53 protein-coding genes, 1 tRNA gene and 1 pseudogene (1 of these 55 running past the window's edge) are annotated in these 57,671 nt (G+C 55.2%); 23 read left to right on the top strand and 32 right to left on the bottom strand.

Going from position 1 to position 57,671, the window contains the following annotated elements:
* The 4 genes from WCG50_RS02695 to WCG50_RS02680 all read left to right on the top strand — a co-directional run.
* On the top strand, positions 1 to 1,580 hold the 3' portion of the coding sequence (locus WCG50_RS02695) for an ABC transporter transmembrane domain-containing protein (RefSeq protein WP_336898020.1). 202 nt of this gene lie to the left of the window's left edge; only the last 1,580 of its 1,782 coding nucleotides appear in the window; the start codon falls outside the window, past its left edge; the stop codon is at positions 1,578 to 1,580.
* Between the two features lie 56 nt (positions 1,581 to 1,636).
* Positions 1,637 to 1,834, top strand: a complete 198-nt coding sequence (locus WCG50_RS02690) for a hypothetical protein (protein WP_336898019.1) — start codon at positions 1,637 to 1,639, stop codon at positions 1,832 to 1,834.
* 27 nt (positions 1,835 to 1,861) lie between these two features.
* On the top strand, positions 1,862 to 2,266 hold the full coding sequence (locus WCG50_RS02685; protein ID WP_336898018.1) for a hypothetical protein: 405 nt from the start codon (positions 1,862 to 1,864) through the stop codon (positions 2,264 to 2,266).
* 125 nt (positions 2,267 to 2,391) lie between these two features.
* On the top strand, positions 2,392 to 3,726 hold the full coding sequence (locus tag WCG50_RS02680; protein WP_336898017.1) for a Glu/Leu/Phe/Val dehydrogenase: 1,335 nt from the start codon (positions 2,392 to 2,394) through the stop codon (positions 3,724 to 3,726).
* Positions 3,727 to 3,741: 15 nt separating this feature from the next.
* On the opposite strand, the gene WCG50_RS02675 is transcribed toward WCG50_RS02680, so the two are convergent.
* The 24 genes from WCG50_RS02675 to tsaD all read right to left on the bottom strand — a co-directional run bounded on the left by WCG50_RS02675 (position 3,742) and on the right by tsaD (position 25,809).
* Positions 3,742 to 4,209 (bottom strand): DUF1178 family protein, encoded by a 468-nt coding sequence (locus WCG50_RS02675; protein WP_336898016.1) that lies wholly within the window; start codon positions 4,207 to 4,209, stop codon positions 3,742 to 3,744.
* Positions 4,202 to 4,804 (bottom strand): NUDIX hydrolase, encoded by a 603-nt coding sequence (locus WCG50_RS02670; RefSeq protein ID WP_336898015.1) that lies wholly within the window; start codon positions 4,802 to 4,804, stop codon positions 4,202 to 4,204. Before WCG50_RS02670 ends, WCG50_RS02675 begins: the two co-directional genes overlap by 8 nt.
* 14 nt (positions 4,805 to 4,818) lie before the next feature.
* Positions 4,819 to 5,121 (bottom strand): DUF2818 family protein, encoded by a 303-nt coding sequence (locus WCG50_RS02665; protein WP_336898014.1) that lies wholly within the window; start codon positions 5,119 to 5,121, stop codon positions 4,819 to 4,821.
* Between the two features lie 24 nt (positions 5,122 to 5,145).
* Positions 5,146 to 6,633: an NADH-quinone oxidoreductase subunit NuoN gene (gene nuoN, locus WCG50_RS02660; protein WP_336898013.1), complete on the bottom strand. Its 1,488-nt coding sequence runs from the start codon at positions 6,631 to 6,633 to the stop codon at positions 5,146 to 5,148.
* 38 nt (positions 6,634 to 6,671) lie between these two features.
* Positions 6,672 to 8,147, bottom strand: coding sequence for an NADH-quinone oxidoreductase subunit M (locus WCG50_RS02655; protein ID WP_336898012.1), 1,476 nt, complete (start codon positions 8,145 to 8,147; stop codon positions 6,672 to 6,674).
* 13 nt (positions 8,148 to 8,160) lie between these two features.
* Positions 8,161 to 10,176, bottom strand: a complete 2,016-nt coding sequence (nuoL, locus tag WCG50_RS02650) for an NADH-quinone oxidoreductase subunit L (protein ID WP_336898011.1) — start codon at positions 10,174 to 10,176, stop codon at positions 8,161 to 8,163.
* A gap of 4 nt (positions 10,177 to 10,180) precedes the next feature.
* Positions 10,181 to 10,489 carry an NADH-quinone oxidoreductase subunit NuoK gene (nuoK, locus tag WCG50_RS02645; RefSeq protein WP_336898010.1) on the bottom strand — a complete coding sequence of 103 codons (309 nt, stop codon included), beginning with the start codon at positions 10,487 to 10,489 and terminating at the stop codon, positions 10,181 to 10,183.
* Positions 10,486 to 11,145, bottom strand: a complete 660-nt coding sequence (locus tag WCG50_RS02640) for an NADH-quinone oxidoreductase subunit J (protein ID WP_336898009.1) — start codon at positions 11,143 to 11,145, stop codon at positions 10,486 to 10,488. Before WCG50_RS02640 ends, nuoK begins: the two co-directional genes overlap by 4 nt.
* Positions 11,146 to 11,171: 26 nt before the next feature.
* Positions 11,172 to 11,693: an NADH-quinone oxidoreductase subunit NuoI gene (gene nuoI, locus WCG50_RS02635; protein WP_336898008.1), complete on the bottom strand. Its 522-nt coding sequence runs from the start codon at positions 11,691 to 11,693 to the stop codon at positions 11,172 to 11,174.
* A 12-nt stretch (positions 11,694 to 11,705) separates the two neighbouring features.
* Entirely contained in the window at positions 11,706 to 12,788 is a 1,083-nt protein-coding gene (nuoH, locus tag WCG50_RS02630) for an NADH-quinone oxidoreductase subunit NuoH (protein ID WP_336898007.1), read from the bottom strand.
* Positions 12,785 to 14,920, bottom strand: coding sequence for an NADH-quinone oxidoreductase subunit NuoG (gene nuoG, locus WCG50_RS02625; protein WP_336898006.1), 2,136 nt, complete (start codon positions 14,918 to 14,920; stop codon positions 12,785 to 12,787). The genes nuoH and nuoG overlap by 4 nt, the downstream gene beginning before the upstream one ends.
* 12 nt (positions 14,921 to 14,932) lie before the next feature.
* Positions 14,933 to 16,285 (bottom strand): NADH-quinone oxidoreductase subunit NuoF, encoded by a 1,353-nt coding sequence (gene nuoF, locus WCG50_RS02620; RefSeq protein WP_336898005.1) that lies wholly within the window; start codon positions 16,283 to 16,285, stop codon positions 14,933 to 14,935.
* A complete protein-coding gene (gene nuoE, locus WCG50_RS02615) occupies positions 16,282 to 16,785 on the bottom strand; it encodes an NADH-quinone oxidoreductase subunit NuoE (protein ID WP_336898004.1) in 504 nt (167 codons plus the stop codon). The genes nuoF and nuoE overlap by 4 nt, the downstream gene beginning before the upstream one ends.
* Positions 16,782 to 18,035 carry an NADH-quinone oxidoreductase subunit D gene (locus WCG50_RS02610; protein WP_336898003.1) on the bottom strand — a complete coding sequence of 418 codons (1,254 nt, stop codon included), beginning with the start codon at positions 18,033 to 18,035 and terminating at the stop codon, positions 16,782 to 16,784. Before WCG50_RS02610 ends, nuoE begins: the two co-directional genes overlap by 4 nt.
* Positions 18,036 to 18,046: 11 nt before the next feature.
* Positions 18,047 to 18,655, bottom strand: coding sequence for an NADH-quinone oxidoreductase subunit C (locus tag WCG50_RS02605; RefSeq protein WP_336898002.1), 609 nt, complete (start codon positions 18,653 to 18,655; stop codon positions 18,047 to 18,049).
* A gap of 10 nt (positions 18,656 to 18,665) precedes the next feature.
* Positions 18,666 to 19,145 (bottom strand): NADH-quinone oxidoreductase subunit B family protein, encoded by a 480-nt coding sequence (locus tag WCG50_RS02600; RefSeq protein WP_336898001.1) that lies wholly within the window; start codon positions 19,143 to 19,145, stop codon positions 18,666 to 18,668.
* A 4-nt stretch (positions 19,146 to 19,149) separates the two neighbouring features.
* On the bottom strand, positions 19,150 to 19,509 hold the full coding sequence (locus tag WCG50_RS02595) for an NADH-quinone oxidoreductase subunit A (RefSeq protein WP_336898000.1): 360 nt from the start codon (positions 19,507 to 19,509) through the stop codon (positions 19,150 to 19,152).
* Between the two features lie 58 nt (positions 19,510 to 19,567).
* Positions 19,568 to 19,652, bottom strand: a tRNA-Leu gene (locus WCG50_RS02590).
* Positions 19,653 to 19,781: 129 nt separating this feature from the next.
* Positions 19,782 to 20,135 carry a preprotein translocase subunit SecG gene (gene secG / locus WCG50_RS02585; RefSeq protein ID WP_336897999.1) on the bottom strand — a complete coding sequence of 118 codons (354 nt, stop codon included), beginning with the start codon at positions 20,133 to 20,135 and terminating at the stop codon, positions 19,782 to 19,784.
* Positions 20,136 to 20,173: 38 nt separating this feature from the next.
* Entirely contained in the window at positions 20,174 to 20,917 is a 744-nt protein-coding gene (tpiA, locus tag WCG50_RS02580; protein ID WP_336897998.1) for a triose-phosphate isomerase, read from the bottom strand.
* Complete coding sequence (locus WCG50_RS02575) at positions 20,914 to 21,909, bottom strand: NAD(P)H-quinone oxidoreductase (RefSeq protein WP_336898030.1); 996 nt, start codon at positions 21,907 to 21,909, stop codon at positions 20,914 to 20,916. The genes tpiA and WCG50_RS02575 overlap by 4 nt, the downstream gene beginning before the upstream one ends.
* A gap of 68 nt (positions 21,910 to 21,977) precedes the next feature.
* Positions 21,978 to 24,083: a polyribonucleotide nucleotidyltransferase gene (pnp, locus tag WCG50_RS02570; protein WP_336897997.1), complete on the bottom strand. Its 2,106-nt coding sequence runs from the start codon at positions 24,081 to 24,083 to the stop codon at positions 21,978 to 21,980.
* Positions 24,084 to 24,295: 212 nt separating this feature from the next.
* Positions 24,296 to 24,562, bottom strand: coding sequence for a 30S ribosomal protein S15 (rpsO, locus tag WCG50_RS02565; protein ID WP_336897996.1), 267 nt, complete (start codon positions 24,560 to 24,562; stop codon positions 24,296 to 24,298).
* Positions 24,563 to 24,756: 194 nt separating this feature from the next.
* Positions 24,757 to 25,809, bottom strand: a complete 1,053-nt coding sequence (gene tsaD, locus WCG50_RS02560) for a tRNA (adenosine(37)-N6)-threonylcarbamoyltransferase complex transferase subunit TsaD (protein WP_336898029.1) — start codon at positions 25,807 to 25,809, stop codon at positions 24,757 to 24,759.
* 94 nt (positions 25,810 to 25,903) lie between these two features.
* Here tsaD and WCG50_RS02555 point away from each other — a divergent pair, with 94 nt between their 5' ends.
* Entirely contained in the window at positions 25,904 to 26,551 is a 648-nt protein-coding gene (locus WCG50_RS02555) for an ANTAR domain-containing protein (protein WP_336897995.1), read from the top strand.
* On the opposite strand, the gene WCG50_RS02550 is transcribed toward WCG50_RS02555, so the two are convergent.
* On the bottom strand, positions 26,495 to 27,166 hold the full coding sequence (locus WCG50_RS02550; RefSeq protein ID WP_336897994.1) for a TetR family transcriptional regulator: 672 nt from the start codon (positions 27,164 to 27,166) through the stop codon (positions 26,495 to 26,497). The two genes, WCG50_RS02555 and WCG50_RS02550, sit on opposite strands and share 57 nt — an antisense overlap.
* A 141-nt stretch (positions 27,167 to 27,307) precedes the next feature.
* Between WCG50_RS02550 and WCG50_RS02545 the strand changes: the two genes are divergently transcribed.
* The 3 genes from WCG50_RS02545 to WCG50_RS02535 are packed head-to-tail and all read left to right on the top strand — an operon-like array spanning position 27,308 to position 33,224.
* Positions 27,308 to 28,603 (top strand): efflux RND transporter periplasmic adaptor subunit, encoded by a 1,296-nt coding sequence (locus WCG50_RS02545; RefSeq protein WP_336897993.1) that lies wholly within the window; start codon positions 27,308 to 27,310, stop codon positions 28,601 to 28,603.
* 12 nt (positions 28,604 to 28,615) lie between these two features.
* Positions 28,616 to 31,771: an efflux RND transporter permease subunit gene (locus tag WCG50_RS02540; RefSeq protein WP_336897992.1), complete on the top strand. Its 3,156-nt coding sequence runs from the start codon at positions 28,616 to 28,618 to the stop codon at positions 31,769 to 31,771.
* Positions 31,772 to 31,793: 22 nt separating this feature from the next.
* The gene (locus WCG50_RS02535; RefSeq protein ID WP_336898028.1) at positions 31,794 to 33,224 is read left to right on the top strand and encodes an efflux transporter outer membrane subunit; all 1,431 of its coding nucleotides are present in this window, start codon (positions 31,794 to 31,796) and stop codon (positions 33,222 to 33,224) included.
* A gap of 5 nt (positions 33,225 to 33,229) precedes the next feature.
* On the opposite strand, the gene WCG50_RS02530 is transcribed toward WCG50_RS02535, so the two are convergent.
* Together WCG50_RS02530 and WCG50_RS02525 are read right to left on the bottom strand one after the other, a co-directional pair.
* Positions 33,230 to 34,624: a tetratricopeptide repeat protein gene (locus tag WCG50_RS02530; RefSeq protein WP_336897991.1), complete on the bottom strand. Its 1,395-nt coding sequence runs from the start codon at positions 34,622 to 34,624 to the stop codon at positions 33,230 to 33,232.
* A 205-nt stretch (positions 34,625 to 34,829) separates the two neighbouring features.
* Positions 34,830 to 35,018, bottom strand: a complete 189-nt coding sequence (locus WCG50_RS02525; RefSeq protein ID WP_336897990.1) for a hypothetical protein — start codon at positions 35,016 to 35,018, stop codon at positions 34,830 to 34,832.
* Here WCG50_RS02525 and WCG50_RS02520 point away from each other — a divergent pair.
* The 12 genes and pseudogenes from WCG50_RS02520 (at position 35,017) to WCG50_RS02465 (ending at position 48,875) form a co-directional block, all read left to right on the top strand.
* Positions 35,017 to 36,261 (top strand): ABC transporter substrate-binding protein, encoded by a 1,245-nt coding sequence (locus WCG50_RS02520; protein ID WP_336897989.1) that lies wholly within the window; start codon positions 35,017 to 35,019, stop codon positions 36,259 to 36,261. The two genes, WCG50_RS02525 and WCG50_RS02520, sit on opposite strands and share 2 nt — an antisense overlap.
* 63 nt (positions 36,262 to 36,324) lie before the next feature.
* On the top strand, positions 36,325 to 37,260 hold the full coding sequence (ntrB, locus tag WCG50_RS02515; protein ID WP_336897988.1) for a nitrate ABC transporter permease: 936 nt from the start codon (positions 36,325 to 36,327) through the stop codon (positions 37,258 to 37,260).
* Complete coding sequence (locus WCG50_RS02510) at positions 37,257 to 38,081, top strand: ABC transporter ATP-binding protein (RefSeq protein ID WP_336897987.1); 825 nt, start codon at positions 37,257 to 37,259, stop codon at positions 38,079 to 38,081. Before ntrB ends, WCG50_RS02510 begins: the two co-directional genes overlap by 4 nt.
* 22 nt (positions 38,082 to 38,103) lie before the next feature.
* Entirely contained in the window at positions 38,104 to 40,575 is a 2,472-nt protein-coding gene (nirB, locus tag WCG50_RS02505; protein ID WP_336897986.1) for a nitrite reductase large subunit NirB, read from the top strand.
* Positions 40,576 to 40,661: 86 nt separating this feature from the next.
* Positions 40,662 to 41,048, top strand: a complete 387-nt coding sequence (gene nirD, locus WCG50_RS02500) for a nitrite reductase small subunit NirD (protein ID WP_336897985.1) — start codon at positions 40,662 to 40,664, stop codon at positions 41,046 to 41,048.
* A 23-nt stretch (positions 41,049 to 41,071) separates the two neighbouring features.
* Complete coding sequence (locus tag WCG50_RS02495) at positions 41,072 to 43,912, top strand: molybdopterin-dependent oxidoreductase (RefSeq protein ID WP_336898027.1); 2,841 nt, start codon at positions 41,072 to 41,074, stop codon at positions 43,910 to 43,912.
* 32 nt (positions 43,913 to 43,944) lie between these two features.
* On the top strand, positions 43,945 to 44,841 hold the full coding sequence (locus WCG50_RS02490) for a type IV pili methyl-accepting chemotaxis transducer N-terminal domain-containing protein (RefSeq protein WP_336897984.1): 897 nt from the start codon (positions 43,945 to 43,947) through the stop codon (positions 44,839 to 44,841).
* A 6-nt stretch (positions 44,842 to 44,847) separates the two neighbouring features.
* Entirely contained in the window at positions 44,848 to 45,762 is a 915-nt protein-coding gene (gene ybiB / locus WCG50_RS02485) for a DNA-binding protein YbiB (protein WP_336897983.1), read from the top strand.
* Positions 45,759 to 46,562 (top strand): uroporphyrinogen-III C-methyltransferase, encoded by an 804-nt coding sequence (gene cobA, locus WCG50_RS02480; RefSeq protein WP_336897982.1) that lies wholly within the window; start codon positions 45,759 to 45,761, stop codon positions 46,560 to 46,562. Before ybiB ends, cobA begins: the two co-directional genes overlap by 4 nt.
* A gap of 25 nt (positions 46,563 to 46,587) precedes the next feature.
* Positions 46,588 to 47,859, top strand: a pseudogene (locus tag WCG50_RS02475) (NAD(P)/FAD-dependent oxidoreductase); the annotation flags it as partial.
* Between the two features lie 174 nt (positions 47,860 to 48,033).
* Positions 48,034 to 48,246, top strand: coding sequence for a 30S ribosomal protein S21 (gene rpsU / locus WCG50_RS02470; protein WP_011465162.1), 213 nt, complete (start codon positions 48,034 to 48,036; stop codon positions 48,244 to 48,246).
* 167 nt (positions 48,247 to 48,413) lie between these two features.
* The gene (locus WCG50_RS02465) at positions 48,414 to 48,875 is read left to right on the top strand and encodes a GatB/YqeY domain-containing protein (RefSeq protein WP_336897981.1); all 462 of its coding nucleotides are present in this window, start codon (positions 48,414 to 48,416) and stop codon (positions 48,873 to 48,875) included.
* On the opposite strand, the gene pmbA is transcribed toward WCG50_RS02465, so the two are convergent.
* Positions 48,876 to 50,270, bottom strand: a complete 1,395-nt coding sequence (gene pmbA / locus WCG50_RS02460) for a metalloprotease PmbA (protein ID WP_336897980.1) — start codon at positions 50,268 to 50,270, stop codon at positions 48,876 to 48,878. It lies immediately after the preceding gene.
* A 62-nt stretch (positions 50,271 to 50,332) separates the two neighbouring features.
* Between pmbA and yjgA the strand changes: the two genes are divergently transcribed.
* Entirely contained in the window at positions 50,333 to 50,947 is a 615-nt protein-coding gene (gene yjgA / locus WCG50_RS02455; protein WP_336897979.1) for a ribosome biogenesis factor YjgA, read from the top strand.
* A gap of 22 nt (positions 50,948 to 50,969) precedes the next feature.
* Positions 50,970 to 51,575, top strand: coding sequence for a molybdopterin adenylyltransferase (gene mog, locus WCG50_RS02450; protein WP_336897978.1), 606 nt, complete (start codon positions 50,970 to 50,972; stop codon positions 51,573 to 51,575).
* A gap of 57 nt (positions 51,576 to 51,632) precedes the next feature.
* Here the strand turns inward: mog and cysE are convergent, their stop codons facing one another.
* Together cysE and WCG50_RS02440 are read right to left on the bottom strand one after the other, a co-directional pair.
* The gene (cysE, locus tag WCG50_RS02445; RefSeq protein WP_336897977.1) at positions 51,633 to 52,406 is read right to left on the bottom strand and encodes a serine O-acetyltransferase; all 774 of its coding nucleotides are present in this window, start codon (positions 52,404 to 52,406) and stop codon (positions 51,633 to 51,635) included.
* 9 nt (positions 52,407 to 52,415) lie between these two features.
* Positions 52,416 to 53,306 (bottom strand): RNA methyltransferase, encoded by an 891-nt coding sequence (locus WCG50_RS02440; protein WP_336897976.1) that lies wholly within the window; start codon positions 53,304 to 53,306, stop codon positions 52,416 to 52,418.
* A 139-nt stretch (positions 53,307 to 53,445) separates the two neighbouring features.
* On the opposite strand from WCG50_RS02440, the gene WCG50_RS02435 reads away from it, so the two are divergent.
* Complete coding sequence (locus WCG50_RS02435; RefSeq protein WP_336897975.1) at positions 53,446 to 54,381, top strand: inositol monophosphatase family protein; 936 nt, start codon at positions 53,446 to 53,448, stop codon at positions 54,379 to 54,381.
* Between the two features lie 31 nt (positions 54,382 to 54,412).
* Here the strand turns inward: WCG50_RS02435 and WCG50_RS02430 are convergent, their stop codons facing one another.
* Positions 54,413 to 56,023, bottom strand: a complete 1,611-nt coding sequence (locus WCG50_RS02430; RefSeq protein WP_336898026.1) for an EAL domain-containing protein — start codon at positions 56,021 to 56,023, stop codon at positions 54,413 to 54,415.
* Between the two features lie 19 nt (positions 56,024 to 56,042).
* A complete protein-coding gene (locus WCG50_RS02425) occupies positions 56,043 to 57,368 on the bottom strand; it encodes a PAS domain S-box protein (protein ID WP_336897974.1) in 1,326 nt (441 codons plus the stop codon).
* Between the last annotated feature and the right edge of the window lie 303 nt (positions 57,369 to 57,671).

Below are 57,671 nucleotides of genomic sequence, written 5' to 3'. Positions count from 1 at the left end.
TGATGGCCTTGCGGGAGCACTTTGCGGCGCTGTTTGGCGTCGCGGTGGCGCTGGGCCTGTTTTCAGCGGGCCGCTTTTACATGGTGAGCTGGCTCGGCGAGCGCGTGACGGCCGACCTGCGCAATGCGGTCTACGGCCATGTGCTGCAGCAAAGCCCGGAATTTTTTGAGACCACCCAGACCGGCGAAGTGCTGTCGCGCCTGTCGGCCGACACCACGCTGGTACAAACCGTGGTGGGCTCGTCGCTGTCCATGGGCTTGCGCAATCTGGTGATGGGCATCGGCGCTTTGGGCATGTTGATCTGGACCAATCCGTATGTGATGTTTCAGGTCTTGGGGGTGCTGGTATTGATCGTGGCGCCCGCCTTGTGGTTTGGCCGCCGCGTGCGCAAGCTCTCACGCGCCAGCCAGGACCGCATTGCCGATTCAAGCGCCATTGCCGCCGAGGTGCTGAACGCTATTCCAGTGGTGCAAAGTTACACCGCCGAAGGGCGCGAGTCGACCCGCTTTAATGCCTCCACCGACAGCGCCTTTGAAACCGCCGTGCGACGCAGCCGGGCACGCTCGGTGCTGGTGGCGTTCATCATCATCGCGACCTCAGGCGCCCTGTTGTGGGGCTTGTACCAAGGTACGCAAGCAGTGATTGCCGGGCGTATCAGTGCCGGGGACTTGGGCCAGACGGTGATGTACGTGATCATTCTGGCCAGTGCCTTTGCCATTTTGGGCGAGGTCTATGGCGACCTGCTTCGCGCCGCCGGCGCGACCGAGCGCTTGATGGAATTGTTGGGCAATCGCTCCCCCATTACTTCACCCTTAAATCCGGCTCCAGCCCCCGTGCTGTCTGCGGGGAGCGCTATTAATTTTGAATCCATTTACTTTAACTACCCGTCCCGCCCCAATCAGGCGGCACTGACTGATTTCTCGCTTGCCGTACTGCCGGGTCAAACGGTGGCGATCGTTGGCCCAAGTGGCGCCGGGAAAAGCACTGTGTTCCAGCTGCTGCTGCGTTTTTACGATCCAGCCTCCGGTCGCATTGTGCTGGACGGGGTAGCAACCCGCGACATGGCTTTGCACGATTTACGTCAGCGTATCGGCATCGTGCCGCAATACGCGGTCATCTTTTCCAGTAGCGCGCTGGAAAACATTCGCTATGGCAAACCCGACGCCACCGACACCGAGGTCAAGAACGCCGCCAAAGCGGCCTTTGCCGACGAATTCATCGGGGCGCTGCCCGAAGGCTATGACACATTTCTGGGGGAACGTGGCGTGCGCCTCAGTGGCGGGCAACGCCAGCGCATTGCCATCGCGCGTGCCATGCTGAAAAATCCACCACTGCTGCTGCTCGATGAGGCTACCAGCGCACTTGATGCCGAAAGCGAGCGCATGGTTCAAGCCGCGCTGGAATCTGCCATGCAGGGTCGCACCACACTGGTGATCGCCCACCGTTTAGCCACAGTGCAAAAAGCCGATCTGATTGTGGTGCTGGACCATGGGCAGCTGGTGGAGCAAGGCACTCACGCTGAGTTGGTGGCGCATGGCGGCGTCTATGCGGGTCTGGCGGCGCTGCAGTTCAATGCCTGATTGATTTTTAAACACTTCGCTCGTAAACTGACCATTCTTTTCGACAGGAGCCTCTCATGGAAATTTCAGCGGTAAAAACACCCCCCGTTCAACAGACTCAGTCCAACAAACGCGCTGAGGAAGCCAGGTTGGCGCAGAGTGAAGCTGCCAAAACCAAAGCACAAGAGGTCAAGAAAACACCTGAACCCCAACCCAAGCCCGTGGTCAATACACAGGGGCAAAGTATTGGTGGCCGCCTTAACGTGGTGGCTTGACCGGCCGCATCCAACCGTACCGCTGCCATGGTCGCGATTTCCGCTACCAATAGCGCAACACCCTCGCTTCAGTTAGCGCTGGGAAGAAACCGGCTGGTACAAGTCCGCCAGGAAGCAGACCAGGCCGAGGCCAATGCACAAAACTTGCGGCAACAGGCCGACAGTGCGGAAGTGGATGCACAAAAAAGCCAAGGCAATGTGCGTCAGCAGGCTACACGCAACCAGCAACTGGCCGCCACATACGAGTCGCAACTCAAGGGCAACAAGTCAGAAGTTCCTCCCAAAACTCAGGATTTTCTGGTGGGCTTGTACGATGCCACCAGCGAAAAGCGTGCTGCCAGCGGAAACTCTCTCAAAACCGATTCAAACGCAACGTCAATCATGAACACCCAAGGTCAAGCCACAGGTCGCATCCTCAATCTCAGTGCCTGAACTTGACGCCCATCAAGAAGCATGGTTATAAATTTTTTGCATAGATGCAAAGAAACTCTGCCTTAGACAGCCTTGCAGCTACGCATTACAGTCCGAGACTTGATCAACCCCAAAAGGCAAAACTCATGTCTCAAGTCTCTGGCTCACCCGCTTCGGGCCCCTCTGGTTTGATAACGTCCGCGTCGTCGTCATCCATTCCTTCCTACCTGCAAGCCGACAATCTCGGCCCTTGGGGCATTTATATGCAGCAGGTCGACCGGGTCATCCCTTACCTCGGCCATCTGGCCCGCTGGGCTGAAACCCTGCGACGCCCCAAACGTATATTGATCGTAGACGTGCCGATCCAAATGGACAATGGCACGGTGGCGCACTTTGAAGGCTACCGCGTGCAACACAACACCTCACGCGGTCCTGGCAAAGGTGGCGTGCGTTTTCACCAGGATGTCACATTGTCAGAAGTGATGGCTTTATCTGCCTGGATGTCGATCAAAAATGCGGCTGTCAATGTGCCATACGGTGGTGCCAAAGGCGGCATTCGGGTCGATCCCAAAACCTTGTCACGCGGTGAACTGGAACGCATCACACGCCGCTACACCAGCGAGATCGGCATCATCATCGGACCGACCAAAGATATTCCTGCGCCGGATGTCAATACCGATGAGCAAATCATGGCGTGGATGATGGACACCTACTCCATGAACGAAGGATCCACATCGACTGGTGTTGTCACCGGAAAACCGGTTGTTCTGGGTGGGTCTTTGGGTCGGCGTGATGCGACTGGACGGGGCGTGTTTACGGTCGGATCGGAAGCTGCCCGCCACATTGGACTGGACATTGCCACCGCACGCGTTGCCGTTCAAGGCTTTGGTAATGTGGGCGGCGTTGCTGCACGCTTGTTTGCGCAAGCCGGGGCTCGCGTGGTGGCTGTTCAAGACCATGATGGGACCATTTACCGGGAATCAGGATTTGACGTTCCGGCGTTGCTGGCCCATGTGGCGGCAGCTGGAACCGTCGCCGGTTTTGCCCAAGCAGAAGTTTTGGCGAACGACAAGTTTTGGGATGTTGACTGCGACATCTTGATTCCTGCTGCACTGGAGCAACAAATTACGGCTGCGAATGCAGGACGCATCAAAGCAAAAATGGTGATCGAGGGTGCCAATGGTCCGACAACACCCGCAGCGGATGACATCTTGCAAGAACGCAATATATTGGTGTTGCCCGACGTGATCGCCAACGCCGGTGGCGTGACGGTCAGTTACTTTGAATGGGTTCAGGATTTTTCAAGCTTCTTCTGGAGCGAAGATGAGATCAACGCCCGTCTGGTGAAAATCATGAAGGAAGCCTTTGCGGGTGTGTGGGAGGTTTCACAAGACAACAAAGTTAGCCTGAGGACTGCGACCTTCATCATCGCCTGCAAACGCATTTTGCATGCACGGGAACTGCGCGGACTTTACCCGTAATCGAACTATGTCCTGTCACTGCAACTGACCTTTAAGGGCCTCAGGCAGTGGCAAGGACATGATCGAAATGCCCTCTTCAAGCAAGGCTGTCGTTTCGTCGGAGGTAGCCTTGCCGCGAATTCCGCGTTCAGGGATCTCACCATAGTGAATCTTGCGGGCTTCCTCGGCAAAGCTGCTTCCGACATCATCGGTGTTGGCGATGATCTGGCGAGCCACTGACATCCAGGCCGACTGAAGAGACTCATTGTGAGCTGAGGAGTCATGCGCTTGCACATGATGAGTCTCGTTAGTGGAGACCGAGCCAAGGTTCAGGCGGGGGGCACTCAATTTCTTGGTGACGGACGCATCGCCACATACTGGACACTCAATCAAGCCTCGCTCACGTTGAGAAACAAAGTCAAGTTCAGAGGCAAACCAACCTTCAAAGACATGAAATTGGCCGCAATGAAGATCGAAAACTTTCATGCCGATACGATCAGTCAATATCTGTTGCAGTGATTTTTTTCCACGGCAAGGTCCACGCACCCGATAGTACGTTTTGCAGCCAAAGTGCGGCCGTTAGCGTTTTAGCATCTGTCACCTGACCATCACGACACCATTGCATCAAATCATCAGGCGTGGCCGAAAAAACATCAAGAAATTCACCCTGGTCTAGTTGGCGCGGACCCAAAGACAAACCACGTGCAAAAAAGATATCAATGAACTCCGTGGAATAAGAGATAACTGGATGCAACACCCCTGCCCGCGCCCACTCTATGGCACTGTAACCCGTCTCCTCAAGTAGTTCCCGCTGAGCGCACGCCAAGGTAGACTCGCCTGGATCTAGCTTTCCTGCCGGAAACTCAATCATCACGCGTCCCACGGGGTAGCGAAATTGACGCTCCAGAACTACTCGAAACTGGCCAAATTGATCCTCGAGAAGCGGAACAATCATGACTGCACCTGGATGCCTTATGTATTCACGAATGGCTACAGATCCATCTGGAAGTGTGACTTTGTCGCAAAAAGCGTGCAACAAATGCCCCTTGAACATCTCTTCACTTGAGAGTTTCTCTTCAATCAAATGATGGTCGCGCATAAATTTGACAGTACCTAAGTTCTACGTTTGAGCAAATAGCGGAACACAAATCCCGGGAATGAAAACGTTAAAAAAAGAGTCGCTGTGATGGCATAAAACTCCCAAGCTTGAGGTGCAATTTGCCCAACATGATTTTCAAGTAGCAGGGCTAACCCGCCAACCAAAAAATAATAAGACACCATTTCAAACAAACGCACCTGCAACGTCTTCTGTTGAGATACGTTGAAAAATACAAATAATCCACTAGTCGCAAAAGGTAGATTGGCCGCAATAAAAGCGGCCAATACGAGGGAAATGACAGTAAAGGTTTGAGACACGCGTTAAATGTCAGTAACCTAAGATCACGTACCTAACATTTGAACAATGGCATTGGCGCATAAAGTCATCAGACCACCCGGCACAAGTCCGAGAACCAACACCAATGCACCATTCACTGAAAGCAATGCACGAACATCAAATGGTGCCGTTATTTCCCCAGCGCCTACAGGTTGATCAAAATACATCACTTTGATCACACGTAAATAATAGAAAGCACCAATCAAAGACATCATCACTGCAAATACGGCTAAGCCAATATGAACCGCTTGTCCGGAAGCAATCAAGGCTTGAAGTACCGAGAGCTTGGCATAAAACCCGACCATGGGAGGGATACCCGCGAGAGAAAACAGACAAATGGCCATTACAGCAGCGTAAAGTGGACTGCGCTCGTTTAAGCCCGCAAAATCAGAAATCTCTTCACTCTCAAATCCATCACGGGCAAGCAGCATGATCACACCGAAACTAGCCAGTGTCGTCAACACATATGTGATGATATAAAACATGGAGGAACTGTAGGCATTTGCTGCTGAATGTATGTTGCCGTTAACCACACCAGACATCAGTCCGAGTAACACAAAACCCATTTGGGAGATGGTTGAAAAGGCCAACATCCGCTTGAGATTGGTTTGAGCAATTGCCGCCAAATTACCGATCAATAAAGAACCAATGGAAAGCACCATCAGCATTTGTTGCCAGTCCAGTGCTAGAGGCAGCATGCCTTCGACCAGCAAACGAATGAAAATCGCAAAAGCAGCCAACTTGGGAGCGCCACCAATTAGCAAGGTGACGGCCGTAGGTGCGCCTTGGTAGACGTCAGGTATCCACATATGGAATGGAACCACACCAAGCTTGAAGGCAAGACCGGCCACAATAAAGACCAAACCGAAGACCAAAACCTGGTGTTTGATCTGACCAGAATTGATCGCCTTGAAGACAGCGTTGATATCCAAGGAGCCAGTCGCCCCGTACATCATGGACATGCCATAAAGCAGGAAACCAGAAGCCAGCGCACCAAGCACAAAATACTTCATGGCAGCTTCGGTTGCTGTGACGTTGTCACGTCGTAAAGCGACCAATGCATAACTTGCAAGCGTCAGCAACTCAAGACCCAGGTAGATAACCAAAAAGTTATTGCCCGAAATCATGACGAACATGCCAAGAAGCGCAAACATGCTCAAAGAGAACATCTCACCACCACGCAACATATCCCGGTCAGCCGCATAGGGGCGACCGTATACAAGAGTCACCATGACAGCCAATGTGGCAAAGCATTTAAGCCAGTTACCCATTTGGTCACTAACGACCATGTTGCCAAAACCATATAAAGTGGCACCACCGGTGGCATAAGCAGCCTGAAGAGCAGCTACAACAGCAAGTGTGAGCAACGTCAACAAATAAGTTGTCGTTCGGCGTGGGCTCTTGACACCTAGATCGGCCAGCGCAATAACGCAAGCCATGATGAGCAGGATGATTTCAGGGTAAACCGAAATCCAACTGAGTTTGTCGATCATGTTCTATCTCTTAATTCAATTCAATCAATTCGGACTGATCAATTCAGTTTGGACTGCGCCACGTGCTTAAGCAACTCGGCTACAGATGTATCCATCACATCAGTAAATGGCTTGGGATAAATACCCATGTACATCACAGCGATGGCCAACAGTGAAAGCATGACGAATTCACGGGCATTGATATCAACTAGCTCTTTGACATGCTTGTTACCTACAGGACCTAGATATACCCGTTTAAACATCCACAAGGTATAAGCGGCGCCAAAGATCAACGCACTGGCAGCACCGAAACCTAACCAGAAGTTCGATTTCACTGCACCCAGGATCACCATCCACTCACCAACAAAGCCGGCAGTTCCAGGTAAACCACAGTTAGCCATGGCAAACAGCAAGGCAAAGGCAGTAAATTTAGGCATGGTGTTCACGACACCACCATAACTGGCTATTTCACGAGAATGAACGCGGTCGTACAACACACCAATGGACAAGAACATGGCAGCTGATACAAAGCCGTGCGCAATCATTTGAACAATACCGCCGGACACACCCAGATCGTTAAATATGAAAAAGCCTAGTGTTACGAAGCCCATATGAGCCACAGACGAATAAGCTACCAGCTTCTTCATGTCCTTCTGAACCATGGCAACTAGCCCAACGTAAATAACGGCAATCAGGGACAAAGCAATCATCAACCAAGCCCATTCACGAGCAGCATCTGGTGCGATAGGTAACGAAAACCGCAGGAACCCATATGCGCCAAGCTTAAGCATGATGGCCGCTAGGACAGCAGAACCACCAGATGGCGCTTCAACGTGAACGTCAGGCAACCAGGTATGCACTGGCCACATAGGCACTTTTACGGCAAAGGCAGAAAGGAAGGCAAAGAAAAGCAATGTCTGAGTCGTCCCGTTCAATGGAAGTCTGTGCCACAGCGCCAAGTCAAAACTACCGCCTGACTTGACGTATAAGAAGATCAAAGCAATCAGCATCAACAAGGAGCCAAGCAGCGTATAGAGAAAAAACTTGAACGCTGCGTAAATCTTGTTGGGCCCACCCCAAATACCAATGATCAGGTACATGGGAATCAATGTGGCCTCAAAGAATACATAAAACAACATGCCATCGAGCGCGCAAAACACACCAATCATCAAGCCGCTCAAGATAAGGAATGCACCCATGTACTGATTCACACGGCGAGTAATGACTTCCCAGCCAGCAATCACGACAACAACATTGATAAACGCTGTCAACAACACGAACCAAACAGAGATGCCATCGACACCAAGGTGGTAGTTCACATTGAAACGCTCTATCCACGGCGCTTTCTCGACAAACTGCATTGCGGCAGTTCCAATCTTGAAACCGTAATAAAGCGGCAAAGTAACTAGAAAGCTAGCAACAGCACCGATCAGTGCAACCCAACGCACAGAGCGCGCTTGATCATCACGACCTAATGCCAGCAGGACGACACCAAAAACAATTGGTGTCCAAATAGCCAGGCTCAACAAACCCATTTTTCTTATTCTCCTACTTGAGCCAGACGAAATACGTCATAAGCACAAAAACACCCATGATCATGGCAAACGCATAGTGGTACAAGTATCCAGACTGAACCCTGCGAACGACACCCGAAAACCAACCAACCACTTTCCAGGAACCATTCACAATGGTGCCATCAATTAGGAACTGATCGCCCCACTTCCATAATCCGGAACCAATGGCGCGTGCACCACGGGCCAATACGTTTTCGTTGAACCAGTCAAGATAGTATTTATTCTCAAGCAGAGTGTAGATAGGCTGCACACGTGACTTGATGGCTGCAGGCAATGCAGGATTAATCATGTACATGTAGTACGAAGTAACAACACCTGCCAAAGCCAGTAAAAAGGGCAACGTTGTCAAAGCATGCCATGCCATTTGGACAGGACCATGAAACGCTTTAGCAAGCTCTTCCATCGCTGCATGTTTTTCCGAATCAACGAAGATGGCTCCTTTGAAAAACTCACCAAACAACATCGGCTGGATTGTCATGAAACCGATCACCACAGAAGGAATTGCGAGAAGTATTAATGGCACCGTAACAACCCACGGAGATTCATGAGGAACATGTGGTTCGTGATGATGCCCGTGGCTGTTGTCATGGTGAGCATCAGGATTTTGAACAAATCTTTCTTTTCCATGAAACACAAGGAAGTACAAACGGAAAGAGTAGAAAGCAGTGATGAATACACCAGCGAGTACCGCAAACGATGCAAAACCAGCAGCCGGCAAGTGGCTTTCATGAACTGCTTCGATGATGCTGTCCTTTGAATAAAAACCAGCAAAAAATGGCGTACCAATCAGGGCAAGTGATCCTAAAAGAGACGTGATCCAAGTAATGGGCATGTATTTACGCAAACCGCCCATCCAGCGAATATCCTGATTGTGGTGAACACCCATGATGACGGAACCGGCTGCAAGGAACAACAACGCCTTGAAGAAGGCATGAGTCATCAAATGAAATACGGCCACAGAATAAGCGGAAGCACCTAACGCAACTGTCATGTACCCAAGTTGAGACAGAGTTGAGTAGGCCACCACACGTTTGATATCGTTTTGTATGATGCCCAGAAAACCCATGAACAAAGCAGTTATGGCACCTATCACCATGATGAAATTCAGTGCTGTCTCGCTCAGCTCAAACAAAGGCGACATACGAGCCACCATGAAAATACCCGCAGTCACCATGGTTGCAGCGTGAATTAAAGCTGAAATAGGCGTAGGACCTTCCATGGAATCTGGTAACCACACATGAAGAGGAAACTGCGCCGACTTGCCCATGGCACCAATAAACAGGCAGATACAAATCACTGTGATCAGCATCCAATCTGTACCAGGAAAGCTCAATTTAGAAAGCTCTCCAGATTTGGCAAATACTTCGGAGTAATTCAGTGTTCCTGTAAAAGCAACAATCAAACCAATACCAAGAATGAAACCAAAGTCACCAACGCGGTTGACGAGGAAGGCTTTCATATTCGCAAAAATGGCTGTTGGCTTATTGAACCAAAATCCAATCAGGAGATATGAAACCAGTCCAACGGCTTCCCAGCCAAAGAACAACTGCAACATGTTGTTGCTCATGACGAGCATCAACATAGAAAAGGTGAACAATGAAATGTAGGCAAAGAAACGGTTGTAACCTTCGTCCTCTTCCATATAACCGATGGTGTAAATATGAACCATCAATGAAACAAAAGTCACGACGCACATCATCATGGCAGTTAAACCATCGACGAGGAATCCAACTTCCATTTTCAGTGGTCCAACGACCATCCAGGTGTAGAGAGTTTCATTGAATCGTGCCCCATCTTGCACGACGCTTAACAGTGTCATGACAGAAAGCACAAATGAAACCAACACACCAAGAATAGTCAACGAATGCGACATCTTGCGACCAAGCCAGTTGCCACCAAACTTGGTACCAAGAACGCCAGCAAGCACAGCACCGACAAGTGGTGCCATAGGGACCAGTAGAAGTGCCGAAGCTGAAAGGGTTTGACTCATCTTATTAACCCTTCAATGTATTAAGTTCATCCACATTGATACTTGCCTTATTGCGGAACAAGAGCACCAAGATGGCGAGACCAATTGCAGATTCAGCAGCAGCAACTGTCAATATAAAGAACACAAATATTTGACCGTGCATATCGCCCAAATAATAGGAGAAAGCAACGAAATTAGTGTTTACGGCCAAAAGCATCAATTCAATCGCCATTAACAACACGATTAAATTTTTACGATTGAGGAAAATGCCAATCACTGACATGGCGAACAACATCGCCCCTAATGAAAGAAAATGTCCGAGAGTAACTGTCATACCTTAGTCTCCGCATCAGTGGCGTTGGTTAAATCTTCAACCAAGGTGGGTTTAGTAGCCGCCATTTTGTGAACAACCATCCGATCTTTAGACTTGACACGAACCTGGTCTGACGGACTCACGTACTTGCTATCTTTTCTTTGACGTAAGGTCAATGCGATGGCGGCAATCATGGCAACCAACAAAATCGCAGCAGCTACTTCAATCGGGTAAAGATATTGTGTGTATAAAAGCTTGCCCAGTTCTTTGCTATTAGAAATCTCAACAGCTGCATTACCTGCGACAGCTAAAGCATGCGGTTCTTCTATGACTCGGAAACCACCCATCAAGACTGCAGCCATTTCCAAAGCTATCAAAACGCCAACAACAGCAGCCAAGGGGAAGTTCTTCCAGAAACCATGCCTGATGCTATCGACGTTGATATCCATCATCATCACAACAAACAGGAAAAGAACCATCACTGCACCAACGTAAACGAGGACCAAAGCAATGGACAGAAACTCTGCCTTAAGTAACATCCAGACCATAGCGGCCTGAAAAAATGTAAGTACTAAAAAAAGTACTGCATGCACTGGGTTGCGGGCGGTAATTACCCGAAACGCAGAGAACAGCAACACTGCTGAAAATACGTAGAACAAACCAGACTTAACATCCATATCGATTATTTCTTTCTTGCAATGGATCAGCGGTATTTGGCATCTGCTGCTTTATTGGCAGCGATTTCATTTTCAAAACGGTCACCGACAGCCAAAAGCATTTCTTTTGTGAAGTACAAATCACCCTTTTTTTCTCCGTGATACTCAAGAATATGAGTTTCAACGATCGAATCTACAGGGCAACTCTCTTCACAAAACCCACAAAAAATACATTTTGTCAGATCAATATCGTAGCGACTTGTGCGTCTTGATCCGTCTGAACGAACCTCAGACTCAATGGTGATCGCCATTGCCGGGCAAACTGCTTCGCATAATTTACAAGCTATGCAACGCTCTTCCCCGTTTTCATAACGGCGCAAAGCATGCAAACCACGAAAACGAGGAGATAGAGGCGACTTTTCCTCTGGGAACTGAATTGTTACTTTTCGACGAAAAAGATAACGTCCGGTTAATGCAAGTCCCTTGAATAATTCCAACAGCAGAAAGCTGGTGAGAAAATCCTTGAGAGAAAAAGGAGCCGGTTTAGAGACAGAAGTAATTGTGGACATCATCAACTCCTGTTATTTCCAAATATTAAAGGAGGTTTGCATCCAGGCACCCACTACCACTAACCATACCAAAGTGACGGGTATGAACACCTTCCACCCTAAACGCATAATCTGGTCATACCGAAAACGAGGGAAGGTAGCACGTACCCAAATAAACAAACTAACTACTGCACATGTCTTGATACCTAACCATATCCAACCAGGTATCCAGTTGAACAATGCGCTATCAATAGGAGAAATCCATCCACCCAAGAACATGACCGTTGCCAAGATGGAAACTAGCCACATATTTGCATATTCAGCCAAATAGAACATGGCATAAGACATACCAGAGTATTCAACCATGTGCCCAGCAACAATTTCAGCCTCACCTTCAACAACGTCAAAGGGGTGTCGATTCGTTTCAGCCAGACCTGAAATGATATAAACCACAAAAATCGGCAACAGCGGTAACCAGTTCCAGGATAAGAAATTTAATCCCATGTGCGCAAAGTAACCCTTGCCCTGCCCTGTGACGATATCTGTCATGTTCATACTGGCTGAAACCATTAAGACGATAACAAGACAAAATCCCATGGCCAGTTCATAACTCACCATTTGAGCGGACGCGCGCATGGCTCCCAGGAATGAATACTTGGAATTTGATGCCCAGCCTGAAATCACAACGCCGTAGACTTCCATTGATGTGATCGCCATAACGAACAACAAACCAGCATTGATATTGGCTAGAGCAAGATCAGGACCAAATGGAATTACCACCCAAGCTGCCATGGCGGGCATGATCGTCAAAATTGGACCGATAAAGAACAGGCCTTTACTGGCTGCTGTCGGCATAAGAATTTCTTTACCCAACAGTTTCAAAGCGTCAGCAATTGGCTGCAATAAACCCAAAGGCCCCACACGATTTGGTCCGACACGAACTTGCATCCAACCCAGAAACTTTCGTTCCCATAATGTCAGGTAAGCCACGGCGCCCATTAAAGGCAAGACTACGACCACGATCTTGACTAACGTCCAGATGATCGGCCAAGCAATTGCAGTCCACCAAATTGCATCCAGCAATCCCAGACCGAAGGCATAAATCATGTCAATCATGCTGCCACCTCTTCAACCGATTTGTGGCTTTTGCCATCTACTGTCGCCTTCAGTGCAGGAGCTCGACGAACGATGCTGTCCAACTCATAAATACTTGCAACTACAGGCTGCACTGAGGAAGGAGATAGATCAATGTTGGCTTGTGTTGCATTGCTTAATAATCCCGGTAGTACCTGGATATCTTCCGACGTTGATAAGCCAGGAATAGCAGCAAGCACAGCCTTAGAAGAATCAAAATCAATACTTGGAATACTCAGCATATTGGCTAGCACGCGGAGCACTTTCCATGCAGGACGTGCATCCCCAAGTGGCTTCACAACTGCATGGAAGCTTTGAACACGGCCTTCAGCATTAATAAACGAGCCTGAAGTTTCTGTAAAAGGAGCAATGGGTAACAAAACATCACTAATTGCCATATTGGCCTTGAATGGGCTCAGCGTCACAACCATCTGAGCATTCATCAGACCAGATACAGAATTAGTGCCTGCTGCTGAATCGAATTCAGGTTCAGTATTCAACAACAACACTGCTTTAAGTCCACCACCAAGCATTTCTGATGCGTTGAGACCCTTAGCACCAGGAACTGCTCCTGCAATCTGAGCGCCAACTGTATTTGCAGCTTCAGTCAAATAACCAACAGTGGCACCTGCTGCATCAGCAATCCAATTAGCAAGAGCCAAAATACTGGAAGCCTTGGCGTGATGCGCAGCAGCATTGCCTAGTAAAACGGACTTCCGCTCGCCGCCTAACAGCGACTTTGCAATAGTTTGGGCTGACTCAGTAACAGTTCCATTCGCTGGAGAAGTCACCCCTTTTTCCACAGCTAATGCAGTTGCAATATCTGCAAGTGCTTGCACCCAGAAATCAGCGGAGCACAAAAGCGTGTTGGACACAGGCATGGCCCAATCTTCTACCGCAGATTGAACAACGTTGACCACACAACCCTTGCGAGCTGCCTGACGAATCCGCTGTGCGAACAGTGGGTGATCTTTACGAAGGCTTGATCCAATAACCAAAACACGTTGTAGATCGGACAAAGAAGCAATCGACGTCCCGAGATAATGAGCACCTTCTGACATCTTGAATTCAGAATTGCGCAAACGGTAATCTACGTTTTCACTACCTAAGCCGCGAATCAAATTACTTGCAAGATAGGCTTCTTCAAGCGTGCTATGTGGACTAACCAAAGCACCAATGCTCGATGCGCCATGCTCAGTACGAATGTCTTTCAAACCATTGGCAATGTATTCCAGTGCAGTCTGCCATTCGACAGACTTCCATTCACCGCCCTGTTTGATCATCGGGGTAGTTAAACGCTCATCGCTGTTCAATGCCTCGTAAGAAAAGCGGTCGCGGTCAGCGATCCAGCATTCATTGACTTCTTCATTTTCTAGTGGGACAACGCGCATGACCTTGTTATTTTTGACCTGAACGATCAAATTTGCACCCGTGGAATCATGCGGGCTGACAGACTTGCGGCGTGATAATTCCCACGTGCGCGCACTGTATCTGAAGGGCTTGCTTGTCAATGCGCCAACAGGACAGATATCAATCATATTGCCAGAGAGTTCAGAATCAATGGACTGACCAAGAAACGTTTCAATCTCTGCATGCTCGCCACGGTTAGACATGCCCAGTTCCATGACGCCGGCCACCTCTTGACCAAAGCGAATGCAGCGTGTGCAATGAATACAACGACTCATTTCTTGCATGGAAATCAAGGGGCCTACGTCCTTGACAGCAACAACGCGTTTTTCTTCTTCGTAGCGTGAAGATGAGGCGCCGTAACCGACTGCTAAATCTTGCAACTGGCACTCTCCGCCCTGGTCACAAATTGGACAATCAAGGGGGTGATTAATCAGCAAAAATTCCATCACTGATTTTTGAGCCTTGATTGCTTTATCGCTTTTAGTGCGAACAATCATGCCCTGCGTTACAGGCGTTGCACAAGCAGGCATCGGCTTGGGCATTTTTTCAACATCAACCAGGCACATGCGGCAGCTTGCTGCAATGCTTAGTTTTTTGTGGTAACAAAAATGCGGGATATAGGTGCCGGCCTTGTCAGCGGCATGCATGATCATGCTGCCTTCAACAATATCAACCTTCTTGCCGTCGAGTTCAATTTCAATCATCTTAGGACTCGCTCAAACGTAGGCAGGGACCATGCAGGTCTTGTGCTCTATGTGATATTCAAATTCATGCCGGAAATGCTTGATCATGGCGCGAACTGGCATAGCAGCCGCGTCACCCAGTGCACAGATTGTCCGCCCCTGTATGTCTTCTGCCACTGAATTCAGCAGGTCCATGTCAGATACTTTTCCATGCCCTTCTTCAATTCTGTCAACCAAACGGGACAACCACCCTGTGCCTTCTCGGCATGGTGTGCACTGTCCACAGGATTCGTGCATGTAGAAATAACTCAAACGTTGAAGGCTCTTGACCATACAACGACTGTCATCTAAAACGATGACGGCACCTGAACCAAGCATAGAACCGGCTTTGGCTATGGAGTCGTAATCCATAGTGCATTCCATCATGATGCTGGCAGGCAAAATAGGCGAAGATGAACCACCAGGAATAACGGCCTTCAGTTTGCGGCCACTTCGTACGCCACCGGCAAGTTCTAGCAACACGGAGAACGGTGTCCCCATGGGAATTTCATAGTTTCCAGGAAGCTCTACGTCGCCGCTTACAGAATAGATCTTGGTGCCACCGTTGTTTGGCTTGCCGGATTCCAGATAAGCTTTGCCACCGTTTCGAATGATCCAGGGAACAGCTGCAAAAGTTTCGGTATTGTTGATGGTGGTCGGCTTGCCGTATAAGCCAAAACTAGCAGGGAAAGGAGGCTTGAAACGTGGTTGTCCTTTTTTACCTTCCAGCGATTCCAGTAGCGCGGTCTCTTCACCACAAATGTAGGCTCCGAAACCGTGCGCAGCATGCAACTGAAATGAGAACGCGCTTCCTAAAATCTTGTCACCCAAATAACCTGCGGCACGGGCTTCTTCCAAAGCTTCTTCAAATCGGTCATAGCTCTTGAATATTTCGCCATGGATGTAGTTGTAGCCTACCGTTATGCCCATGGCATAAGCTGCAATGATCATTCCTTCAATAACAATGTGAGGATTGAATTGAAGAATATCGCGGTCTTTACAGGTTCCAGGCTCGCCCTCATCCGAGTTACAAACCAGGTATTTTTGCCCGGGAAACTGGCGGGGCATGAAGCTCCATTTAAGCCCCGTTGGAAACCCAGCGCCACCGCGTCCGCGAAGCGATGATTCTTTAACAACCGCAATGACTTGGTCTTGGGTCAGACCCTCGCCACCGTCGGTGCCAAGTATTTTCCGAAGTGCCTGATAGCCACCGCGCGATTCGTAGTCTCTTAAACGCCAGTTGCTACCGGTCAAACCCGTCAAGATCTGAGAGTTTATATGCCGATCATGAAAGCATGTTTGTACGCCAGTGGCTTGAAACTGAGCGAGAATTTTCTCAGCCATCATTGAGGGTCTCCTGCAGCACGCAAACCATCCACCAATTGATCAAGTTTGTCATTGCTCATGAAACTGCACATTGTTCTGTCATTTACCAATAAGACAGGCGAATCTGCACAAGCACCTAAACATTCACATTGTTGAAGTGTGAACAAACCATCTGGTGTGGTTTCTCCCATGCTAATGCCTAACTTCTCTTCAAGATGTTGCAGTGCCCGACCGCCATCACGCAACTGACAAGGTAAGTTTGTGCAAACGTTGAGCTTGTACTTGCCACAAGCATGTTGGTTATACATGTTGTAGAAAGTAGTCACTTCGTGAACAGCAATGGGTGCCATGCCGAGGTAATCTGCGATTACTTTTTCACTTTCCGCACTTACGAACCCAGCTTCTTGCTGCACGATCGCGAGACACGCCATAACAGCCGATTGTTTTTGGTCATCCGGATATTTAGCAACTTCCTTGGCAAAACGTGCCAAGGTCTCTTGAGTAACAATTTCTGAGATCATCGGTCAATCTCTCCAAACACAATGTCCATTGTCCCAATTACGGCGACAACGTCCGCAATCATGTGACCACCCGCTAACTCATTCAGCCCAGCCAAATGTACATAACCAGGTGGACGAATTTTTAACCGGTAAGGCTTGTTGGCGCCATCGCTCACAATGTAAATACCGAACTCTCCCTTGGGATGTTCTGTCGCTGCATAGGCCTCGCCTTCAGGCACATGAAAACCTTCGGTGAAGAGTTTAAAGTGATGAATAAGCTCTTCCATGTTTGACTTCATGGATTCGCGGTCTGGCGGTGCGACTTTATGGTTATCGGTAATCACTGGACCTGGATTGACGCGCAACCAGTCGATACACTGTTTGATGATGTTATTGGACTGCTTCATCTCTTCCATACGGACGAGATATCGATCGTAGCAATCGCCGGTCACACCCACAGGAACATCGAACTCAACTTGATCGTAAACATCATAGGGTTGTTTTTTACGCAAATCCCACGCGACACCTGAACCCCGGAGCATGGCGCCAGAGAAGCCCATGTTCATTGCACGCTCTGCCGTCACAACACCGATATCAACCGTACGTTGTTTCCAAATCCTGTTTTCTGTGAGCAGCGTATGGTATTCACCCAAATACGTTGGAAAACGGCGAGTGAAATCTTCAATGTAATCAAGCAACGAGCCTTGGCGATTGCTATTCAACTCAGCGACGCCCTTGGCATTTCTTATTTTGCTAGCTTTGAACTGGGGCATTGTCTCGGGTAGATCCCTGTAGACACCCCCTGGACGAAAGTAGGCAGCATGCATGCGAGCACCGCTAACGGCCTCGTACATATCAAAGAGATCTTCTCGCTCGCGAAACGTGTAAATCAGAATCGTAGAGCTTCCGCAGTCATTCCCATGTGACCCCAACCACATCAGGTGATTCAAGAGTCGGGTGATCTCTGCAAACATCACCCGGATGTACTGCGCACGCACAGGCACATCAATGTCCAGCAACTTTTCAATGGCGAGACAATAGGCGTGTTCATTACACATCATCGACACGTAATCAAGACGATCCATGTACGGCAATGATTGAATGTACGTTTTGCTTTCAGCCAGCTTTTCGGTCGCGCGATGCAATAGCCCGATATGCGGGTCAGCACGCTGAACTACTTCGCCATCGAGTTCGAGAACCAAACGCAATACGCCATGAGCAGCTGGATGCTGTGGCCCGAAGTTAAGTGTGTAGTTTTTTATTTCAGCCATAACCAAGTCGCCTAGTGCAGGCCTCCGTAATTGTCTTCACGGATGATGCGCGGAGTAATTTCTCGCGGTTCAATCGTTACAGGCTGATATACGACACGTCGACTTTCAGCGTCATAGCGCATCTCGACATGACCGCTTAAAGGAAAATCTTTTCTGAACGGATGACCAATAAAGCCATAGTCAGTAAGAATGCGCCGCAAGTCGTTGTGACCTTCGAAAACAATTCCGAAAAGGTCAAAGGCTTCGCGTTCAAACCAGTTCGCAGAATTCCAGAGTTCCATCACGGAAGCAACTACTGGGAAATCATCATCTTCAGCGAATACTTTTAATCGTACACGCTGGTTTAAGCTGACAGACAACAGATGAAGCACAGCACAAAAACGGAAGCCATCTTGACCTACGCCCTTGTAATCCGAGTAATCTACGCCACACAAATCCATCAATTGTTCAAAACAGCAATCTGGAGCATCGCGTAAGGTTTTAGCAGCACTCAGGTAATCAGCAGCAGCCACCACAACAGTGACCTCACCAAGAGCGACATTGATGCTTTTAACTTTATCACCCAAGGCAGCAGCGATTGTCTTTTTCAAGGCCTCGGCATTCACAGCAAATACAGTCATTACCAATCCTTTATGCCCGTGCAATCGTTTGCGTTCTACGGATTTTTAACTGCAACTGCATGATTCCGTAAATCAACGCTTCAGCAGTTGGAGGACAACCAGGCACATAGACATCGACCGGAACAATTCTGTCGCACCCACGCACAACGGAATAACTGTAGTGGTAATAACCACCACCATTGGCACAGGAACCCATACTAATGACCCAACGCGGCTCCGACATCTGGTCGTAGACCTTGCGCAAGGCCGGCGCCATTTTATTGCACAAAGTCCCAGCAACAATCATCAAATCTGATTGACGAGGACTGGCGCGAAATACTTCAGCGCCAAAACGACTAATGTCATATCGCGCTGCTGCTGCATGCATCATTTCAACCGCACAGCAAGCCAAGCCAAACGTCATTGGCCAGACTGAACCAGTCTTAGCCCAATTCATCACCGAGTCGTAACTTGTGGTGACAAAGCCTTCTTTTAAAATGCCTTCGATCATCGCATTACTCCCAGTCAAGGGCCCCTTTTTTCCACATGTAAACAAAGCCTATGACAAGAATGCCCACAAACTCCATTACCGTCCAGAATCCAAGAATTCCTATCTCCTTGAGCGCTACAGCCCACGGAAAAAGAAAGGCGATTTCAAGGTCAAACAAAATGAACAAAATGGCCACCAAGTAGTAGCGCACATCGAATTTCATTCGCGCATCTTCGAAAGCTTCGAAGCCGCATTCATACGGGGAGTTTTTGGCCGGATCTGGCCGATTCGGGCCAAGAATATAGCCCAGAATTTGAGGAACAACGCCTACTGCAATGCCCACCAAAATGAACATAAGGACTGGCAAGTACTGATCAAGGTTCATCTTAGTATTCTGATCAAAGTCTTACCTGATGCATACAAATACACCAAGCTTGTTAATTTGGTGCCGTCGGCGAGACTCGAACTCGCAAAGCTTTCGCCACTACCACCTCAAGATAGCGTGTCTACCAATTTCACCACGACGGCGGTTTTCTAATACCTGAATTTACGAATGATCTTCGTAGATCAAGCTTTCCAAACAGAACTAGAGTTTACCCTGAAATTCCCTGATTTAGAGCATGGAATTAGGCAATTTAACGCGTAAGTCAGGTACGGTTATTTTGATGGAATTTGAGCTGCACCTGAAGCGGGCACCACAGGCACCACAGCGGCAGGAATAGGTGCTGCAACGGTCGAGCTTTCAAGCACACTGCCTGAACTTGCTGCAGGACGAGCCGCACCAAAATAAGCCAGCATCAGTGTGCACACAAAGAAGATCGTGGCTAACACTGCCGTTGTTCGCGACAAAAAGTTGGCACTACCACTGGCACCAAAAAGACTACCGGAGCCACCACTGCCAAAGGCTGCTCCCATGTCAGCACCTTTGCCGTGCTGAACCAGAATCAGACCTACCATGCTCACAGCTGCAATCATCTGCACGGCGAGAAGGATCGTTAAAAAAACACTCATTGAAAACTCCAAAATTTGTTGCAGCTAAAAACCCAGAATCAAAGGGCTGAAGCAATAATTGATAAAAAATCTGCGGCTTTAAGCGAGGCCCCGCCAACCAAACCCCCATCTATATCCGGTTGAGCCAATAACTGCGCAGCGTTAGCAGCATTCATGCTGCCACCATAAAGGATATGAATACGATCTGCCTGTGGGGTTGCTGCTTTTAATTGAGCACGCAAAACAGCGTGCACCTGTTGTGCCTGCTCGACGCTGGCAGTTTTACCGGTGCCAATCGCCCAAACAGGCTCATACGCCACCACGATCTCGCTGATGCAATGACCATTGGTATGTATAACTGCAGCCAGTTGACGCTTGACCACTTCTTCAGTTTTACCGGCCTCACGCTCAGCCAGTGTTTCGCCAACACAAACGATTGGCGTAATACCGCAAGCCAGCGCACGCTGCGCTTTAGAAGCTACCAGCGCATCTGTCTCAAAATGGTATTGACGGCGTTCAGAATGCCCAACCAATACATACCGTGTTCCAAACTCATTGAGCATGGCACCAGATATTTCACCGGTATAGGCGCCAACCTCATGCGGGGAAACGTCCTGAGCCCCAACATCGATAGCGCTTCCGTTTAGCAAAGCTTGCATTTGCGCCAGATAAATCGATGGTACGCACAGTGCCACATGGCAAGCTGGAGAACCTAGACCCGCTAACAGACCTTTAACCAAAGTCTCGTTGCCCGCCAGACTGCCATTCATTTTCCAGTTGCCTGCGATCAGTTTCTTTTTCATGCATTTCCCCAAGTCAAAACTATTTTTCCAACATGCTGGTTTGATTCCATCAGGGCGTGTGCCTTGAAAGCATCGTGCGCCTCGAACGTACTGTGAATAACCGGTTTGATGCGACCACCCTCAATCAACGGCCAAACATTTTTCAGACAAGCCTGTGCAATCGCCTCTTTAAAGGCAATAGGCCTTGGCCGCAGGGTTGAACCTGTGATGGTCAAGCGCCGACGCAGTACCAAGCCAGCATTTATTTCACACTTTATGCCACCCTGCACCGCAATGATGACAAGACGACCATCTTCACTTAAACACTCAATTTCTTTCGCGACATAGCTGCCGGCGACCATGTCAAGAATGACATTGACACCCTGCCCGCTCGTCAGTCGCTTGACCTCGACCTGGAAATCATGTGTCTTGTAATTGATGGCGTGGTCAGCCCCCAAGGCCAGGCAAGCGGCGCATTTTTCATCGCTGCCGGCCGTGACGATCACCTTGGCACCCATGGCTTTGGCCAACTGAATGGCGGTCACACCAATGCCGCTGGAGCCACCCTGAATCAACAGCGTTTCGCCCGACTGCAGATGAACCCGGTCAAACACATTGCTCCAGACCGTGAAAAATGTCTCTGGCAGCGAGGCTGCCTCAACATCCGTCAAGCCTTTGGGAACTGGCAGGCATTGGCCCACCGGCGCCACACAATATTGGGCATAACCACCACCGGCCACCAGCGCACAAACCCGGTCACCCCGTTTGAAGCCTGCCCGCAAGAGTTCTTGAGCATCGCCCTGTTCGATCACGCCTGCCACTTCGAGCCCAGGAATATCCGAGGCCCCCGGTGGCACCGGATAGTTGCCGGTGCGCTGCAAAACATCGGGGCGATTAACCCCGCTGGCCGCCACGCGGATCAGCAACTCACCTACACCCGGCACTGGCACAGGCCGGTCCGCCAGTCGCAAAACGTCTGGCGCACCGAACTCGCGAATCTCAATTACTTTCATGGTCATTTCAGGCAGTAGCTCCCGTGCAGCAAGCGTGAGTAGCTATTAAATTAATAGCTACTCAACAATCAGACTTGCGCCGGACGGTCCATCAAAACCTTCATGGACAGCTTGATACGGCCCTTTTCGTCGGTTTCCATGACCTTGACTTTGACGATCTGACCTTCGGTCAGGTAATCAGAGACTTTTTCGACACGCTCATGCGCGATCTGGCTGATGTGCAACAAACCGTCTTTACCCGGCAGCAAGTTGATCAGCGCGCCAAAATCGAGAATCTTGGTGACGGGGCCTTCGTAGATCTTGCCGATTTCGACTTCAGCGGTAATCTGTTGAATGCGGCGTTTGGCTTCTTCGGCCTTCGCTGGATCAGCGGACGCGATGGTGATGGTGCCATCTTCGTCGATGTTGATCTGGGTACCGGTTTCTTCGGTCAGCGCACGAATGACGGAGCCGCCTTTGCCGATCACGTCACGAATCTTCTCGGGATTGATCTTCATGGTGAACAGACGCGGCGCAAAGTTGGACACTTCGGTCTTGGCTTCAGCCATGGCTTCGGTCATTTTGCCCAGAATGTGCATGCGCGCTTCCTTGGCCTGAGCCAACGCCACTTGCATGATTTCTTTGGTAATACCCTGGATTTTGATGTCCATTTGCAGCGCGGTAATACCGTTGGTGGTACCGGCTACCTTGAAGTCCATGTCGCCGAGGTGATCTTCGTCACCCAGAATGTCGGTCAGCACAGCAAAGCGGCCTTCTTCCTTGATCAGACCCATGGCGATACCGGCCACGTGGGCTTTCATGGGAACGCCAGCGTCCATCAAAGACAAGCAACCGCCGCAGACCGAAGCCATCGACGAGGAACCATTGGATTCGGTGATTTCAGACACCACACGCATGGTGTACGGAAAGTCTTCTTTGCTTGGCAACACAGCCATCAAAGCGCGCTTGGCCAAACGGCCGTGACCGATTTCGCGACGTTTTGGCGTACCCACACGACCGGTTTCGCCAGTGGCGAACGGAGGCATGTTGTAGTGCAGCATGAAGCGGTCTTCGTACTCGCCAGCCAAAGCGTCAATGCGTTGTGCATCGCGCTCGGTGCCCAGCGTGGTGACCACCAAAGCCTGGGTTTCGCCACGGGTGAACAAGGCCGAACCGTGGGTGCGGGGCAGCACGCCGTTGCGGATTTCAATGGCGCGAACGGTGCGTGTGTCGCGACCGTCAATGCGGGGCTCGCCGGCCAGAATCTGACTGCGAACAATCTTGGCTTCGATGTCAAACAACATACCTTCAACCGCCACGCTGTCAAACGGCACGCCGTCCAGCTTCAGGTCGGCCATGACAACGGCGTAGGCTTCGCGGCAAGCGCGGGTGCGCGCTTGCTTGTTGCGGATTTGGTAAGCAGCGGCGAGTTTCTCACCGGCCAGTGCGCCCACTTTGGCAATCAGGGGTTCGTTCTTGACGGGGGCTTTCCAATCCCACATCGGTTTGCCGGCGTCACGAACCAGGTCGTGAATCGCGTTGATGGCGATAGCGCCTTGCTCATGGCCAAACACCACGGCGCCGAGCATGATTTCTTCTGACAATTGCTGGGCTTCAGACTCAACCATCAACACGGCCGATTCGGTACCTGCCACCACGAGGTCCATGATGGAACCCTTGCGAGCCGTTTGACCTGGATTGAGCACGTATTCGCCGTTGACATAGCCCACACGAGCCGCGCCGATAGGGCCGCTGAATGGGATGCCGCTGACCGACAGCGCCGCGCTGACAGCGATCAATGCCGCAATGTCAGCATCCACTTCAGGGTTCAACGACAGCGTGTGAACCACCACATGCACTTCATTGAAGAAACCTTCTGGGAACAGGGGGCGAATGGGGCGGTCGATCAGGCGACTGGTCAGCGTTTCAAACTCGCTGGGGCGGCCTTCGCGCTTGAAGAAGCTGCCGGGGATCTTGCCTGCAGCGTAGGTTTTTTCAAGGTAATCAACGGTCAAAGGGAAGAAATCCTGACCGGCTTTGCCTTCGGTCTTGGCAACCACAGTGGCCAACACGACGGTGCCGTCCATGTCCAGCAGCACAGCGCCGGTGGATTGGCGGGCGATTTCGCCGGTTTCCATGGTGACGGTGTTTTGACCCCATTGGAAGGTCTTGGTAACTTTGTTGAATATGCTCATTTGTGTTTCCTGGTTCAATTTAAAAAACAGTTGCAAGGTGCTGGCCACCTCGCCCAAGCCCGGATTGAGCTCACAGAACACGATGCCATTCCAGGAAAATTCGGTCTGAATTCATCTGGAATGACACAGCTTCGCTCCGTTATTGCCTACTCCGAAGTAAAAAACGCCTGAGCTAGTAACCTAACTCAGGCGTTCATCATTCGATTTAACGATTACTTGCGCAGACCCAACTTGGCGATCAGGGCAACATAACGCTCGTGGTCTTTGGAATTGAGGTAATCCAACAGTTTGCGGCGACGGCTCACCATGCGCAACAGGCCGCGACGACCGTGGTGGTCTTTGGCGTGGGTCTTGAAGTGAGGAGTGAGTTCGTTGATACGGGCAGTCAACAAAGCCACTTGGACTTCAGGACTACCGGTGTCGCCGGCTTGGCGTGCGTTGTCTTTAACGACAGCGGCTTTAATGCTGGATGCGATCATTTTTTATTTCCTGTTTGATTTAAAACTTGCGTCAGGCGCTGGAACTGCCCCTGACGTGTGACTCTGCGGAGTGCAAAGCCGTCGGATTATAACCACGGCCGCCGACCTCAAGAATCACGAGCCAATTAACCCGCCTTCACTACGCTATATGTTTAATAGCTGCTTACGCTTACTGCACGGGGGCTAGAGCCTGTTTAGATCATATTTAACGGCCAACGCGGCTTGACATCAAATGCATAAACCTCGCTGGCTGTTTGTTGACCGGACTGCAAACGCATGGCCGCAGCCATGGCGATCATGGCGCCGTTGTCGGTACACAAATGCAATTCGGGGTAATGCACGCGCACCCGGCGCTTGGCACATTCGGCATTGAGTTGCTCGCGCAGGAGTCGATTGGCGCCCACGCCACCGGCCACCACCAAGCGATTCAAACCGGTCTGACTCAAGGCGGTCAGCGACTTTTTCACCAACACTTCGACAATCGCCGCTTGCGTGGAAGCGGCCAGATCGGCCAACTGATTCACGGGCAAGGCTTCCACCCCACAGTCTTGCGCCGTAGCGAGTTTCTTGGCCTGCACCATCACCGCCGTTTTCAAACCCGAAAATGAAAAATCGAGATTGCCACTGTGCAGCAAGGGTCGCGGCAACTTGAAGGCACCCGGGTCTCCCAACAAAGCCAGTTTTGACAATGCTGGACCACCCGGATAACCCAGACCCAGCAACTTGGCCGACTTGTCAAACGCCTCGCCAGCGGCATCATCAATGGTTTCACCCAGCATTTCGTAGCGCCCTACCCCATCGACCCGCATCAACTGCGTGTGCCCACCTGAGACCAGCAACGCCACAAACGGAAATTCAGGCGGATCGGCACTCAAAAACGGCGACAGCAAATGCCCTTCAAGATGGTGCACGCCCAGCACCGGTTTACCCAAAGCGGCGCCCAGCGCGCAGGCCACACCCGCGCCCACCAGCAATGCACCCGCCAGCCCGGGACCACGGGTAAAAGCCACCACATCAATGTCTTCCAGCGCCCGCCCCGAGGCCGCCAACACCTGCTCCGTCAAAGGCAGCACTCGGCGAATATGGTCGCGACTGGCCAACTCAGGCACCACGCCCCCGTAGGCCTGGTGCATTTCAATCTGGCTGTAAAGCGCGTCGGCCAACAGCACGGGCACCCCATTGCCGCGCACCTCAACCAGCGCGACCCCGGTTTCATCACACGAGGACTCAATCCCCAACACTTGCAAGTATTTCGTCATAGCGAGCGAGTTTAGGGGAAGGGCAGCGCCAATCCCAACAAGAACCGAAGTAAATGGCGTGATTCTTGCATCCAATTTATTTATGAACCAAGCCCTGAGAATCGTTGTCGTCGCCCCTGATCTGGCCATTGAAGACCAGACGGATGACTACGCCATCCACCAGGCCGAGCGCTCGCGCAGCCTGCGCATTGGCCTGCTGGAAAATGGCTTTAATCTGGTCGCCAGTTTGCCGGCTGATGTATTTTTAACCGAACGACTGGCCCAGTTGCAGCCCGACCTGATCATCGTGGACGCCGAAAGCGAGGCGCGCGATGCCCTGGAGCACGTGGTGATGGCGACCCGCGATGCGCGCCGCCCTATCGTCATGTTCACCAACGACAGCGACACCACACACGTCAAAGCCGCCGTGGCGGCGGGCGTGTCGGCTTACATCGTGGCGGGTTTGTCGGCCGAGCGCATTCGCCCGATTCTTGACGTCGCGATGGCCCGTTTTGAGCACGAGCAGGCGCTGCGCCAGGAGTTGGCCGACACCAAAACCGAGCTGGGCGAACTCAGCACCGAGTTAAAAGACCGCAAAGTGATTGACCGGGCCAAGGGCTTGCTGATGCAGCGTCAGGGCTTGAGTGAACCCGCGGCTTTTGCCAAACTGCGCAAAGCCGCGATGGACAAGGGTTTAAAACTGGCCGACGTGGCTCAGCGCATGCTGGACATGGCCGACTTGCTGGGCTGACATCAAGCCCAGGCCGACCAAGTAGGTGCAAACCGCAGCTTCTGCCACCACCACCAACTCAAACGAGGTCGGCGCCAGTAACCAGGTATGAATCAACCCCACCACCAGCGCATGCAAGCCTTGCGCGGCCACCGCAGGCGGCATCGGCAAGGGCGTGGCGCGTCGCACGGCGGCCTCTTCGAGACTGCGCTGCATCTGGCTAACACCCTCCACATAGCACTGTAGATGGCGCGCCTTGACCGCCAACAGTTCATCCACGTACTCCACTTTGAGTGTCGCCACCTCAAACACCCGCCGGGTCCGCTCGTCCAGGGCAATCTTGCGCATGGCATCGAGAATTGCCCGCTGCAACTCGTCCAAGGGGTCTTGCCCGGCATCGTGCCCGATCTGCTGCAGAGCATCCTCCATCGGCAAGGTCGTGCGGTCCATCATGGCGTTGAACAGATCCGCCTTGTTCTTGAAATGCCAATAAATCGCCCCCCGGCTCACGCCCGCTGCTTCAGCAATGTCATGCAAGGAAGTGCGGGACACCCCTTTTTCGGAAAACACCAGTTCAGCCGCATCCAGCAACCGGTCTCGGGTCGCAAGCGCTTCTTCTTTGGTGCAACGGGCCATGGTGGGTACTTTCAGACAACAACAAAAACAATTCCCCATTTTTTCATACATTCACGACTGTATGTATAATTTTTACATATTATTGCCACCCGCTACGATGGCGTAATTTCTGATCATTTGACTTTATTCTGGGAAACCACCATGTCTTCACCGTGCGCTCGCCATTCCAACTCAGCCCCCGTTTTACAGCGCTCTTCTTTGACTGGCCGACTGGCCTTGAGCTCACTCAGTCTGGCGGCTTTGCTCGCAGGCTGCGGCCCGAACACGGCGCCACCCGCTGGCCCACCCGGCGGCATGCCGCCGGCTGAAGTCGGTGTTGTAACCGTCACGCCAGGCGAAGTCGGCCTGATCAACGAACTGCCCGGTCGTCTGGAAGCTTCGCGCCTGGCACAAGTGCGGGCGCAAGCCACCGGCATCCTGAAACAACGACTGTTCCGTGAAGGCAGCGATGTCAAAGCCGGACAGGCTTTATTTGCCATTGACCCGAGCCCCTACCAGGCTACTTTTGCCAGTGCCGAGGCCAGCCTGGCCAAAGCCGAGGCCAACCTGATGCAAGCCAGTGCCCAAGCCAACCGCTACAAACCCCTGGCCGAAGCCAAAGCCATTAGCCAGCAAGAGTATGTGAGCGCACAAGCCGCCAGCAAACAGGCCGAAGCCGACGTCGCCATCGGCAAAGCTGCGGTACAAACTGCCCGCATCAACCTGAACTACGCCACCGTCAGCGCCCCGATTTCAGGCAGCATTGGCCGCGCTTTGGTCACTGAAGGCGCACTGGTCAGCCAGGGTGAAGCGACACAACTCGCCGTCATCCAGCAGATTGACCCGATGTACATCAACTTCACCCAGTCGGCCTCCGAGGCGCTCAAGCTCAAGGCAGGTCTGGCCAATGGCAAGTACAAACAGGCCGGCAAAGGTGCTGCCAGCGTCACCATCGTCATGGAAGATGGCAGCACCTACGCCCACACCGGCCGCCTGCTGTTCACCGACCTGACGGTAGACGCCACCAGTGGACAAGTCACACTGCGCGCTGAAGTTCCGAACCCCGAGAAGCAACTCTTGCCCGGTCTGTATGTGCGCGTCAAGCTGCAGCAAGCGCAAGTCAGTGGTGCCATCCTGCTGCCACAGCAAGCCGTCACCCGGTCTGCGCAAGGCGACTCTGTCATGGTGGTTGGTACCGACAACCGCCTGACCCCACGCCCGATCAAACTCGGCCCCGCACAAGGCAACACCTGGGTGGTGCTAGAAGGCCTTAAAGCTGGCGAACAGGTGATGGTCGATGGCTTCCAGAAACTGCCTCGCGGCAAGCCCGGCGACCCCATCACCGTCAAACCGGTGCCTTGGCAAGCACTGGGCAGCAAGCCCGCTGCAACCGCAGCAGCTACTGCCGCCAGTGCCCCTGCCGCGCCCGCCAGCGCAGCTTCCAGCGCCGCTCGCTAAGGAACCCGGTTCATGGCTAAATTTTTTATTGAGCGCCCCATCTTTGCGTGGGTGATCGCCATTTTCATCATGGTTCTGGGTGCTGTCTCGATCAAGCAGCTGCCAGTGGCCCAGTACCCCACGGTCGCCCCGCCGACCATTCAAATCTCGGCCGCCTACCCCGGCGCCACCGCGCAAACCCTTGAAGACAGCGTGCTGGCTGTGATTGAGCGCGAAATGAACGGCGCCACCGGCCTGGCCTACATGGAAACCACAAGCCAGGCCAATGGCACGGGCATGATCTCTCTGAGTTTTGAGCCCGGCACCGACCCGGCCATGGCGCAAGTGGACGTGCAAAACCGCTTGGCCCGGGCCACCCCGCGCTTGCCGGCAGCTGTTACACAACAGGGCGTGCGGGTTGAGAAAGCGCGCTCCAACTTCTTGCTGTTCGCCATGCTCTCGTCCAAGAGCCCGGACGTCAGCATCGACATGCTCAATGACTATGCCGCCCGCAACATCTTGCCCGAACTGCAGCGGCTGGCAGGCGTCGGCACCGTCACGCAATTTGGCTCCGAGCGCGCCATGCGGGTCTGGATTGAACCCGCCAAACTAAAAGGCTTCAACCTATCAATTGACCAGGTGAATGCCGCTATTCGTGCGCAAAACGCGCAGATTTCGGCCGGTAATCTGGGCGACCTGCCCAGCGCCGCCAACCAGACCGTGACCGCCACCATCGTCGTACCGGGTCAGCTGACCTCGATCGCCGAGTTCGGCAATATCCAGCTGCGCGCCAACACCGACGGTTCGTCGGTGCGCCTGAAAGATGTTGCCCGCATCGAACTGGGGGCTCAGAGTTACGCCACCAGCGCACGTCTGAACGGCCAGGCGGCAGTCGGCATGGGCGTGCAACTCACGCCCACCGCCAACGCACTGGCCACCGCAAAAGCAATCAAGGCCAAACTGGCCGAATTGCAGACCTTCTTCCCGCCGGGCGTGAGTTACGCCATTCCTTACGACAGCTCGATCTTTATCACGGTGTCTATCGGCAAAGTGATTGAGACCCTGCTGGAAGCCATCGTGCTGGTGTTCTTGGTGATGTACCTGTTTCTGCAGAACATCCGCTACACCATCATTCCGACCATCGTGGTGCCTGTCGCCCTGCTGGGTACTTTCGGCGCCCTGCTGGCCATGGGCTTCTCGATCAATGTGCTGACCATGTTCGGCATGGTGTTGGTCATCGGCATCGTGGTCGATGACGCGATTGTGGTAGTGGAGAACGTCGAGCGCATCATGAGCGAAGAAGGCCTGCCCCCGTTGCAGGCCACGCGCAAAGCGATGGGCCAGATCTCGGGCGCCATCATCGGCATTACCGTGGTGCTGATCTCGGTGTTTGTGCCGCTGGCCTTTTTCGCCGGTTCTACCGGCAACATTTACCGTCAGTTCTCCGCCACGATGGCCACCTCAATCGCCTTTTCGGCCTTCCTGGCGCTGTCTTTGACCCCGGCCCTGTGCGCCACGCTGCTCAAACCGGTTGAGGCGGGGCACCATCTGGAAAAAACCGGCTTCTTTGGCTGGTTCAACCGCAAGTTCAAGTCCACCGCCAAAAACTACGAGACCGGACTCGCCAAGCTCCTCCCGCGCGCGGGCCGGATGATGATCGTCTACGCCCTGCTGATCGGCGTCGTCGGACTCATTTACGTCCGTTTGCCGACTTCTTTCCTACCCAATGAAGACCAGGGCTATATCCTGGCCAATGTGCAACTGCCGCCCGGTGCTTCCCAGGAACGAACCCGTACCGTGCTGGAACAGGTCGAAGGCTACATGCTCAAGCAACCCGAGATCGCCAACATCGTCACCGTGGCTGGCTATTCGTTCTCTGGACAGGGACAAAATGCGGGCTTGGCATTCATCATGCTCAAGAACTGGGACGAACGCAGCGGTGACGAACATTCAGCCCAGATGGTGGCCAAGCGCGCTTTTGGCGCGCTGATGGGCCTGCATGACGCCTTCATCTTTGCCCTGAGCCCACCGCCGATCCCCGAGTTGGGCAATGCGACCGGCTTCACGTTCCGACTGCAGGACCGCGGCAGCAAAGGCCACGCGGCCCTGTTGAATGCGCGCAATATGCTGCTCGGTATGGCCAGCCAGAGCAAAGTGCTCGCCGGCGTGCGCCCTGACGGCATGGAAGACGCACCGCAGATGCAAATTGACATCGACCGCAGCAAGTCCAGCGCACTGGGCGTTAGTTTTGATGCCGTCAACAGCGCACTGTCGACCGCCTTGGGCTCCAACTACATCAACGACTTTCCCAACGATGGCCGCTTGCAGCGCGTGATCGTCCAGGCCGAGGCATCCGCTCGCATGCAGCCCGAAAGGATCCTTGAGTTGCCTGTGCTCAACAGCAGTGGCCAATTGGTCCAACTCTCCGCCTTCGCCAGCACCCGCTGGATCACCGGACCGATGCAAACCGTGCGCTACAACGGCTACCCGGCCATGAAAATTTCCGGCGATGCTGGCCCCGGCTTCAGCACCGGCGACGCCATGGCGGAGATGGAAAAACTCGCCACCAAGCTGCCGGAAGGCTTTGGTTTTGAGTGGACCGGTCAGTCGCGAGAAGAAAAACTCGCGGGCGCACAGGCCATGGTGTTGTATGGCTTCTCACTGTTGGCCGTGTTCCTGTGCCTGGGTGCGCTGTATGAAAGCTGGTCGATCCCATTCGCGGTGCTGCTGGTGGTGCCGCTCGGCGTGCTCGGCGTGGTGCTGGCCACCCTGCTGCGCGGCATGTCGAATGACGTTTACTTCCAGATCGGCCTGATCACCATCATCGGTCTGGCTTCCAAGAATGCGATTCTGATCATTGAATTCGCCAAAGACCTGCAGGCCGAAGGCAAGAGCCTGATGGCGTCCGCGCTGGAAGCTGCCCACTTGCGCTTTCGCCCCATCATCATGACCTCGATGGCGTTCACCCTGGGCGTGCTTCCACTTTACCTCGCCGTTGGCGCCAGTTCGGCCAGTCAGCGCGCCATTGGCACCGGCGTGATTGGCGGCATGATCACCGGCACGGTGCTGGCCGTCACATTTGTTCCCGCCTTCTTTGTGCTGGTGCGCAGTTTCTTCAAGGGCAGTCAGCGCCAGCACGAACACGATGCCAAAGTGGTCAAGCAACACCACGAGGCTGAGCATGAATAACACCCCCAACCCCACACTGCTCATGAAGACACGTCAAAACTCCTTCGCCCGGCAAGTGCCGTTCAGCCTGGCCTTGGCTGCGGTAGCCGCAGTCGCCTTGCTGGCTGGCTGCTCAATGATCCCGACCTACGAGCGCCCGGCAGCGCCAATCGAGGCGCAGTGGCCCGGTTCCACGCTCAAAACTGCCCCGGCCAGCCCTGCGGTGGCAGACGTCGCCTGGCAAGACTATTTCACCGACGCCACGCTGCGCCGCCTGATCGACACCGCCCTGGCCAACAACCGCGACCTGCGTGTGGCAGTGCTCAACATCGAACAAGCTCGCGCACAACTAGGCATCAAGCGAGCGGACCAGTTCCCCACTTTGAACGCTGCGGTCACCGGTTCGCGCACGCCCAGTAGCAACGGTGGCATTACCAGCGTCTACAGCGCCGGCTTGCTCGTCACCGCCTACGAGATTGATTTCTTTGGCCGCGTCGCCAGCCTTAAAGAACAGGCGCTGGCTCAATACCTAGCCACCACCGAAGGCAGCCAGACTGCCCAGATCAGCCTGATTGCCACCGTCGCTCAAAGCTGGCTTGGTTTGCTGGCCGACGAGGAACTGCTGGCCCTCACGCAGCAAACACTGGCGACCCGCGAAGCCTCCTACAAACTGGTGCAACTGCGTTTTGACATCGGTGCCTCGTCCGAACTGGACCTGCGCCTGGCCCAATCGCTGGTGGAAGCCGCCCGTGTCACACAGGCACAACAGCAACGCCAGCGCGCACTGGATGAAAATGCCCTCGTTCTGTTGCTGGGCCAAGGCCTGCCAACTGACGTGCGCGGCCTCCTGCCAAGTACAAAGCTCACCTCAATGCGCTTGGCGGAACTGCCCGCCGGGTTGCCCTCGGACCTGCTCACGCGCCGCCCCGACATCCGTCAGGCCGAACAACAACTGATTGCGGCCAATGCCAATATTGGTGCCGCACGGGCCGCCTTCTTTCCGCGCATCTCGCTGACCGCTGGTTTAGGTTCGGGCAGCAGCGAACTGGCGGGACTGTTCAAAGACGGTTCTTGGGGCTTCACGATGGCGCCGCAACTGTTGCTGCCGCTGTTCGATGCCGGGCGCAATCAGGCCGGGCTGGATTCCGCCAAAACCGGGCGCGCGATTGCCGTGGCCCAGTATGAGAAAAGCATCCAAAGCGCCTTCCGTGAAGTGGCCGATGCACTGGCCGGGCGCGAGGCACTGGATCGCCAAGTGCAAGCCACCCAAGCACAACTGGATGCCGAAAGCACCCGCTTGCGTCTGACCAACCTGCGCTATGAGAACGGCGCCGCCAGCCAGCTTGACTGGTTGGACGCCCAACGCTCGCAATTTGCCGTGCAGCAGGCGCTGGTGCAAACCCGGCTGGCTTATTTACAAAACCAGGTGGCGTTGTACAAAACGCTGGGCGGCGGTGCCTCCGCGACGAAGTAAATCACTCAGGAGGTTGACGACAGCCTTGCGGTCGCAAATTCCTGCAAGGCGGCCACCACATCGTTGACGACAGCGTTCCAGTCGCCGGGCTGGGACTGACGAAAAATTCGCATGACGCCGGGGTACCACAAGGAACCGGCACCTTCACTTCCCCATCGCCAGTCGGTCATGTAATCTGGCAGCAACAACCAGCATGGTTTGCCCAGCGCCGCCGTCAAATGCGCCATGGCGGTGTCCACGCAAATCACCAGGTCAAGTTGAGCCACAATGGCCGCCGCATCGGCAAAGTCCGTCATCTGGGACCCCAGAGCCAGCAGGGAAAGTCCGGTCGGTGGCCGCAAAGCCTCGTCTTCACCTTCGCCTTTTTGCAGACTGATAAAGCAAGCCTGTTTCACGGCTCCCAAAGGCGCCAGCAGGTCCAGACTCGCCAGCGAACGATCGGCGTCATTTTCAAATTTCGGGTTGCCTTTCCAAACCAGACCCACCCGCAGGCTAGCGTCAGGTAACGCGTCACGCCACTTCGGCATCAACCCCGCGTTGGCTTGAAGGTAAGGAATCTCGGCTGGAATATTTTCGGCGCGTGTCTGGCAATAGTAGGGAATGCTCATCAATGGCGTCCAGAAATCCCAGCCAGACTTGGGGATGTTCTCGTCATAAGCCATGACCGCATCCACACTGTCCAGCGTCATCAGCAGCGTCTTCAAGGCCGGGTGACACAACAGCGTGATGCGGCCCGCACCTTGCGCCTTGAGCGCCTTCGCATAGCGGCAAAACTGAATCATGTCGCCATGACCGGCCTCATAACCAATCAGCAGGGATTTGCCAACCAGCGATTCGCCTTGCCAGCGTGGACACGCCAGATAGTTCGCCAGTGCGGTGTACCAATCTCGCGCCTCCAGACTTCGCAAACCTTCCTCAAAACGGCCCTGGCGCAACAACAGATAGCTTAGATTGAAATGTGCTTTGGCATAGGAGCCATCCAGCTGAATCGCTTTTCGCAAACAACTCTCGGCTTCCTCCTCACGCTTCATGCCCGCAAACAGTGCCCCCAGGTTTGACCAGGCGGCCGGTGATTGTGGTTCATGAAAAATGGCCTCTTCGTAGGCTGCCTGAGCCTGCTTAAATCGTTTCTGGCTGGCCAGCAGCGCCCCAAGATTCAGGTGCAGCGTCGAACTCCCCGGGTCCAGCGCCAAGGACTGCCGATAGCAGTCTTCCGCTTGCACGACGTCCCCTTGGTGGTCCATGACGAAACCAAGATTGCCATAGGCTTCAGACAAATCAGGAGCCAGTCGGATGGCTTGTCGAAAGCAGTTTTCGGCGGCGTCGAAATTGCCGGCCGCCATGTGCCGATTGCCCTCGAAAAATTGTGCTTCTGCGTCAATGCGCTGTTGGTTTTGCATGTCGTTCCACAGTGTACAAAATATGCGAACTCCGCAAAGTTAGTAGCTCTCTGGCCTACGCCAACCCTGAATTGGTGCACCGCACAACAACAGTGCTTGGCACAAGGTTAAGGATATAAATGGCGTGTAGCCCACATACCACCTGCGTAAACAGCTATTAATTAAATAGCAAATGAGTCTTTCATAAAACTGGCACAGTCATTGCTTAGATAACTCCGTAACCCGCAAGGGCCAAGCGAGGGTTCGGGTCCAACGGCGGATTCGGAACTTCGTAACCGGACAAAGGCGTCCCCACGGCTTCATCGCGCGAAAGCGTTTTGAAGCCTGTGTGGACGCCTTTTTTATTTCTGAAACCTTGCGGGACATTCCCCAACACTTTAAGGAACGTTGCCATGACTGATCTTCTTAAATCCAGCCTCAGCCGCCGTGCGGTATTGCAAACGGCAGCCATCGGCACAGTGGGCATCAGCCCGGCCCTGCGCTCGGTTGTTTACGCGGGCGGCTCCGATGCACCCGAAAAGACCGAGGTCAAAATCGGCTTCATTCCGCTGACCGATTGCGCCAGCGTGGTGATGGCCTCGGCGCTCGGCATCGACAAGAAATACGGCGTCAAAATTATTCCTACCAAGGAAGCTAGTTGGGCTGGTGTGCGCGACAAACTGGTCACTGGCGAACTCGATTTTGCCCACGTCTTGTACGGCCTGATTTACGGCGTGCATCTCGGGGTCGGTGGTGCCAAAAAAGACATGGCCGTGCTGATGACGCTGAACCAAAACGGCCAGGCCATCACGCTCTCCAAAAAACTCGCCGACAAGGGAGCCGTGGACGGTGCCGGCCTCGCCAAACTGATGGCGGCCGAAAAGCGCGAATACATTTTTGCCCAGACCTTTCCGACCGGCACCCACGCCATGTGGCTGTACTACTGGATGGCGGCCAACGGCATTGACCCGATCAAGGGCGCCAAGGTCATCACCGTGCCACCACCGCAGATGGTGGCCAATATGCGAGTCGGCAATATGGACGGTTTTTGTGTGGGCGAACCCTGGAACCACCGCGCCATCATCGACGGCATCGGCGTCACGGCGGCCACCACGCAAGACATCTGGAAAGACCACCCCGAAAAGGTGCTCGGCACCACCGGCGACTTTGTCAAGAAATACCCGAACACGGCGCGCGCTGTGACGGCAGCCATTCTGGAAGCCGGACGCTGGATTGACGCAGGTCTGGCCAACAAAAACAAAATGGCCGAGACCATTGCCGAAAAGTCCTATGTCAACACCAGCGTCGACGCGATCAACCAGCGCATCATGGGCCGCTACCAAAATGGCATGGGCAAGACTTGGGACGACCCGAACTACATGAAGTTCTACAACGACGGCGCGGTCAATTTTCCATACCTGTCAGACGGCATGTGGTTCCTCACCCAGCAAAAACGTTGGGGCTTGCTCAAGGACCACCCTGACTATCTGGCAGTGGCCAAGCAGATCAACCAGATCGACATCTACAAGCAGGCCGCGACTGCCAGCAAGACACCTATCCCGAAGGATGTGATGCGCTCAGCCAAGCTGATGGACGGCGTGGTGTGGGATGGCAAAGACCCCAAGAAATACGCCGACGGATTCAAGATCAAGGCCTGAAACCGCCCTCACCCCCAACCCTCTCCCACAAGGAGAGGGCGCTAACCCCCTCAGGAGAACACCATGACCAGCGCCGTTTTTCATTCCCCGCTCGAAAATCCGGTGGCGCCGACAACGCCTGCCGCCGACATCAGTCAGAAAAAAACAGCCGGTGGCGAGCATCACCAACGAGCACGAGGCCGCGACTTCGTGGCTGTGGCGGTCAAGCAGTCGTATGACCGACGCGCTTTCTGGCTGGCGGTGCTGCCGCCGATTTTCGGCTTGATGCTGCTGATTGGCGTCTGGGCGCTGGTGTCGATCTCGACTGCCAGCAGCATCCCGTCGCCGACCGAGACCTTCAAACAAGCGGTCATCATTTTCAGTGACCCGTTCTACCGCAAAGGCCCGAACGACCAAGGCGTGGGCTGGAACATTCTGGCCTCGCTGGAGCGTGTGGCGGTCGGCTTTGGTTTGGCGGCAGCGGTCGGTATTCCGGTTGGTTTCATGGTCGGCCGGTTTGAGTTTTTGAGCCGCATGTTTAACCCACTCATCAGCCTGTTGCGCCCGGTGTCCCCACTGGCCTGGTTGCCGATTGGCTTGCTGGTTTTTAAAGGCGCCAACCCGGCAGCGATCTGGACGATTTTTATCTGCTCGATCTGGCCCATGATCATCAACACCGCGGTCGGTGTGCAACGTGTGCCGCAGGATTACATGAACGTGGCGCGGGTGCTGAACCTGTCCGAATGGAAGATCGTCACCAAGATTTTGTTCCCCTCGGTGCTGCCCTACATGCTGACCGGCGTGCGCCTCGCGGTCGGCACCGCGTGGTTGGTGATCGTCGCCGCAGAAATGTTGACCGGCGGCGTCGGCATCGGCTTCTGGGTGTGGGACGAGTGGAACAACCTGAACGTCAAAAACATCATCATCGCCATCTTTGTGATTGGCATCGTCGGCCTGATTCTGGAATACGCCCTGATCAAAATCGCCACCGCATTCACGTTTGAAGAGGTCAAGTCATGAACACCAATTACATTGAAATCTCTGGCGTTGAGCAAGTTTTTAAGACCCGAAAAGGTCCCTTCTGCGCGTTGCAATACGTGAACCTGAATGTGGCCAAAGGCGAGTTCGTGGCGCTCATCGGCCACTCAGGTTGCGGCAAGTCCACCTTGCTGAACCTGATTGCGGGTTTGACCCTGCCTACGCAGGGCCACTTGCTCTGTGCCAACCGCGAAATCGCTGGCCCTGGCCCTGAGCGGGCGGTGGTGTTTCAGAACCATTCTCTCTTGCCCTGGTTGACCTGCTTCGAGAACGTGTACCTCGGCATTGAGCGCGTCTTTGGTGCGGCCAACAAAACCACTGGCGCCTCGTCCGAGAACAAAGCCCAGCTCAAGACCCGCACCGATGCCGCGCTGGCCTTGGTCGGTTTGACCGCTGCCGCGCAAAAACGCCCTGGCGAAATCTCGGGCGGCATGAAACAGCGCGTCGGCATTGCCCGGGCCCTGGCGATGGAACCCAAAGTGCTGCTGATGGACGAGCCCTTTGGAGCGCTCGACGCCCTAACCCGCGCCAAACTGCAAGACGAGTTGCTGCAAATCGTCGCCAAGACCCAAAGCACGGTTGTGATGGTGACGCACGATGTGGACGAAGCGGTGCTGCTGTCAGACAAGATTGTGATGATGACCAACGGCCCCAGCGCCACCATCGGCGAGGTGCTCAGCGTCGATCTGCCACGCCCGCGCAACCGGGTGGAGTTGGCCGACAGCGCCCAGTACCTGCACTACCGCAAGGCCGTGATTGACTTTCTCTACACGCGCCAGTCGCATGTAGAGAAAGCTGCGTAACCAACACCGAACAGGAACCATCATGGACATGCGCGCAGCCCCCAAAACCAAACAAAAACTCGTCATGATTGGCAACGGCATGGCCGGTGTCCGCACGCTCGAAGAGCTGCTGAAAATAGCGCCCGACCTGTACGACATCACCGTCTTTGGCGCCGAGCCACACCCCAACTACAACCGGATTTTGTTGTCGCCCGTGCTGGCTGGCGAGCAGACCATTGACGAGATCATTTTGAACTCATGGGACTGGTACAAAGACAACAGCATCACCCTCCATGCAGGCTGGAAAGTCACCGAAGTGGACCGCATCAAGCGCCTGGTGCATGCCACCAACGCAACGGGCGAAACCATCAGCACCGGGTACGACCGCCTGCTGATGGCCACCGGCTCTACTCCTTTCATCCTGCCCATTCCCGGCAAGGATTTGGCAGGCGTGATTGCCTACCGTGACATTGCCGATACCAACGCGATGATCGACGCTGCGACCAAATACCAGCACGCGATCGTCATTGGTGGCGGCTTGCTCGGACTCGAAGCAGCCAACGGTCTGATGCTGCGTGGCATGACGGTGAGCGTGGTGCATGTGATGCCGACCCTGATGGAGCGCCAACTGGACAGCGTGGCCGGCAAACTGCTGCAAAAATCTCTGGAAGAACGCGGCCTGAAATTCCTGTTGGGCGCACAGACACAAGAGTTGGTGGGCGGGCCGGAGGGTCGCGTCACCGCCATCAAATTCAAGGACGGCACCGTGGCGCCCGCCGACCTGGTGGTGATGGCCGTGGGCATTCGTCCCAACACCGCATTGGCCGAGTCCATGCGCTTGCACTGCAACAAGGGCATTGTCGTCACCGACACGCTGCAAACCGTGACCGATGCCCGCATCTACTCGGTCGGCGAATGTGCGGCGCACCGCGGCATAGCCTACGGGCTGGTCGCGCCTTTGTTTGAACAGGCCAAAGTAGCGGCCAACCACCTGGCCGAGTTCGGCATTGGTCGCTACCTGGGCTCGCTGACTTCGACCAAACTCAAGGTCACCGGCATTGATTTATTCAGCGCTGGCGAGTTCATGGGCGGCGAGAACACCGAAGAAATCGTGATGAGCGACCCGTTTGCGGGCGTCTACAAAAAGCTGGTCATCAAGGACGATAAGTTGATCGGCGCCTGCCTCTACGGCGACACGGTGGACGGCAGCTGGTACTTCAAATTGTTGCGCGATGGCCGCTCAATTTCTGACATCCGCGACAAGCTGATGTTTGGCGAGTCCAACATCGGCGATGTCGGCCACCAAGGCCACAACAAGGCCGCAGCCATGGCGGACAGCGACGAAGTTTGCGGTTGTAACGGCGTCACCAAAGGCACCATCTGCAAAGCGATCAAGGACAAAGGGCTGTTCACGCTGGACGAAGTGCGCAAGCAGACCAAAGCCAGCGCATCGTGCGGCTCCTGCACCGGGCTGGTGGAGCAACTGCTGATGTTCACGGCGGGTGGCGACTACTCGGCCACGCCCAAGACCAAGGCCCTATGCGCCTGCACCGACCACGGCCATCAGGCGGTGCGCGAAGCCATTCGAAACAACAAGCTGCTGACTATCGACAGCGTCTATAAATTCATGGTATGGAAGACGCCCAACGGCTGCCCAAGCTGCCGCCCGGCGGTCAACTACTACGTCACCAGCAGCTGGCCCAAACTTGCGAAGGACGACCCGCAAAGCCGCGCCATCAACGAGCGCAGCCACGCCAATATCCAGAAGGACGGCACCTACTCCGTCATCCCGCGCATGTGGGGCGGTGAGACGAACGCCAGCGAACTGCGCCGCATTGCCGACGTGGTGGAGAAGTACAACATTCCTACGGTCAAGGTCACCGGCGGCCAGCGCATCGACTTGCTGGGGGTGAAGAAGGAAGATTTACAAAACGTCTGGAAAGACATCGGCATGCCTTGCGGCCACGCCTACGCCAAAGCACTGCGCACGGTCAAAACCTGCGTCGGCTCGGAATGGTGCCGCATGGGCACGCAAGACAGCACGCAAATGGGCAAGGACCTGGAGCGCGCCATGTGGCGCATGTATGCCCCGCACAAAGTCAAATACGCGGTCAGCGGTTGCCCGCGCAATTGCGCCGAGGCCGGCATCAAGGACGTCGGCATCATCGGCGTCGACAGCGGCTGGGAGATGTATGTGGCGGGCAATGGCGGCATCAAAACCGAAGTGGCGCACTTCTTCGTCAAGCTCAAAACCAGTGCCGAAGTACTGGAGTTCACCGGCGCGTTCATTGAGTTGTACCGGCAAGAGGGCTGGTACCTGGAACGCACCGTGCATTACGTGAACCGCGTCGGTCTGGACTACGTCAAGAAGAAGATTCTGGACGACCACGAAGGCCGCCAAGCGCTGTGGGAGAACCTGCAGTTTGCACTGGACGGCGAGCCCGATCCGTGGTTTGAGTTCGACAAAGCCGAGGTCGATACCCGGCAGTTCGACAAGCTGGCGATCCCGGCCTGAACGCTATATATTTATAAGAAATAAGCCTCTAGCCCCCGTATTACTTGCGCAAGAAGCTATAAAAAATATAGCAGAAAGATTGACAAATGAGCAACTGGAAAAAAATCTGTCTGGTATCGGATATCCCGGTTTTGGGTGCCCGCTGTGTGGCGCGTCCGCAAGGCATGGACGTGGCGGTGTTTCGCAACGCCCAGGACGAGGTGTTTGCCCTGCTCGACCGCTGCCCGCACAAGGGCGGCCCGTTGTCGCAAGGCATTGTGTTTGGCAGCAGCGTGGCCTGCCCGCTGCACAACTGGAACATAGGCATGTGCACCGGCCAGGCAGCAGCGCCTGACGAGGGCTGCACGCCCAAATTCAGCGTGAAGGTGGAAGACGGTGCGGTGCTGCTGGATGCGCATGAACTCGCCAGCCACGCGCTGGACCTCACGACGCCCACCGCCGGGCCGGCTTGCAAAGCAGCGTTGACGACCTGACCCACACGCTGATGAAGGCTGCCATGATGGAAACCAAATCTACCTGCCCCTACTGCGGCGTCGGCTGCGGCGTTGTCATCGAAACCGCTGGCAACCAGATCACCGGGGTGCGCGGCGACCCCGATCACCCGGCCAACTTCGGGCGACTCTGCACCAAGGGCGCCACGCTGCACCTCACAGCCAGCGCCAGCGTCTCGCAGCAAACCCGGTTGCTACAACCGATGCGCCGCCTGCAACGCGGCGTGGCACCGCAGCGCCTCGGTTGGGACGCCGCGCTGAACCTGGCCACCGACAAATTCAGCCAAGTCATCACCGAACACGGCCCCGATGCGGTGGGTTTCTACATCTCTGGCCAGTTGCTGACCGAGGACTACTACGTCTTCAACAAACTGGCCAAAGGCCTGATCGGCACCAACAACATCGACAGCAATTCGCGTCTGTGCATGAGCAGCGCGGTGGCTGGCTACAAGCAGACGCTGGGCATGGATTCGCCCCCCACCTGCTACGACGATGTGAACCATGCAGGCACGATTTTTATCGTCGGCTCCAACACCGCCTACGCGCACCCGATCCTGTTTCGCCGCATCGAAGATGCCCGCCGCGCCAACCCCGCTTTGAAAATTGTGGTGTGCGATCCGCGCCGAACCGACACCTCCGAGATTGCTGATTTATTTCTACCCATCCAACCCGGCACCGACGTGATGCTGTTCAACGGCATGCTGCACATCATGCTGTGGGAAGGCTGGATAGACACCGCCTATCTGGGCGCCCACACCACGGGTTTTGATGCTCTCAAAGCCACCGTGCGAGACTGCACGCCGGAAGTGGTGGCGCAAACCTGCGGCATCGCCAAAGAAGATTTATTCAAGGCGGCTCAACTGTTTGCAGGGCTGCAGGGCACAGCCAATTTGCCAGATGGCACGCAAGGCACCAGCTTTGCAAATACCAGCCGCACACCGACCCTCAGCCTCTACTGCCAGGGCCTGAACCAGTCCAGCAGCGGCACCGCCAAAAACACCGCGCTGATCAACCTGCACCTCGCCACCGGGCAGATCGGCAAACCCGGCGCCGGACCCTTTTCACTGACCGGCCAGCCCAACGCCATGGGCGGACGCGAAGTTGGCGGCATGGCCAACCTGCTGTCCGCGCACCGCGACCTGAGCAACCCTGTGCACCGCGCCGAAGTGGCGGCGCTGTGGGGTATCCCCGACGTGCCCGCCAAACCGGGAAAAACGGCGATTGAGATGTTCCAGGCCGCCGCCGATGGCGAGATCAAAGCGCTGTGGATTGCCTGCACCAACCCCGCGCAATCCATGCCCGACCAGACCACCGTGCGCCGTGCTTTGGCGCGCGCCGAGTTCGTGGTGGTGCAAGAAGCCTTCGCCACCACGGCCACTTGTCGCTACGCTGACCTGTTGCTGCCCGCGACCACCTGGGGCGAAAAAGAAGGCACGGTGACCAATAGCGAACGCCGCATCTCCCGCGTGCGCGCCGCCGTGAGCGCCCCCGGCCAAGCACGCCACGACTGGCAAATCGGTGTCGACTTTGCACACCGGCTCGAAGCCATGGGGATCGGACCGAAGCACACCCTTTTTCCCTACCCAACCCCGGAATCCATCTGGCACGAGCACCGCGAATCGACCCGGGGCCGCGACCTCGACATCACCGGCCTGAGTTACGCCGCGCTGGAGGACTCACCCCAACAATGGCCGATGCCCGAAGGCGCAAGCCACGGCCAACCAAGGCTATACCAAGACTGTATTTTCCCCACCCCCGACGGCCGCGCCCGCTTCATCAACGCCACCTACCAACCGGTGGCCGAGCCGCGTGAGTCACGCTACCCGTTCTCGCTGACCACCGGGCGCCTGCGCGACCAGTGGCACGGCATGAGCCGCACTGGCACGCTGGGCAAGCTGTTTGGTCACGTCAGCGAACCAGCGCTGCAAATGAACCCGCAAGACATGGCACGCCGCCTTTTAAAAGAGGGCGATTTGGTGCACCTCACCAGCAAGCGCGGCTCCATTCTGGTGCCGGTGCAAGCCAGCCCGGAACTGGGCATGAGCCAGGTCTTCATGGCGATGCACTGGGGCGAGGAATACATCAGTGGTATCAGCGCCACCGGCCAGCGGTTGGCGGGCGTCAACGCGCTCACGACCTCGGCCTTTTGCCCGGTCTCCAAACAGCCTGAGTTCAAACACGCCGCCGTCAAGGTCCTGAAGGCCGAACTGCCCTGGTCGCTGCTGGCCGTGGCCTGGCTGCCGGGCGACCATGTGCTGGCCGCGCACTCCGAGCTCAAGCCCTTGATGGCGCAGTTTTCTTTCGCAAGTTGTGTGCCTTTCTCCAGCCCCACGTCAGAGCGAACCGGCCTGTTGTTTCGCGCCAGTCACACCGAGGCACCAGACGACGCGCTGCTGGCGCAGATCGAATCGCTATTGAATCTGGACAACCCTTATGTGGTCCGCTACGCCGACAAAAAACGGGGACAGCGCCGGGCCGCGCTGCTGCAACGGGGCGAGGACCACGCCACGCTGGAAGGTTTCCTGTTGGCCGGAGACACCCGTGCTCAAGGCTGGATCACCACGCTGCTGCAAGACGAGCTGCCGGCCCAAGACTATGGCCGCGCCCTGCTCCTGCCCGGTGCCAATCCACCGGTGCAAGTGGTATCGCGCGGCAAGTCCGTGTGTGCTTGCTTCAACGTGACCGATATGGCGATTGAGGCGCACCTGGACCAAGCCCAGGGCTCAGCCCCCGAACGCCTTGCCTCCCTGCAAAGCGCACTGAAATGCGGCACCCATTGCGGCTCCTGTGTGCCGCAACTGCAGCGAATGGTAAAGGCCTGCATCGCGGCACCCCAAACCGCCTGAGTGCAGGGCATTCAGGGTTGCATAAACCGTGAATGCCCTTGTTCTACTTCATGGAAAACACGGTGCATACCCCGGACAATCCGGTTCACGCCAAGTCAGCCCCGTGCCGGGATGCCCCCGGATTAACCGAGATCATTTCCATGACCCTGAAATTGAACCGCAGAATATTCGTAGCCTGGGCTGCCTCGACGGCCTTGGCGGCACCGGCTCAGGTAAGCGACATGAACGACGCCATCAACAAGGCCGGACGCCAACGCATGCTGTCACAGCGCATGGCCAAAGCCTATTTATGCCTGGGCCAACAAGTCCAAGTCCCCGCCGCCGCCAAGGTACTGGACCAGTCCCTGGCCCTTTTTGACCGGCAGTTGGTTGAGCTCAAGTCCTTCGCCCCAGCCGGCCCGGTGCGCGACACCTACACCCAGCTTGAAAGCGAGTGGTCGGTCTACAAATCACTGTTGGTGGGCACCACGCCTGCAGCCACTAAAGCCGCAGAACTGTTAGTGCAGGACGCGAAGGTGCTGGCGCTGGCCAACAAGGGCACCGGGCTGTTGGAGCAAATGTCGGGCAAGCCGGTCGGTAAATTGGTCAACATCGCGGGGCGCCAGCGCATGCTGTCGCAACGCATGGCCAAGTACTACCTGTCGATGGCCTGGAAGATTGACACCACCACCTCGAGCGCGGAATTGAGCAAAGCCCGCACTGAGTTCGTCGCAGCACTTGAAACCTTGCGCAACGCGCCAGAAGCGAGCGCCGAGATCAAGCAGGAGCTGGTGCTGGCGGATGCGCAATGGCTGTTTTTCGACACCACCCTGAAGACCCACGCCACAAGTAATGGACGGGGAGCCAGCGATGTCTTTGTGACCAGCGAAAATCTGCTTCAGGTCATGGACAAAGTAACCACTTTGTACGCCCGTATCAACAAGTCATAGGAACACATGGGCATCAGTCACTACATCAAGGAAATTGGGCGCGGCAAAGACGGCGCCCGTTCTCTCAGCCGCGAACAAGCCGCAGACCTGTTCGGGCAAGTGCTCGACGGCTCGGTGACTGATTTTGAAATAGGCGCCTTTTGCGTGGCCATGCGCATCAAAGGCGAAACGCCTGAAGAGATGGCCGGTTTTCTGGACGCCACCCATGCCCGGCTGCACAAAATCCCGACACAAGGCCGCACTGCCGTGGTGCTGCCAAGCTACAACGGTGCACGCAAACTGCCGGTGCTCACGCCCTTGCTGGCCTTGCTGCTGGCACGCGAAGGCCTGCCGGTGGTGGTGCACGGCATGGCGACTGAATCCAGCCGGGTTTCAACACAAAATGTGCTTCTAGCCCTTGCCGTACCTGCGCAAGTAGCTATTGAAAAAGTAGCACCTGGCACGGTGAAATTTGTGCCCTCAGGCCTGTTACTCCCCGGATTGCAGCGCTTGCTGGACGTGCGCCGCGTGATTGGCCTGCGCAACCCGGCGCACAGTCTGGTCAAGCTGATGAACCCCTGCGAAGTTTCGGCCGTGGTGGTGAGCAGCTACACGCACCCGGAATATGCCGAGTCGATGACTGCCACCTTCCGTCTGGTGCATGCCACTGCCCTGCTGCTGCGCGGCACCGAAGGCGAACCAGTGGCCGATGCCCGCCGCACGCCTGCGATGGACGCTTTTTATGACGGTCAGGCCACCCGCGTGCAAGAGGCACAAAGTGGCTCGCTTACCAGTGTGCCGGGCCTGCCCGCGCCGGATGCCCAGAGCACTGCGACCTGGATAAAAGCGGTGTTGGACGGGCAAGAACCAATTCCAGCCCCCATCGCCTTGCAAGTGGCACACATCGTGCAACTGTCCCAGCAAAAGAGGACGACACCATGACACAAAAAATACCACCCGCCCAGGTCCAAGGCCAAGGCAGCTGCACGCTCGTCGGCGCGGGCCCGGGCGACCCCGAGTTGCTCACCATCAAGGCCCTGAAAGCGATCCAGATAGCCACCGTGCTGCTGGTGGACGACCTGGTCAGCGAAGCCATCGTGGCACTCGCCTCGCCCAAGGCCCGCATCATCCATGTGGGCAAGCGCGGCGGCTGCAAGTCAACCCCGCAAGCCTTTATCGAGAAGCTGACCATCATGGCCGTGCGCGAAGGCGAAACCGTGGTGCGTCTCAAAGGCGGCGACCCGTTTGTCTTTGGCCGTGGCGGTGAAGAGGTTGAACATTTGCAAGCCGCAGGCATTGAAGTCACCGTGGTCAACGGCATCACTGCTGGCCTAGCCGCCATGACCTCGCTGGGCGTGCCCCTCACCCACCGAGAACACGCTCACGGCGTGGTGTTTGTAACCGGCCACGCCAAGCCCGGATCGACCGGCACCGACTGGAAAGCACTCTCCGCCACCGCCCACCAGGCCCGCCTTACGCTGGTTATTTACATGGGCGTGAGCGGTGCCGCCCACATCCAGAGCGAGTTGCTGCACGGTTTGCCCGGCAGCACGCCAGTTGCCGTCATCCAGAGCGCCAGCCTGGCGACTCAGCACCATGCGGTCTGCACACTGGGTGAGTTGTGCGCCACCATTGAGCGTGAAGACCTCGCCAGCCCCAGCGTGATTGTGGTGGGCGATGTATTGAAGGGCCTGCTCGCCTTGCAGCAGCCACTGCAAACGCTTCAAACGGCTTACGCCTGAGCGAAGCCCGGCCGGGGCAGCGGCGTCTAAACTTCGCCCCATGCAAAATTTTGATGTGGTGATTGTGGGCGCCGGTGCGGCCGGTTTGTTCTGTGCGGGCGTGGCGGGGCAACTCGGCCTGAAGGTGCTGGTGATCGACCACAGCGACAAGGTGGCTGAAAAAATCCGCATCTCAGGCGGTGGTCGCTGCAACTTCACCAACCGGGGCACCACGCCGGCCAACTTTCTGGGCGACAACCCTAACTTTTGCCGCTCGGCCCTGTCGCGCTACACACCGCGCGACTTTGTCGCCCTGCTGGATAAACACCAGATCCCGTTCCATGAAAAGCACAAAGGCCAGCTGTTTTGCGACCGCTCCGCCGAAGACATCATCCAGATGCTGCTGGCCGAATGCGCTGCCGGCGGCGTCACGCGCTGGCAGCCCTGCAGCGTTAAAAATATAAGGTTTTTGGCCTCTAGCCCAAGTGGATCCAGCGCAAGCAGCTATGAAATCGATAGTTCCATGGGAACCATCCAATGCGCTGCCGTTGTGATCGCCACCGGGGGTTTGGCGATTCCGAAAATTGGCGCCACTGATTTCGGCTACCGCATCGCCCGCCAGTTTGAGCTGCCCGTGGTCACGCCGCGCCCGGCGCTGGTACCCCTGACTTTTGATGACGCAGCCTGGGCGCCGTTTGCCTCCTTGTCGGGTTTGTCGCTGCCAGTGCAAATTGCCACCGGCACCAAGAAAACCAGCACCACTTTCTCGGAAGACCTGCTGTTCACCCACCGCGGTTTGAGTGGCCCCGGCGTGCTGCAAATATCGAGTTACTGGCAGACCGGCACGCCAATTCGCCTGAATCTGGCGCCGGGCACGGAGGTGAGTCAACTCCTGAGTCAAGCCAAATCCATCTCACGCAAGCTGATTGCCAACGAACTGGCCGCGCTGGTGCCGTCCCGTTTGGCCGACACCTGGGTCGCACAAGGCGCAGCGCTGGGTCACAACTGGCAGCGCCCCATCAGCGAGGCCTCCGACAAGACCTTGAATGCACTGGCCGAGCGCCTGACGCGCTGGGAGCTCACCCCGACCGGCACCGAAGGCTACAAAAAAGCCGAAGTCACCGCCGGTGGCGTAGACACCAAAGCGCTGTCCGGGCAAACGATGGAATCCAGGCAACCCGGCCTCTATTTCATTGGCGAAGTGGTCGACGTCACGGGCTGGCTGGGCGGCTATAACTTTCAGTGGGCCTGGGCCAGCGGCTTCGCCTGCGCGCAGGGCTTGGCGGCTAAATTGCGCCCTGCTTTGGCGCCGGCCTAAAATCTGGCTTGACAAAAGTCATTTCACCCGATTGAAGTACCGCTATAATCCAAGGCTTTGCTGGCAAACCCCCGCTGCCTGATCAACTTTAAAGCGGGGAAAATCGCATGATGTTCGTCAAACGGCTCGATCTCCTTTTGATAGAAGTCTGCACAATCTGGATAACTTTACGTAATGACAACGATCCGTGTTAAAGAAAACGAACCCTTCGACGTAGCGCTTCGCCGCTTCAAACGCACCATTGAAAAATTGGGCTTGTTGACTGACTTGCGTGCGCGCGAGTTCTATGAAAAGCCAACCGCCGAGCGCAAGCGCAAGAAGGCTGCTGCCGTCAAGCGCAACTACAAGCGCATTCGCGCCATGCAGTTGCCCAAGAAGATGTACTAAAAATACATGAGCCTTGCGAGACAGACCCTCGTTACCTGTAACGAACCCGTTCTGCCCTCAACAGCTTAGAGCCTGCAAAGGCTCAAAAAAAGCCCACCGGGGACGCTCAGGTGGGTTTTTTTACGTCCTATCACTTTTCACCCCTCACGCAATAAGGACCTCTCCCAATGTCACTTAAAGACCAAGTTACCGAAGACATGAAAAACGCCATGCGTGCCAAAGACAGCGAGCGCCTGGGCACCATCCGCCTGCTGCTGGCCGCGGCCAAGCAAAAAGAAGTGGATGAACGCATCGTGGTGGACGACGTCACCATGGTCGCCATCGTAGACAAACTCATCAAGCAGCGCAAAGACTCGATCACCGCGTTCACGCTCGCCAACCGCATGGACCTGGCCGACAAGGAAGCCGCCGAGATCAAGGTGCTGGAGGTGTACTTGCCCCAGCGCCTGAGCGCCGACGAAGTGGCCACTGAAGTCAAAGCCATCGTGACGGAATTAGCCGCTGAACTAGGCCGCAACGCAGGCCCCGGCGACATGGGCAAGGTGATGGGCGCCGCCAAGGCGCGCCTGGCCGGCAAAGCTGAAATGGGTCAGATTTCAGCCGCAGTCAAAGCAGCACTCGCAGGCTAATTAGCTGCCTGCCACCTTCATGCGGTTGATCAGGATCGAACCAATGGTCTTGGCGCCGTAGTTGTAGGTGTCCGCCCCCACTGCTTTGATGCCTTTGAGCATGGCCTTCATGTTGCCGGCAATAGTGATTTCATGGACCGGATAGGCAATGCGGCCTTTTTCGACCCAGAAGCCGCTGGCGCCGCGTGAATAGTCGCCGGTGACGTAGTTCACGCCGCTGCCCATCAACTCGGTCACAAACAAACCGGTGCCGAGTTTTTCGAGCATGGCATCCAGATCGTCGCCGGGACGGGTCAGACGCGATGTCAAACTCAAATTGTGCGAACCACCCGCATTGCCGGTGGTCTTCATGCCCAGCTTGCGCGCCGAGTAGCTGCCCAGAAAGTACCCCTGCACACAACCGGCTTCGACCACTTGACGCGCCTTGACCCGGACGCCCTCGTCGTCAAACGGCGAACTGCCTTTGCCGCGTTTGACAAACGGGTCTTCCAGAATATCAATGTGCTTGGGCAACACCTGCTTGCCCAGCGAATCGAGCAAGAACGAACTCTTGCGGTACAAGGCACCGCCGCTGATGGCTTGCACAAAGCTGCCCAGCAAACCGGCCGCCAGTGGCGACTCAAACAAAATCGGGCACTCGGTGGTGGCAATCTTGCGCGACTTCAGTCGACTCAAGGCGCGCTCTGCGGCGTAGCGCCCCACGGCGACGGGGTCGGCCAGGTCATCGGCGTTGCGCATGGAGCTGTACCAGGCATCGCGCTGCATGTCGCTGCCCTTGCCAGCAATCGGTGACACCGACAGCGAATGGCGCGAACTGGCATAACCACCGCGAAAACCGCGTGTATGGGCGCTGAAAAAATGTGATTGCTGCGCCGACACGCTGGCGCCTTCGCTGTTGGTGATGCGTTTGTCGGTTTGCAGGGCAGCCGCTTCGCAGACCATGGCCAACTGGGCCGCCTGCTCGCTGTTGATGGCCCAGGGGAAGAACAGATCGAGGTCAGTACGTTGTTTGGACTCGGGTGCCACGTCTTTGGCGCTGGGCAAACCCGCCATCGGGTCGGCGGCGGTGAAACGCGCAATGTCGTAAGCAGCCTGCACCGTTTGCTGGATGGCCGCATTGGAAAAATCTGACGTACTGGCATTGCCGCGACGCTTGCCCAGGTACACCGTCACGCCCAGCGACTTGTCGCGGTTGCGCTCAACGTTCTCCAATTCCCCCTTGCGCACCGAGACGCTCAGGCCACAGCCTTCAGAGGCTTCTGCACCGGCATCGGTGGCACCCAGCTTCTTCGCATGGGCCAAGGCGGTGTCCACCAGCCCCTCAAAATAGGGGCGGCTGTAGCTGAAACCGGCGTCAGCGGTGGACGGTGTAGGGGTCGTTTTGGATTTTTTCATATCGGCGGCTATGATACTTGGCTCTGCGGCACGCTGTGCCCGTCTCTCTCATTTTCCCTACCATGTCACGCAAATTCAAAAAAGGTTACTTCGTCAGAGGTGAATTCGTCGCCGAAGGCAGCGAACGCGACCTCGAGCTCAAACGCGAACTCAAAGGCACCGACGACCAAAGCCGCACCGATCTCAAACGCGAAAGCCTGGAACTGCAAAAGCTGGGTGAAGACCTGCTGACATTGCGCGCATCCTGGATGCAGCGCCTGCCCTTGACCGAAAAACTCAAGGATGCCGTGGTCGAAGCGAACCGCATCACCAACTTTGAAGGCAAACGCCGCCAGATGCAGTTCATCGGCAAGCAAATGCGCCTGCTCGACCCCGAAACGCTGGAAATTGTGCGCGCCGCCCTGACCGATCAATTCAGTGGCTCCGCGCATGACAACCTGGTGTTGCACCTGGCCGAAACCTGGCGTGACCGCCTGCTGGCCAATGATGACGCGTTTGGTGAGTGGATTCTCAAGTGCCCCGACACCGATTCTCAGCAACTGCGCGCCCTGATTCGCCAAGCGCGTAAAGACGCTGTGCCAGAGAAACCCGGTGAGGCCGTGCGCCATGGCCGGGCGTACCGCGATATTTTTCAAATAACGCGTGAACATCTGGCGAACGAAAAACCTGCCGAGTAACTCCCTGATTCAGAAAATAGCGATGAACACACCCATCACGGCGATCTTTGACGCCGTCAAAATTGGCATCATCTCGGTCAGCGACCGCGCTTCTACCGGTGTCTACATTGACAAAGGCTTGCCCGCCCTGCAAGACTGGCTGACGCGCGCCTTGAAGAACCCGGTGCAATTTGAGCCGCGCCTGATTCCTGATGAGCAAGCCACCATCAGCGCCACCTTGATTGAACTGGTGGATGCGGGTTGCTCGCTGGTGTTGACTACCGGCGGCACCGGCCCGGCCCTGCGCGATGTGACGCCCGAGGCCACGCTGGCGGTGGCGCACAAGGAGATGCCGGGGTTTGGGGAGCAAATGCGCCAGATCAGCCTGAAGTTTGTGCCTACCGCGATTTTGTCGCGCCAAGTGGCCGTGATTCGCGACCAAAGTCTGATCATCAATCTGCCGGGACAACCGAAGGCGATTGCTGAAACTCTTGAAGGTTTGCGTGACGGCGAAGGCAAGTCGGTCATGGCCGGTATTTTTGCTGCTGTGCCCTATTGCGTCGACCTGATTGGCGGGCCGTACCTGGAAACGCATGATGAGGTGTGCAAGGCGTTCCGTCCTAAAACGGCGATTCGACAGACGCCCTGACTTGGTCAAGAAATGATGTCGGGTGACGCTGCGTTAACCCGACCTAATAGTCAGGCGTTATTTTCCGACCAGTTGATTGAGCTTATCGGCCTCAAAGTGCTCACTCAGGGCGGCATCGCCAGGCACGCAATCTGTCGCTGAGCGGTTGCCCTGTAGCGTTTCAATCGCTTTCCAGAGCAACGAAATCTGGTGCTCTTGCGAGCCAGCGTTGTCAATCAACCCGCGCATCGCCTGGCTCAACGGATCGTCATTCTGAGTGACGCCATACGCTGAAAATCCCATTTTGGAAGCCGCTTCTTCGCGCTTGACGTCCAGTTCAGCCTGAATGATGCGTGCCGGGTTGCCGACAGCGGTAGCGCCTGCAGGCACCGGCTTGGTAACCACCGCGTTGGAACCCACCTTGGCACCATCGCCCACCGTGAAGCCGCCCAGGACTTGCGCGCCCGCCCCCACCACCACGTTACACCCCAATGTCGGGTGTCGCTTGGCGCCTTTGTAGAGCGAGGTGCCGCCCAGCGTAACGCCCTGGTAAATGGTACAACCATCGCCAATTTCGGCGGTCTCACCCACCACTACGCCCATCGCATGGTCAAAGAAAACCCGCTCGCCCACCTTGGCGCCGGGATGAATTTCAATGCCGGTCAAAAAACGGGCAACATGGGAAATAAAACGGCCGAGCCATTTCAAACCATGAAGCCAGCACCAGTTGGCTTGCCGATGAAAAATCACGGCGTGCAGACCGGGATAACAGGTGAGCACCTCCCAGCGCGTGCGCGCCGCCGGGTCACGGTCAAGAATGCATTGAATGTCGGAACGGAGTCTTGAAAACATCGGCAGAGTCTAGCCTTTTGAAGGTGTTGCTGCAGGCGCCAGGGACTTTTCCGGCGCGGCCGTCTGGTCCATCATTTTGGCAATACCGCGCAAGATATGAATCTCGCCCTGTGTGAGGCCAGCCCGGTTGAACAGCTGATTCAGTCGGGGCATGAGTTTCTTGGGGGCCTGCGGGTCCAAAAAGCCAATCGAGATCAGGGCGCGTTCCCAATGCGCCAGCATGCCTGCCATTTGACTGGCATCGGCCAGCACATCAAAGCGGGCATGGCCCGTGGGCGCCTGAGCCTCCTCAAGCAACGCTGGAGGCGCAGAAGCAGGCGCAGCAAAGCCGCCCAAAGCCAGTCGCCACTCATAGGCCACGACCTGAATCGCCGCGGCCAGATTGAGCGAACCAAACTTGGGGTCGCTCGGAATGTTCAAAGCCACATGGCAGCGGTAGACGTCTTCGTTGCTCATGCCAAAACGCTCGCAACCAAACAAAAATGCGACGCCTTGTTGAACCGCAACTTCAGCACCAAGTGCGGCGCCATCCTCTGAATTATTAGCCAAATCAGCCTCTAGCCCCCGTGCTGCTTTCGTAAGTAGCTCTTTTTTAGATAGCACCTCAAAATGCTCGCGGGGCGTCACCGTGGGCGGTCCAAAGTCACGCGGCGTCATGGCGGTGGCGCACAAATGGGTCATGCCCTCAAGCGCCTCGTCCAGCGTGCCAACGATGCGCGCATTTTTGAGGACATCAAGCGCCCCACTGGCGCGCTGGATGGTTTCTTCGCGGTTCAGCACATTGGCCCAGCGCGGTGCCACCAGCACCAGATCGGTGAACCCCATCGTTTTCATGGCGCGGGCAGCCGCACCCACATTGCCGGCGTGGCTGGTGTTGATCAGGATAAAACGTGTTTGCATGGCTGAAATTTTGAGAATTGACCGGGGCGGTTAAAATCCCACCATTGTCGCTGCCCGCATCGCCGTGCAGCTCCTCCCCCTTGTTCCTGGTTCGTTGCTTGCAGACCTCACCGTCTGCATTACAAACATCTAAAAATTTATGGCATCCCCCAATCTTCACCCAATGATCAACGTGGCCGTCAAGGCTGCCCGCGCTGCAGGTTCCATCATCAACCGTGCCGCGCTCGACGTCGAAGCGGTTCGCATCTCGCAAAAGCAGGTCAACGACTTCGTCACCGAAGTGGACCAGGCCGCTGAAGCCGCCATCATCGAGACGCTGCTCACCGCTTACCCCGACCATGGCATCTGGGCTGAAGAATCTGGCCGCGAACACGGCGATCAAAGTTCAGAATTTATCTGGATCATCGATCCGCTGGACGGCACCACCAACTTCATCCACGGCTTGCCGGTGTACTGCGTCAGCATTGCACTGGCGGTCAAGGGCAAGATCGAACAAGCGGTCATTTACGACCCAAGCCGCAACGACCTGTTCACAGCCTCCAAAGGCCGGGGTGCCTACCTGAATGACCGGCGCTTGCGCGTTTCCAAACGAGTGCGCTTGCAGGAATGCCTGATTTCTACCGGCTTCCCGTTTCGTCCTGGTGACGATTTCAACACCTACCTTCTCATGATGGGCGACATGATGAAGCTCACCACCGGACTGCGTCGCCCCGGTTCTGCTGCACTGGACCTGGCCTATGTGGCTGCAGGTTATACCGATGGCTTCTTTGAGTGCGGCCTGCAACCTTGGGACGTCGCTGCGGGCTCGTTGCTGGTGACCGAGGCCGGTGGCTTGGTGGGCAACTTCTCAGGCGACTCCGACTTTCTGGAACAAAAAGAATGCATGGCCGGCGCACCCCGCATTTATGGTCAGATGGTCAGTGTCTTGGGCAAATACAGCAAGTTTGCAAGTGCTGGCGAAAAAGCCACGGTGCGCCAGACCTTGCGTTCGCCGTCAGCTCAGGCTGAAGCCGCACCGGTGGTTGACAGCCCCGACAGCGACGCTGACAACACGGCGGCTGACGCGCCGTTCTAAGACCCTGCAGCGCCTTGGCAAGGCGCTGGCGTCATAAAGTTGCTTGTGACGACAAATCACCCAATTGCAGCTGCTCAATGGGTACCGGCTTGCCAAATAAATAGCCCTGAAACAAGGTGCAGCCGTTTTGCTTCAAAAACTCGCACTGCCCCACTGTTTCTACGCCCTCGGCGACCACTTGGAATCCCAGACTTTGCCCGAGTGCCAACACAGTTCTGGCAATAGCTGCATCATTCGGGTCAGTCAACACATCACGAACAAACGACTGGTCAATCTTGAGTTGTTGCAGCGGCAGCAACTTCAGATAGGATAAGGATGAATACCCGGTTCCAAAGTCATCCAGCGAGAAACGCACGCCCACACCACGCAGTTCTGCCATACGCAAAATGGCGTCCTGCGGATCGGTGAGCAACAAACTCTCGGTGAGTTCCAGTTTCAACAGATGCGGATTAGCGCCGGTCTGGCGCAACAAGGCCAGCACTTGCGGCACAAATTCTGCGTGCCTGAACTGTCGTGCACTCACGTTTACTGCCATGGTCAGGCGCGCCGTGTCGGTCTGAGTTGACCAACTCACCAGTTGCCGACACGCCACGTCCAGCACCCAATGCCCCAACTGCAAGATCAGCCCGGTCTGCTCTGCCATGGGAATAAATTCAGCAGGAGACACCATACCGCGCCGGGGATGCTGCCACCGCACCAGCGCCTCCACCCCAACCACATGGGCACTCATGTCCACCACGGGTTGGTAAAACAAGCGCAACTCCTGGCGTTGCAGGCCTTGGCGCAATTCCATTTCAAGCGCGGTCCGCTGGGCCACCAGCGCTTGCATAGCAGGGTCAAAAAACCGCAAGGTATTGCGCCCGGCGGCCTTGGACTCGTACATAGCCAGGTCAGCCTGCTTGAGCAATTCATCCATCGATTGGTGATGCCCCTCAAACAGGGTGACCCCGATGCTGGGCGTGCTGTGGTGCTCCTGCGACCCCAGCAGGTAAACCTGATTGAGCAATGCCATGATTTTCTTGCCGACCTGCACCACCTGCGCGGTCGCAGCAGCCATGCCACTGTCCAGGTTTTGCAACATCACCACGAACTCATCACCGCCCAGGCGGGCGACGGTGTCGATCTCGCGAACGCAGGTCACAAGGCGTTGCGCCACCTGCTTGAGCAGCAAATCACCTAAATCGTGACCCTGCGTGTCGTTGAGATCCTTGAAGTTATCCAGATCGATGAATAACAAGGCGCCAGTTGCCTTTTCGCGATCGCTGACGGCGAGTGCTTTTTGCAGACGGTCCATCAACAAACGACGGTTGGGCAACTCGGTGAGCACGTCGTAAAACGCCAACTGCTCAATTTTTTCTTCGGCCTGTTTACGGGCTGAAATGTCTCGACCCACACCGCGATAACCCTTAAAGCGGCCTTCTGCGTCAAAAATGGGAGTACCACTGATGGCAACCCACATCAAGGAACCATCGGCGCGCAGCCGCTGCATCTCAAAATCATGAAAAGTTTCGTGCGCCAGCATCCCAGCCCGGTGCGCTGCCCATTGCGCCGGACTCACACCTTTGGCATCAAAGTCCCATCGTGTATTGCCGATGTAACTATCAGCGGACATGGCATTGGTCGATGTCAAATTACCGTCCACCCGCGTGAACCGGAACTGCTCATCTTGCTCCAAAAAACCAGTCTGACGAGAGTTCGGTCAGGGCCCGAAAGCGGGCTTCGCTCTCACGCAAAGTAGCCTGTGAAGCCTTGTGGTCGGTGATATCCGTGACCGAGCCGTAGGTCATGAACTGACCATCGGTTTCGCGCGCCGTAATGGCTTTGCCAAACACCACCCGAGCACTGCCGTCCTCAAACTGAAGTCTGAACTCGTGGGCCCATGTCATGCCATCGCCACGCGCATCGCTGATGGACTGAAGCACCGTGGACAAATCATCTGGATGAATACGCCGAAAAATAGACTTGGAATTGCTTTGTGCCTCTTGCGGACTTACCCGGAAGATAGACTGAACTGCTTCACTGACAAAAACAAACTCGCCGCTTTGAGCAGAGTGTTGCGAAAATTGAAACACCATTTCAGGCAAGCGACGGGTGAGCTGCTGAATCAGGTTCAGGCGGTTTTTCAAGATCTGATCGGCCAGGTACTCTTCGGTGAAATCCTGCACCACCCCTAAATCGGTGTAGGAACCATCGCTATTGGTCAGCCGGCGCATTTGGGTCCGAATCCAGTGATAGCGCTGGTCAGGAAACAGCCAGCGATAGTTCAATGTCGAGCCATCCAATGCCCGACGTTTGGCCAGGTAGGCATCCAAGTCGTCTGGATGAATACGATCCCGTGCCTCTTCGATCGGGAATATTTTTCCGCCGGGCTCTTGGGTAAGTTGGTACAGGCCCTTGGACCACATAAAAAGTGGCTCGTCGGCGGGATTGGACATCCAGTGCCCGGCCTTGGCCAAGCTCTCGACCAGCTCAAACATTTCAACTTGACGGCGGAGTTTCTCGATTGTTTGGGCCAGCACCCTTTCACCCGCCCGCAACGCCTCTTGCGCGAGTCGTTCGGAGGTCACATCATGCAGGGTCATCACGATTACGGGTTCACCCTCCATGACGACCAAAGACGCATTCAGGCGCACCAAACGCGCGGAATGGTCCTTCATCAACAAAGTGACATCCGCATCCTTGACCCGGCCACAAGTCTTCAAGGGCGCCAGCAGCAACTCAAGTGCGTCCAGTTGATCGGGCCAGTGCCCAAACTCCAACGCTGTTTGCCCGATCACATCCAGACGCGAAAAACCAGTCAACGAGACCCACTCTTCGTTGACATCAATGATTTTCCCGTCTTGCGCGCTCGCCAGCACCATCGCTTCAGGATTTTTGTGAAAGATAGTCTGAAAAAAATCGTTGGCACCAGCAACCTTATCAAGCAAGGGTGTCACCACATTGACCCCAGGAGGGTCGTTGTACGGAATTTCAGGGTTTTTCTTCACAGGTGGGTGGTCAAGGCATTGCAATATAGCGATTGCACATGATAGGGCCTGAATGTGGCACGCCCAGTTTCCTCTGGAAAAGTTTGGAAACTTCTAACATTTATCAACAAAATTGATTGCCCTAGTTGGCTTCGCCGATGGCATCACTTCTGACGTAACGGACATTATTTTTTAATTTATTGAATCTGGTAATAATGTCAGCAGAAATGAAAAAACCCTAAGTGAATCAATCACTTAGGGTTTTCATTTGGCGGAAACGGAGAGATTCGAACTCTCGAGGATATTTAACGTACCCTACTCCCT

The sequence above is a fragment of the Rhodoferax sp. genome (assembly GCF_037143375.1).
Classification (GTDB): Bacteria; Pseudomonadota; Gammaproteobacteria; order Burkholderiales; family Burkholderiaceae_C; genus Rhodoferax.
Note: the sequence above shows the minus strand (reverse complement) of the source record. Positions and strands in the feature narration are given on the sequence as shown.

Coding starts and splice junctions, on each gene's coding strand:
- WCG50_RS02575 (WP_336898030.1), bottom strand. CDS start 21,909: ATGAAAGTAATTGAGATTCGCGAGTTCGGTGCGCCAGACGTTTTGCGA.
- WCG50_RS02595 (WP_336898000.1), bottom strand. CDS start 19,509: ATGAACCTTGATCAGTACTTGCCAGTCCTTATGTTCATTTTGGTGGGC.
- nuoF (WP_336898005.1), bottom strand. CDS start 16,285: ATGATGGCTGAGAAAATTCTCGCTCAGTTTCAAGCCACTGGCGTACAA.
- WCG50_RS02535 (WP_336898028.1), top strand. CDS start 31,794: ATGAAGACACGTCAAAACTCCTTCGCCCGGCAAGTGCCGTTCAGCCTG.
- pnp (WP_336897997.1), bottom strand. CDS start 24,083: ATGAGCATATTCAACAAAGTTACCAAGACCTTCCAATGGGGTCAAAAC.
- WCG50_RS02525 (WP_336897990.1), bottom strand. CDS start 35,018: ATGGCAACGTTCCTTAAAGTGTTGGGGAATGTCCCGCAAGGTTTCAGA.
- WCG50_RS02510 (WP_336897987.1), top strand. CDS start 37,257: ATGAACACCAATTACATTGAAATCTCTGGCGTTGAGCAAGTTTTTAAG.
- cobA (WP_336897982.1), top strand. CDS start 45,759: ATGACACAAAAAATACCACCCGCCCAGGTCCAAGGCCAAGGCAGCTGC.
- WCG50_RS02600 (WP_336898001.1), bottom strand. CDS start 19,145: ATGATCGAAGGCATTTTAAAAGAAGGCTTTGTCACCACAAGTTACGAC.
- WCG50_RS02610 (WP_336898003.1), bottom strand. CDS start 18,035: ATGGCTGAAATAAAAAACTACACACTTAACTTCGGGCCACAGCATCCA.
- WCG50_RS02520 (WP_336897989.1), top strand. CDS start 35,017: ATGACTGATCTTCTTAAATCCAGCCTCAGCCGCCGTGCGGTATTGCAA.
- WCG50_RS02540 (WP_336897992.1), top strand. CDS start 28,616: ATGGCTAAATTTTTTATTGAGCGCCCCATCTTTGCGTGGGTGATCGCC.
- nuoN (WP_336898013.1), bottom strand. CDS start 6,633: ATGATCGACAAACTCAGTTGGATTTCGGTTTACCCTGAAATCATCCTG.
- WCG50_RS02550 (WP_336897994.1), bottom strand. CDS start 27,166: ATGGCCCGTTGCACCAAAGAAGAAGCGCTTGCGACCCGAGACCGGTTG.
- tpiA (WP_336897998.1), bottom strand. CDS start 20,917: ATGAAAAAGAAACTGATCGCAGGCAACTGGAAAATGAATGGCAGTCTG.
- WCG50_RS02490 (WP_336897984.1), top strand. CDS start 43,945: ATGCCCTTGTTCTACTTCATGGAAAACACGGTGCATACCCCGGACAAT.
- nuoH (WP_336898007.1), bottom strand. CDS start 12,788: ATGATTGACATGATTTATGCCTTCGGTCTGGGATTGCTGGATGCAATT.
- nuoK (WP_336898010.1), bottom strand. CDS start 10,489: ATGACAGTTACTCTCGGACATTTTCTTTCATTAGGGGCGATGTTGTTC.
- yjgA (WP_336897979.1), top strand. CDS start 50,333: ATGTCACGCAAATTCAAAAAAGGTTACTTCGTCAGAGGTGAATTCGTC.
- WCG50_RS02690 (WP_336898019.1), top strand. CDS start 1,637: ATGGAAATTTCAGCGGTAAAAACACCCCCCGTTCAACAGACTCAGTCC.
- ntrB (WP_336897988.1), top strand. CDS start 36,325: ATGACCAGCGCCGTTTTTCATTCCCCGCTCGAAAATCCGGTGGCGCCG.
- nuoG (WP_336898006.1), bottom strand. CDS start 14,920: ATGATTGAAATTGAACTCGACGGCAAGAAGGTTGATATTGTTGAAGGC.
- ybiB (WP_336897983.1), top strand. CDS start 44,848: ATGGGCATCAGTCACTACATCAAGGAAATTGGGCGCGGCAAAGACGGC.
- nuoE (WP_336898004.1), bottom strand. CDS start 16,785: ATGATCTCAGAAATTGTTACTCAAGAGACCTTGGCACGTTTTGCCAAG.
- WCG50_RS02655 (WP_336898012.1), bottom strand. CDS start 8,147: ATGGGTTTGTTGAGCCTGGCTATTTGGACACCAATTGTTTTTGGTGTC.
- WCG50_RS02465 (WP_336897981.1), top strand. CDS start 48,414: ATGTCACTTAAAGACCAAGTTACCGAAGACATGAAAAACGCCATGCGT.
- mog (WP_336897978.1), top strand. CDS start 50,970: ATGAACACACCCATCACGGCGATCTTTGACGCCGTCAAAATTGGCATC.
- WCG50_RS02605 (WP_336898002.1), bottom strand. CDS start 18,655: ATGACTGTATTTGCTGTGAATGCCGAGGCCTTGAAAAAGACAATCGCT.
- rpsO (WP_336897996.1), bottom strand. CDS start 24,562: ATGATCGCATCCAGCATTAAAGCCGCTGTCGTTAAAGACAACGCACGC.
- WCG50_RS02670 (WP_336898015.1), bottom strand. CDS start 4,804: ATGCGCGACCATCATTTGATTGAAGAGAAACTCTCAAGTGAAGAGATG.
- pmbA (WP_336897980.1), bottom strand. CDS start 50,270: ATGAAAAAATCCAAAACGACCCCTACACCGTCCACCGCTGACGCCGGT.
- WCG50_RS02545 (WP_336897993.1), top strand. CDS start 27,308: ATGTCTTCACCGTGCGCTCGCCATTCCAACTCAGCCCCCGTTTTACAG.
- WCG50_RS02530 (WP_336897991.1), bottom strand. CDS start 34,624: ATGCAAAACCAACAGCGCATTGACGCAGAAGCACAATTTTTCGAGGGC.
- nirD (WP_336897985.1), top strand. CDS start 40,662: ATGAGCAACTGGAAAAAAATCTGTCTGGTATCGGATATCCCGGTTTTG.
- rpsU (WP_011465162.1), top strand. CDS start 48,034: ATGACAACGATCCGTGTTAAAGAAAACGAACCCTTCGACGTAGCGCTT.
- WCG50_RS02435 (WP_336897975.1), top strand. CDS start 53,446: ATGGCATCCCCCAATCTTCACCCAATGATCAACGTGGCCGTCAAGGCT.
- nuoI (WP_336898008.1), bottom strand. CDS start 11,693: ATGTCCACAATTACTTCTGTCTCTAAACCGGCTCCTTTTTCTCTCAAG.
- cysE (WP_336897977.1), bottom strand. CDS start 52,406: ATGTTTTCAAGACTCCGTTCCGACATTCAATGCATTCTTGACCGTGAC.
- WCG50_RS02680 (WP_336898017.1), top strand. CDS start 2,392: ATGTCTCAAGTCTCTGGCTCACCCGCTTCGGGCCCCTCTGGTTTGATA.
- secG (WP_336897999.1), bottom strand. CDS start 20,135: ATGAGTGTTTTTTTAACGATCCTTCTCGCCGTGCAGATGATTGCAGCT.
- WCG50_RS02555 (WP_336897995.1), top strand. CDS start 25,904: ATGAACCAAGCCCTGAGAATCGTTGTCGTCGCCCCTGATCTGGCCATT.
- WCG50_RS02685 (WP_336898018.1), top strand. CDS start 1,862: ATGGTCGCGATTTCCGCTACCAATAGCGCAACACCCTCGCTTCAGTTA.
- WCG50_RS02640 (WP_336898009.1), bottom strand. CDS start 11,145: ATGGATGTTAAGTCTGGTTTGTTCTACGTATTTTCAGCAGTGTTGCTG.
- nirB (WP_336897986.1), top strand. CDS start 38,104: ATGGACATGCGCGCAGCCCCCAAAACCAAACAAAAACTCGTCATGATT.
- WCG50_RS02440 (WP_336897976.1), bottom strand. CDS start 53,306: ATGCAAACACGTTTTATCCTGATCAACACCAGCCACGCCGGCAATGTG.
- nuoL (WP_336898011.1), bottom strand. CDS start 10,176: ATGAGTCAAACCCTTTCAGCTTCGGCACTTCTACTGGTCCCTATGGCA.
- WCG50_RS02495 (WP_336898027.1), top strand. CDS start 41,072: ATGATGGAAACCAAATCTACCTGCCCCTACTGCGGCGTCGGCTGCGGC.